47 protein-coding genes and 1 riboswitch (2 of these 48 cut by a window edge) are annotated in these 57,671 nt (G+C 62.3%); of the genes, 17 read left to right on the forward strand and 30 right to left on the reverse strand.

The features are described 5' to 3' along the window. The 8 genes from J7U39_RS23050 to J7U39_RS23085 form a co-directional block, all read right to left on the reverse strand. Positions 1–146, reverse strand: the beginning of a protein-coding gene (locus J7U39_RS23050) for an RT0821/Lpp0805 family surface protein (protein ID WP_210632572.1). Its footprint begins 211 nt before the window's first position; only the first 146 of its 357 coding nucleotides appear in the window; it begins with the start codon at positions 144–146; the stop codon falls past the left edge of the window. A 159-nt stretch (positions 147–305) separates the two neighbouring features. Beyond that, positions 306–1,319, reverse strand: coding sequence for a methyltransferase (locus J7U39_RS23055; RefSeq protein WP_210632573.1), 1,014 nt, complete (start codon positions 1,317–1,319; stop codon positions 306–308). Positions 1,320–1,597: 278 nt separating this feature from the next. After that, on the reverse strand, positions 1,598–2,344 hold the full coding sequence (locus J7U39_RS23060; protein ID WP_210632574.1) for a ribonuclease activity regulator RraA: 747 nt from the start codon (positions 2,342–2,344) through the stop codon (positions 1,598–1,600). A 21-nt stretch (positions 2,345–2,365) separates the two neighbouring features. Further along, positions 2,366–3,526: a mandelate racemase/muconate lactonizing enzyme family protein gene (locus J7U39_RS23065; protein ID WP_210632575.1), complete on the reverse strand. Its 1,161-nt coding sequence runs from the start codon at positions 3,524–3,526 to the stop codon at positions 2,366–2,368. A gap of 33 nt (positions 3,527–3,559) precedes the next feature. Continuing rightward, positions 3,560–4,657, reverse strand: coding sequence for an ABC transporter ATP-binding protein (locus tag J7U39_RS23070; protein ID WP_210632576.1), 1,098 nt, complete (start codon positions 4,655–4,657; stop codon positions 3,560–3,562). 10 nt (positions 4,658–4,667) lie between these two features. Next, the gene (locus J7U39_RS23075) at positions 4,668–5,558 is read right to left on the reverse strand and encodes a carbohydrate ABC transporter permease (protein ID WP_210632577.1); all 891 of its coding nucleotides are present in this window, start codon (positions 5,556–5,558) and stop codon (positions 4,668–4,670) included. Further along, positions 5,555–6,514, reverse strand: a complete 960-nt coding sequence (locus tag J7U39_RS23080) for a sugar ABC transporter permease (RefSeq protein WP_210632578.1) — start codon at positions 6,512–6,514, stop codon at positions 5,555–5,557. Before J7U39_RS23080 ends, J7U39_RS23075 begins: the two co-directional genes overlap by 4 nt. Positions 6,515–6,586: 72 nt before the next feature. Continuing rightward, complete coding sequence (locus tag J7U39_RS23085; RefSeq protein ID WP_210632579.1) at positions 6,587–8,065, reverse strand: sugar ABC transporter substrate-binding protein; 1,479 nt, start codon at positions 8,063–8,065, stop codon at positions 6,587–6,589. Between the two features lie 209 nt (positions 8,066–8,274). On the opposite strand from J7U39_RS23085, the gene J7U39_RS23090 reads away from it, so the two are divergent. The 4 genes from J7U39_RS23090 to J7U39_RS23105 all read left to right on the forward strand — a co-directional run bounded on the left by J7U39_RS23090 (position 8,275) and on the right by J7U39_RS23105 (position 12,826). Then, positions 8,275–8,985, forward strand: a complete 711-nt coding sequence (locus J7U39_RS23090) for a GntR family transcriptional regulator (RefSeq protein WP_210632580.1) — start codon at positions 8,275–8,277, stop codon at positions 8,983–8,985. Between the two features lie 39 nt (positions 8,986–9,024). After that, positions 9,025–10,191 (forward strand): mandelate racemase/muconate lactonizing enzyme family protein, encoded by a 1,167-nt coding sequence (locus J7U39_RS23095; protein WP_210632581.1) that lies wholly within the window; start codon positions 9,025–9,027, stop codon positions 10,189–10,191. Between the two features lie 61 nt (positions 10,192–10,252). Next, on the forward strand, positions 10,253–11,614 hold the full coding sequence (locus J7U39_RS23100; RefSeq protein ID WP_210632582.1) for a mandelate racemase/muconate lactonizing enzyme family protein: 1,362 nt from the start codon (positions 10,253–10,255) through the stop codon (positions 11,612–11,614). A gap of 12 nt (positions 11,615–11,626) precedes the next feature. Next, positions 11,627–12,826, forward strand: a complete 1,200-nt coding sequence (locus J7U39_RS23105; protein ID WP_210632583.1) for a mandelate racemase/muconate lactonizing enzyme family protein — start codon at positions 11,627–11,629, stop codon at positions 12,824–12,826. Positions 12,827–12,886: 60 nt separating this feature from the next. Here J7U39_RS23105 and J7U39_RS23110 read toward each other — a convergent pair whose 3' ends face one another. The 7 genes from J7U39_RS23110 to J7U39_RS23140 all read right to left on the reverse strand — a co-directional run bounded on the left by J7U39_RS23110 (position 12,887) and on the right by J7U39_RS23140 (position 19,377). After that, positions 12,887–13,186, reverse strand: coding sequence for a hypothetical protein (locus tag J7U39_RS23110; RefSeq protein WP_210632584.1), 300 nt, complete (start codon positions 13,184–13,186; stop codon positions 12,887–12,889). Between the two features lie 269 nt (positions 13,187–13,455). Next, a complete protein-coding gene (locus tag J7U39_RS23115) occupies positions 13,456–14,433 on the reverse strand; it encodes an alpha/beta hydrolase (RefSeq protein ID WP_210632585.1) in 978 nt (325 codons plus the stop codon). 221 nt (positions 14,434–14,654) lie between these two features. Continuing rightward, positions 14,655–15,545 (reverse strand): LysR family transcriptional regulator, encoded by an 891-nt coding sequence (locus J7U39_RS23120; RefSeq protein WP_210632650.1) that lies wholly within the window; start codon positions 15,543–15,545, stop codon positions 14,655–14,657. Between the two features lie 139 nt (positions 15,546–15,684). Continuing rightward, positions 15,685–16,002 carry a hypothetical protein gene (locus J7U39_RS23125; RefSeq protein WP_247241788.1) on the reverse strand — a complete coding sequence of 106 codons (318 nt, stop codon included), beginning with the start codon at positions 16,000–16,002 and terminating at the stop codon, positions 15,685–15,687. A gap of 30 nt (positions 16,003–16,032) precedes the next feature. Then, on the reverse strand, positions 16,033–16,497 hold the full coding sequence (locus J7U39_RS23130) for a DUF1348 family protein (protein WP_210632586.1): 465 nt from the start codon (positions 16,495–16,497) through the stop codon (positions 16,033–16,035). 141 nt (positions 16,498–16,638) lie between these two features. Beyond that, positions 16,639–18,705 (reverse strand): pyridoxamine 5'-phosphate oxidase family protein, encoded by a 2,067-nt coding sequence (locus tag J7U39_RS23135; RefSeq protein WP_210632587.1) that lies wholly within the window; start codon positions 18,703–18,705, stop codon positions 16,639–16,641. 60 nt (positions 18,706–18,765) lie between these two features. Next, positions 18,766–19,377: a glutathione S-transferase gene (locus J7U39_RS23140; protein WP_210632588.1), complete on the reverse strand. Its 612-nt coding sequence runs from the start codon at positions 19,375–19,377 to the stop codon at positions 18,766–18,768. 384 nt (positions 19,378–19,761) lie between these two features. Here J7U39_RS23140 and J7U39_RS23145 point away from each other — a divergent pair, with 384 nt between their 5' ends. Beyond that, on the forward strand, positions 19,762–19,950 hold the full coding sequence (locus J7U39_RS23145) for a hypothetical protein (RefSeq protein WP_210632589.1): 189 nt from the start codon (positions 19,762–19,764) through the stop codon (positions 19,948–19,950). Between the two features lie 214 nt (positions 19,951–20,164). Continuing rightward, on the forward strand, positions 20,165–22,282 hold the full coding sequence (locus J7U39_RS23150; RefSeq protein WP_210632590.1) for a carboxy terminal-processing peptidase: 2,118 nt from the start codon (positions 20,165–20,167) through the stop codon (positions 22,280–22,282). A gap of 131 nt (positions 22,283–22,413) precedes the next feature. On the opposite strand, the gene J7U39_RS23155 is transcribed toward J7U39_RS23150, so the two are convergent. The 7 genes from J7U39_RS23155 to J7U39_RS23185 form a co-directional block, all read right to left on the reverse strand. After that, the gene (locus J7U39_RS23155; RefSeq protein WP_210632591.1) at positions 22,414–22,755 is read right to left on the reverse strand and encodes a cupin domain-containing protein; all 342 of its coding nucleotides are present in this window, start codon (positions 22,753–22,755) and stop codon (positions 22,414–22,416) included. Next, entirely contained in the window at positions 22,748–23,416 is a 669-nt protein-coding gene (locus J7U39_RS23160) for a cysteine hydrolase (RefSeq protein ID WP_210632592.1), read from the reverse strand. Before J7U39_RS23160 ends, J7U39_RS23155 begins: the two co-directional genes overlap by 8 nt. Continuing rightward, entirely contained in the window at positions 23,416–24,966 is a 1,551-nt protein-coding gene (locus tag J7U39_RS23165; RefSeq protein ID WP_210632593.1) for an ABC transporter ATP-binding protein, read from the reverse strand. The genes J7U39_RS23160 and J7U39_RS23165 overlap by 1 nt, the downstream gene beginning before the upstream one ends. Next, positions 24,963–25,664 carry an isochorismatase family cysteine hydrolase gene (locus J7U39_RS23170; RefSeq protein ID WP_210632594.1) on the reverse strand — a complete coding sequence of 234 codons (702 nt, stop codon included), beginning with the start codon at positions 25,662–25,664 and terminating at the stop codon, positions 24,963–24,965. Before J7U39_RS23170 ends, J7U39_RS23165 begins: the two co-directional genes overlap by 4 nt. A 71-nt stretch (positions 25,665–25,735) precedes the next feature. Beyond that, positions 25,736–26,662, reverse strand: a complete 927-nt coding sequence (locus tag J7U39_RS23175; RefSeq protein WP_210632595.1) for an ABC transporter permease — start codon at positions 26,660–26,662, stop codon at positions 25,736–25,738. Then, on the reverse strand, positions 26,662–27,792 hold the full coding sequence (locus J7U39_RS23180; protein ID WP_210632596.1) for an ABC transporter permease: 1,131 nt from the start codon (positions 27,790–27,792) through the stop codon (positions 26,662–26,664). The genes J7U39_RS23175 and J7U39_RS23180 overlap by 1 nt, the downstream gene beginning before the upstream one ends. A gap of 21 nt (positions 27,793–27,813) precedes the next feature. Further along, the gene (locus J7U39_RS23185; RefSeq protein ID WP_210632597.1) at positions 27,814–28,941 is read right to left on the reverse strand and encodes a BMP family ABC transporter substrate-binding protein; all 1,128 of its coding nucleotides are present in this window, start codon (positions 28,939–28,941) and stop codon (positions 27,814–27,816) included. 340 nt (positions 28,942–29,281) lie between these two features. Here J7U39_RS23185 and J7U39_RS23190 point away from each other — a divergent pair, with 340 nt between their 5' ends. Continuing rightward, complete coding sequence (locus tag J7U39_RS23190) at positions 29,282–29,974, forward strand: GntR family transcriptional regulator (protein WP_210632598.1); 693 nt, start codon at positions 29,282–29,284, stop codon at positions 29,972–29,974. Between the two features lie 247 nt (positions 29,975–30,221). Here J7U39_RS23190 and atzF read toward each other — a convergent pair whose 3' ends face one another. Genes atzF through J7U39_RS23225 form a run of 7 tightly spaced genes read right to left on the reverse strand, consistent with a single transcriptional unit; the run spans position 30,222 to position 39,827 of the window. Next, positions 30,222–32,033, reverse strand: a complete 1,812-nt coding sequence (atzF, locus tag J7U39_RS23195; protein ID WP_210632599.1) for an allophanate hydrolase — start codon at positions 32,031–32,033, stop codon at positions 30,222–30,224. Positions 32,034–32,036: 3 nt separating this feature from the next. Further along, positions 32,037–35,576 carry an urea carboxylase gene (uca, locus tag J7U39_RS23200; protein WP_210632600.1) on the reverse strand — a complete coding sequence of 1,180 codons (3,540 nt, stop codon included), beginning with the start codon at positions 35,574–35,576 and terminating at the stop codon, positions 32,037–32,039. Positions 35,577–35,578: 2 nt separating this feature from the next. Further along, positions 35,579–36,229 carry an urea amidolyase associated protein UAAP2 gene (locus tag J7U39_RS23205; RefSeq protein ID WP_210632601.1) on the reverse strand — a complete coding sequence of 217 codons (651 nt, stop codon included), beginning with the start codon at positions 36,227–36,229 and terminating at the stop codon, positions 35,579–35,581. 10 nt (positions 36,230–36,239) lie between these two features. After that, positions 36,240–37,061, reverse strand: a complete 822-nt coding sequence (locus J7U39_RS23210) for an urea amidolyase associated protein UAAP1 (RefSeq protein ID WP_210632602.1) — start codon at positions 37,059–37,061, stop codon at positions 36,240–36,242. Then, positions 37,058–37,882 (reverse strand): ABC transporter ATP-binding protein, encoded by an 825-nt coding sequence (locus tag J7U39_RS23215; protein ID WP_210632603.1) that lies wholly within the window; start codon positions 37,880–37,882, stop codon positions 37,058–37,060. Before J7U39_RS23215 ends, J7U39_RS23210 begins: the two co-directional genes overlap by 4 nt. Then, a complete protein-coding gene (locus J7U39_RS23220; RefSeq protein ID WP_210632604.1) occupies positions 37,879–38,697 on the reverse strand; it encodes an ABC transporter permease subunit in 819 nt (272 codons plus the stop codon). Before J7U39_RS23220 ends, J7U39_RS23215 begins: the two co-directional genes overlap by 4 nt. A gap of 56 nt (positions 38,698–38,753) precedes the next feature. Beyond that, positions 38,754–39,827 carry a putative urea ABC transporter substrate-binding protein gene (locus tag J7U39_RS23225; RefSeq protein WP_210632605.1) on the reverse strand — a complete coding sequence of 358 codons (1,074 nt, stop codon included), beginning with the start codon at positions 39,825–39,827 and terminating at the stop codon, positions 38,754–38,756. Positions 39,828–39,901: 74 nt separating this feature from the next. Next, a riboswitch (guanidine-I (ykkC/yxkD leader) is annotated at positions 39,902–40,013 on the reverse strand. Between the two features lie 306 nt (positions 40,014–40,319). Between J7U39_RS23225 and J7U39_RS23230 the strand changes: the two genes are divergently transcribed. Together J7U39_RS23230 and J7U39_RS23235 are read left to right on the forward strand one after the other, a co-directional pair. Continuing rightward, entirely contained in the window at positions 40,320–42,908 is a 2,589-nt protein-coding gene (locus J7U39_RS23230; protein ID WP_210632606.1) for a caspase family protein, read from the forward strand. A 22-nt stretch (positions 42,909–42,930) separates the two neighbouring features. Continuing rightward, positions 42,931–43,602, forward strand: coding sequence for a tail fiber domain-containing protein (locus tag J7U39_RS23235; protein ID WP_210632607.1), 672 nt, complete (start codon positions 42,931–42,933; stop codon positions 43,600–43,602). A 68-nt stretch (positions 43,603–43,670) separates the two neighbouring features. Here the strand turns inward: J7U39_RS23235 and J7U39_RS23240 are convergent, their stop codons facing one another. Further along, positions 43,671–45,275, reverse strand: coding sequence for a hypothetical protein (locus tag J7U39_RS23240; RefSeq protein ID WP_210632608.1), 1,605 nt, complete (start codon positions 45,273–45,275; stop codon positions 43,671–43,673). Between the two features lie 248 nt (positions 45,276–45,523). Between J7U39_RS23240 and J7U39_RS23245 the strand changes: the two genes are divergently transcribed. From J7U39_RS23245 to J7U39_RS23280, 8 genes are all read left to right on the forward strand, one after another. Then, positions 45,524–46,114 carry a hypothetical protein gene (locus tag J7U39_RS23245; RefSeq protein WP_210632609.1) on the forward strand — a complete coding sequence of 197 codons (591 nt, stop codon included), beginning with the start codon at positions 45,524–45,526 and terminating at the stop codon, positions 46,112–46,114. 150 nt (positions 46,115–46,264) lie between these two features. Next, positions 46,265–46,642 (forward strand): hypothetical protein, encoded by a 378-nt coding sequence (locus tag J7U39_RS23250; protein WP_210632610.1) that lies wholly within the window; start codon positions 46,265–46,267, stop codon positions 46,640–46,642. A 212-nt stretch (positions 46,643–46,854) separates the two neighbouring features. Further along, a complete protein-coding gene (locus J7U39_RS23255) occupies positions 46,855–48,804 on the forward strand; it encodes a DUF4384 domain-containing protein (RefSeq protein ID WP_210632611.1) in 1,950 nt (649 codons plus the stop codon). Positions 48,805–48,825: 21 nt separating this feature from the next. After that, positions 48,826–50,442, forward strand: coding sequence for a caspase family protein (locus J7U39_RS23260; protein WP_210632612.1), 1,617 nt, complete (start codon positions 48,826–48,828; stop codon positions 50,440–50,442). Next, positions 50,439–52,985 (forward strand): trypsin-like serine protease, encoded by a 2,547-nt coding sequence (locus tag J7U39_RS23265; RefSeq protein ID WP_210632613.1) that lies wholly within the window; start codon positions 50,439–50,441, stop codon positions 52,983–52,985. The genes J7U39_RS23260 and J7U39_RS23265 overlap by 4 nt, the downstream gene beginning before the upstream one ends. Positions 52,986–52,999: 14 nt before the next feature. Next, complete coding sequence (locus J7U39_RS23270) at positions 53,000–54,181, forward strand: serpin family protein (RefSeq protein WP_210632614.1); 1,182 nt, start codon at positions 53,000–53,002, stop codon at positions 54,179–54,181. A 41-nt stretch (positions 54,182–54,222) separates the two neighbouring features. Beyond that, entirely contained in the window at positions 54,223–56,628 is a 2,406-nt protein-coding gene (locus J7U39_RS23275; protein ID WP_210632615.1) for a serine/threonine protein kinase, read from the forward strand. A 335-nt stretch (positions 56,629–56,963) separates the two neighbouring features. Further along, positions 56,964–57,671, forward strand: the 5' portion of a protein-coding gene (locus J7U39_RS23280) for an NYN domain-containing protein (protein ID WP_210632616.1). The gene runs 45 nt beyond the window's last position; only the first 708 of its 753 coding nucleotides appear in the window; it begins with the start codon at positions 56,964–56,966; its stop codon lies beyond the right edge, outside the window.

The following is a 57,671-nucleotide window of genomic DNA, read 5'->3' on the forward strand; positions in this document are numbered from 1 at the left end:
ACCACCTCTGCAATTACAGCTTGATCGCTGACTGGGGCGGCGCCGGGTGAAACGGAGGGCGCGGCAGACACTTCGAGAGGTTCGGTGCGTGAGCAGGCGGCGAGAAAGGCCATGCACGTGCACGCGATGACGACAATTCGTTTCATGCAGAGAATGATGGATATGAAGAAGACTATTTCAACCCACCGCGCATCAACTTTGGGGGAGGGCAGCGCCGCCTTCCCTGGTCCGGGTCAGGGCAAAGGCGATCGACATCGTGCCATTGATCGATCTTGCTGAACAACGGCCGAGGTCGCCGCTTCCGCTCAGCCGGGCTTGAATCCGATCACCATCGAGTCCGGCCCCAGCAACGGCTCGACGCGCGTGGACACGAAACCGGCGTCGCGCATCCAGGCTTGGCAGTCGGCGCCGGTGTAGTCGAACCCTCCGCGGGTCTCGATCAGCATGTTCAAGCTCATCAGCAGGCCGAAGGCGTTGCTTCGGCGCTCATCGTCGATGACGGCGTCGTAGACGATCAGGGCCCCGCCGTTCGGCAGCGCGGCGAAGGCTTTTTCCAGCAGCATCCTCTTCTCGGCAAGATCCCAGTCGTGGAGGATATGCCCCATTACGATCACATCCGCATTCGGCATCGGGCTGTCGAAGAAATTGCCCTGTTGGAAGCGGATGCGGTCGGCAAGGCCGTGCCGGGCGACGAACTCGTCAAATATCGGCTGCACGGCGGGCAGGTCGAAGCCGAGACCCTGGAGATGCGGATGAGCTCGGGCGATCACCACCGGCACCATGCCTTGCGCCGCGCCCACATCGGCGAAGGTCGTGTATTTCGACCAGTCGAACTTGGCGGCGATCGCCTGCGCCGCACCGGCGCTGATCCCGCTCATCGCCTCGAGGAACCCGCGCAGTCGTGCCGGCTCCGCATATATCGCCGCGAAGAAGTCCTCGCTGTGCTTGGCTTCGTTCTGCGGTTCTCCCGTGTGCAGGGCTTCGGTAAGCGAACCCCAGAAACCGTATAGCCGTGCATTGGCCATTTCGAGGATGCCGCCGATATAGGATGGCTTGGCCTTGTCGAGGAAGAGATCCGTATCAGTGGCATTGCGATAGCGGCCGTCCTCGCGTTCGAGCAGCTTCAGGGCCACCAGGGTGTCGAGGAAGTCGCGGGCTGAGCGGGGATGCAGTTTCAGCCTGGCCTGCAGCTCGGGCAGGTCGGCCGAGCCGGCCGCGAGCTCGGTGAAGACGCCGAGCTCGACCGCGCTGAGCATGGCTTTGGAGGCCCAGAACCCCATGCCAAGCCGCATGATGTTGTCTGGCGTGGTTGCGCCCATCGCTCGTCTCCTCGTAGATCGTGTCGTCGAACGGCACCCGGGATTGGTGCGGTAACCGAAGTGGTCCGACGGCGCTGTGAAGCAGAACGTTCCGTCTCGTCGAGGCACCCCGCAAGAAAAATAGAGCGTTTTAAGTTGGGGCACAATTAATCAAGAATCACTAGCCAAGAGCCCGCGGCTGAGCGGTGATTCCGACACCTGACGTTCACTGCGAAGTAGGCTCGCAGATCGCCGGCAACGCCTCACAAAGTTCGCCGCCCTCTGGAGCAATGCATTGTCTAGATTGTTCCCAGGCGGTGTGTTTTGCGCCATTCTTCGTATTCTGTCCGGGCATCGTCATGCAGCGGATAGTAGCGCTGCAACGAGCCGCCCTCCATAAGTTTCGCTCGCGAGAACTCCTCCCAATCGTGATGCATTTGCGATTCTTCGATTACCTTCGGGGCCATTGCGACTGGAAGCACCACCACCCCGTCATCGTCGGCGACGATGATGTCTCCGGGGATCACGGTGACACCGCCGCAGGCAATCGGAACGTTGACGGCGTTGGGATAGATGCCAGTCTGCACATGATAGTTGGGCGTCCAGCCGCGCAGCCACAAAGGGAGATCGAGCTTCTCGACATTGGGCCGATCGCGCATGCACCCATCGATCACGATGCCGGCGCCGCCTCTGCCTTTGAAATAGGTCGACATCATATCGCCAAAGACGCCCGAGCTCATGTCACCGCGCGCGTCGACCACGACCACATCGCCCTCCTGCACGTGATAAAGCACATGGCGGTGCAACTGCGTCTCCGGATCTGCATATTCTCCCTCGGTGAAAAGGTCGGGCCGCTGCGGCAGGAATTGAAGCGTCAGCGCCGGGCCGACGATGGACTTCCCGCGGCTCTGCGATACCGGGCCGACCATATGCGGATTGCGGAAGCCCATATGGCCGAGCGTACCGGCAATGGTCGCGGCGCCGATCTCCTTCAGTGCGTCGATCATGTCTCTGGGCGGTCGCGGAATATCGGGCGTATGCGTCATCTTAGGCTCCGGTGGATGAAACTACCAGTTTGTAACAGAACCGTCGCGGCGCTTGAGGTGAGGCGCTTCCCAGAAACGAAAGCTCTCCGCCTTGATCGCTTCTTCGTTGACCTCGACCCCGAGCCCCGGCAGATCGCTGACCGGATAGTCCGGGCCGTCGAGCCGTGGTTGCACGGGAAAGAAATCGGAATTGTCGAAGCCGAGCTTCGCTTCGGGCGCCCTGGTCTCGAGCCATGCGAAATTCGGCACCGCGGCGGCGAGATGGATGGTCGCGGCCGTGCAGACTGGGCCGAGGGGATTGTGCGGCATCAGGTCCACATAGTGCGCCTCGCTCCAGCCCGCGACCTTCATCGCTTCGGTGAGCCCGCCCACATTGCAGATGTCGAGCCGGTTGAACTGATGGATGCCACGCTCGATATAGGGCAGGAATTGCCACTTGCTGGCAAATTCCTCGCCGATGGCGAAGGGGATGTCGGTCATGGTGCGCAGGGATTCGTAGGCCTCTGGTGTCTCGTCTCGTATTGGCTCCTCGAGGAAATCAAGCACGCCACGGTCGAGCTTGTTACAGAAGCTCGCCGCCTCGGCCACCGACAGCCGATGATGATAATCGATGCCGAGGACGACGTCGTCGCCCAGCGCCTCGCGCGCCTTGTTCAGCATCGCTGCGGTAACGCCGATCGACTCCCGCGGCTCAAAGATGTCCTTGCTGTTTTGCCCGATGGGGAAGAAGCGGATCGCCTGCCACCCTTGTGCGCGGAGTTCGCGGGCTCGTTCGATGGCAACCTCGCCCTCGGCCTCGTCGCCGGTCGAGGCGAAGGTCGGAATGCGGTCGCGCTGCTTGCCGCCCAGCAGTTCGTAGGCTGGAACCCCCAGCGCCTTGCCCTTGATGTCGTGAAGGGCGATGTCGATCGCGGAAATCGCCGCCTGCAGAACGCGCCCGCCTTCGAAATATTGGCTGCGATAAATTTCCTGCCAAATCCGACCAGTCTGCATCGCGTCACGGCCCATGAGAAATTCGCGATAGTGTTCGATCGCACCGGCGACGGCCTTTTCGCGACCGCTCAAGCCGCTCTCGCCCCAGCCGAAGATGCCGCTGTCGGTCTCGACCTTGACCAGCATCTGGTTGCGCGTTCCTACCCATACTGGGTAGGGCTTGATCGCCGTGATTTTAAGCTTCGTCATCCACGCCCTCGTTTCACCCGCATCCGCCTGCTCTCAGTTGGCCTTGAGGGCCATTTCCGTTTCGCCGTCAAACAGATGCATTCGCTCCTGATCGAACTCGAGCCAAATCTGTTCGTCGGGCGTGACCGCAATGGTCGGCGGCACGCTGACATTGACGATGGCGCCTGATAGGAACGCCTGCACGAAGGTGACATCACCGGTCGGCTCCACCGTGTAGGCTTTGGCAGGGACGCTCCCAGGCGTCGCACTCTTGTGCAGCTTGATCGTCGAGTGGCGCGCGCCGAGCACGACTTTCTTGGTGGATGACCTTGCAACTTTCTGGGCATTTTTTGGCGAAAGCTCGAGGCGCCATCCCTCCGCGCTGATCAACACATTGTCGCCGCTTGCCGTTGATGCCTCCAATGGGACTAGGCTCATGGCCGGGCTGCCGACGAAGCTGGCGACGAACATGTTCACCGGATTGGCAAAGACCTGCGCCGGAGTATCGTATTGCTGCAGATAGCCGCCGTTCATCACCGCCATCCTGTCGGCCATGGTGACCGCTTCGAGCTGATCGTGGGTCACATAGATGATCGTCGCCTTGAGATCCTGGTGGAAACGCTTGATCTCCGACCGCATCTGCACCCGCAGCTTTGCGTCGAGGTTGGAAAGCGGTTCATCCATCAGGAATACGGCCGGATCGCGAACGAGCGCACGGCCGAGCGCCACGCGCTGCTGTTGGCCGCCCGAAAGTTCGCGCGGCTTGCGCTCGAGGAGCTGCGTCATGTCGAGCACCCGCGCTGCTTCCCTGACCTTCTTGTCGATCTCGTCGCGTGGCAGTTTGCGCATCTGCAGCGGGAAAGCCAGGTTTTTGTACACGGATTTCTGCGGGTAGAGCGCGTAGTTCTGGAACACCATTGCGATGTCCCGGTCCTTGGGGTCGAGGTCGTTGACCACCCGCTCGCCGATGACGATGTCGCCGGATGTGATAGGGATGAGCCCCGCCACAAGATTGAGCGTGGTTGTCTTGCCGCAGCCTGAAGGACCGACGAGCGCAACGAATTCGCCGTCATTGACCGTCAGCGAAACATCGTTGACAGCTTTGAAGCTGCCATAGGTCTTGACCAGATCTTTGAGGACCACGTGGGCCACCGGCAACTCCCTAGTGCTTGACCGCGCCTTCGGTGAGGGCGCGTACGAAGTATCGTTGAAGGACAAGGAACAGGACGACGACCGGCACGCTCATCATGAAGCTGGCCGCCATAAGACCCGGAAAGTCCGTCGTGTTTTCCGAGAAGAAGCGCTGGATGCCGACCGGCAGAGTCAGCTGCTCGTTCTTGGAGAGGAAGGTGTAGGCGTAGATGTACTCATTCCATGCGCCGATGAAGGAATAGATCGCGGTGGCGATGATTCCCGGCGCCGAGAGCGGCATGACGATCAGGAGAAAGGCCTGGAACCGTGTTGCCCCGTCGATGCGCGCCGCTTGTTCGAGTTGCACCGGGATGTTGTCGTAGAAGCCCTTGAGGAGCCAGATTGCCAGCGGCAGGCCGAATGTGAGGTAGGTCAGGACAAGCGACCCGTGCGTGTTCACCAGCCCGATCGCGCGCATCAGGATGAAGAGCGGCACGAGGAAGATCACTGCCGGGAACATGTTGCGAAGCAAAACGGCAAAGAACAGAAAGTTCCGGCCCGGGAAGGTGAAGCGCGAAAACGCGTAGGCCGCAGGAACGGCCACGATCACCGAAAGGATGGTCGTGGCGGTGGAGACGAAAAGGCTGTTCCAGAAGAAGCGCAGGAAGTCCTGGCCGACGCTGTTTTGCGGATCGAGCAATTTCTGGTAGCTGGCGAGGGTGGGTTGGTCCGGCCACCATTGCGGCGGAAACTGCATGGCCGCGAAGCCGGATTTGATAGAGGTGATCAACATCCAGATCATCGGTAATGCAGTGTAAAGCAGCATGAACACAAGGAAGATGCGTCCACCCCACCGCCATCCGTCGATGCGGATACGGCGACGGGCCTGGCTTCGATGAGCAGTCTCGGCGATCGCGCTCATGCGCTCCCATCCTTCTGCTCATTCCCGCTCAGCGCGCGGACGTAGAAGTAGCCGAGCGACATCAGGATCAAGAACAGCAGCACCGAATAGGCCGATGCCACCCCCCAGCGCTGGCGGCCGAAGGCGAGTTCATAAATGTGGGTGATCCAGATGTGCGATGCGTTCGAGGGCCCGCCGCCGGTCATGATCCAGGGGATGATGAAAGAATTGAAGTTGGCGACTGCCAGCAGAAGGATCGTCACCGTCGAGACGTTTCTCAAGTGTGGAAAGGTGACGTGCCAGAAACGCTGCCATGCGTTGGCTCCGTCGACTTTTGCGGCGCGCAGCAACTGGTCGGGAACGGTCTGCAGGCCAGCCATCATCATGATCATGGCAAAGGGAAACTCTCGCCAGATATTGACGACGATCAACGAGGGCAGCACTGTGCTGACGCTGTCGATGAAATTCGGCGGCCGATCGGCCCATCCGAGGCCGACCAGCACCGCGCCGATGATCCCGAAGTCGGAATGGTAGATCCACTTCCAGATGTAGGAGGCGGCGACCGCGCTGATGACCCAGGGAATGATCAGGATGGCTCGCAGAATTCCGCGGCCGAGAAAGTCGCGATGGAGCGCCAGTGCGCAGGCAAATCCCAGGACAAATGAAATGAGAGTGGATCCCAGTGTCCAGATAAGAGTGTTCGAGGTGACCTTCCAGAACACCGGACTTGTGAGGATGGCGGTGTAGTTGTCGAAGCCGACGAAGATCTTGTCCCGGAGCTGCAGGCCAGGCGGTGTATTGAAAAACGACAGTTCGATCGTGTAGTAGATCGGGTAGGCAATGACGATGAGCATCACGGCGATCGCGGGAAGCACGTACGCATAGTCAGCGCGATGCTCCAAGATGTTTCGCAGCACGCCGGACCGATCCGGTTGCAGTCTTCGGTGAGCCTCGGCCTTGCCAGTCAAGATCGTCACGGTGCGGTGCCCTTATTCTTCGGAACAAACCGGCTGCAATCGAGGTGCAGCCGGTCAGATCGTCAGGATTGACTAGAGTCCGCCGTCCATCAGGTCTTTTACCTTCTTGGCTGCGTCGTCCGCTGCTTGGTCGACTGTCATCGCCCCGGTGAGGGCGTTCTGCAGCATGTCCGGGACGATGATATTCATGATCTCAGGCGACTGCGGCAGCGCCGGGAACGGGATGCCGTAGGGCAGCATCGAAGTCGTGACATCAAGGAACTTGATGTTATCAAGACGTTCCTTCATCCACTTGGTCTTGAAGCCGTTCAGGTTGCCCGGGTTCGAGCCGGCATAGGCCATCTTCAGCGACCATTCGGGGCTCGTCCACATGCAGATGATGGCCTTTGCGGCCGGCTCGTCTACCTTGCCGCCCTCGACATATTCCGGCTTCAGGATGTGGATGTTGGAGCCGCCGAACACGACGGCACGCTTGCCGTCGGGGCCAGTCGGAATGAGGCCGTAGCGCATGTTGTCGATGACGGTCTGGGCTTTGTCCTTATCGCTGCCCGTCGTCTTCTTTTGCAGGTCGAGCATGACGTTGTAGTCGGACGGGTGCGAGATCATCATGCCGAGCTGGCCAGCGAGGAAGAGCGGTTGGTTGTCGGCCTGCTGGTTGGTGAGCGCCGAGACCGGAACCGACTTGTCGCGAACGTACATGTCGTAGGAGGCTTGCAATGCGGCCTTGCTCTGCGGGCTATTGAGCTGGACCTCCTTATAGGTCGGATTGGCGGTCGCTTCGTCGAAGACGCCGCCGCCATAGGCCCACAGCTGCGGCATGAACCGGTACGGCGTATTGCCGGCATTCTTGCGAGCCACGAGGCCGTAGCCGGCAATGCCGAGCTTGTCGTGGATCTGCTTGGAATATTTGACGACGTCGTCCCAGGTTGCCGGAGCCTTGTCCGGATCGAGGCCTGCACGCTTGAAGATGTCGGCGTTCCAGATGAACGCCATCGTCTCGTTGTTGGTTGGAATGCCGTAGGTTTCCCCCTCCCAGGTCACAGCCTTCATGGCGCCCGGCCAGAAATCCTCGGTCGAATAGCCTACATCCTCGGGCTTGAGCGGCTGCAAATAGCCCTTCGAGGCGAACTCGGTGCCGCCGAGGATTTGCAGGCGGACCGCCATGGGCGCGGCATTGCCTAAAAGCGCGGTCCGGAACTTGTCCAGCAGGTCGTTATAGGTGAGGGCTTGTTCCTCAAGCTGGATGTTTGGGTAGGTCTTGCGGAAGGTCTCGAAGAAGTCCTTGTAATACTGGCGCAGGAGGTCGGGGTCGCCCTCGAATACGCCCTGATACCAGAATGTCAGGCGGCCCTTATAGTCGAGCGGGGTAACCTTGCCGCAATCGGCCGCCGTGTCGAACTCCTGCGTGCCGGCGATGGAGCGCACATATTGCGGTGACCACTGGCTCAAGTCGACCGGCGCACTGAGCGCAGACACGGACATCAACGATACCATCAAAGCAGTGGATACAGTGCCGCGTACGACGACACCGCCGAGCGAAAGACTCGTCATAGGTATTCTCCCAGGTTTTCTCCCAAGCCGCTCTGCATCGAGGCGAGCGGTCTTGCTCCCAGGCCGTGGGATTCTCCCACTTAATGTATCCCTTCGACCTTATCATACGTTTTCATGTCGAGGATTGTCTGTCAACTGAAGAAATCGTACATTGTTTTGGGAGTTTTTGCATGATATCCCGAAAATGTATGTATGGAATGGGGACAGTCTTGACTGAAACAAGCGAATTTAAAGCACAGCCCCCTGAGGGGATCGATGCTACAGGGGCCTCGAGCGAGGGCGCGTCTGTTTACCAACTGATCAGGGACGACATCATCGAAGGGCGGCTCGCGGCCAACGAGCGGCTCGTCATCACCGATCTCGCCCGGCGCCACGGCACCTCGACCAACCCCGTGCGAGAGGCTTTGCAGCTGTTGCGCGGGGAGGGCTTTGTCACTTTCTTTCCCAACCGCGGAGCGCGCGTCCGGCCCATCGATCAGGACTTTGTTCGGGATATCTACGAGATCGGCGTTTTGATCGAGCCGTCACTGACGCGCTGGTTCGTGAATATGGCGACGGTGGAGGACATTGCTGAACTCGAACGCATCCAAAGCCTCATTGAAGAGAACAACTTTGCCGACACGGTAAGGCATAGCGAACTGGACACCGCCTTTCATACCGTCATGTACCGGAAGCACTACAACCGCCATGCCGCCGAGCTTTGGTGGAAGCATCGCGAAGTGCTTCGAGCCGTGAGCCGCCGCTTCGATTTTACGCTTGCCCGGCGTGCGGCGATCCTGAGCGAGCATCGCGAGCTCATCGCGCATGTCAAAGCCGGAAGGGCGAACGAGGCAGCCGAACTTATTGCACGCCACGTCGAAGGCTCAGGCCGACACATCCTCGAACACATGCGTGCGCGTAACGCCGCTCGCGCCGGATGAATATCGTTACCCGGAACACTTCAGGTAAAGGCAATTGAGATGAAGATCACCAGCGTTCGGCCGTGGCTAATCAAGTCCGATTCTTCCTATTGGGGAGAGTTTCTGTTTGTTGAAGTGACGACCGACGAGGGGGTGAGCGGCTGGGGAGAGATCACCACCACGACAAGGCTCGCCAATCGCGCCCTCTGCACGATCTTGCGGCAGATCGGCGCCGCTTTGATGGGCGAGGACCCGGCGCGCATCGAGTATCTTTGGCACAAGATATTCCGCAGCTTCACCTACATGGGCAGTCGCGGCGCCGCCGTCGAATGCGTGAGCGCCATCGACATAGCCCTCTGGGACATCCGGGGCAAAGTCCTTGGCAAGCCGATTTACGAGCTGTTGGGCGGGCCGGTGCGCGATGAAATCGCGCTCTACACCCATCCCAACCAGGCCAAGTTTACCAGCAAAGAGGCGGTGGTCAGGGAAATTCGAGACATCGTCGAGTCCGGTCACACAGCGCTCAAGTTCGATCCTTTCCCCTACCAGGGCAGCACCGCCGATGGACAGGCTCGCGAACAGCGGGACGGCTACCTCGATGGCAGCATGACGCGCAAGGATGAGCGTGAGGCCGCCGAGCTCACCGCCCTGATCCGCGAAACGGCGGGCTCTGATGTCGACATCCTCATCGATGCGCATGGCCGGTTCGACGTTCCCACCGCCATTCGCCTTTGTCGGAGCCTCGAGGAAGCTGGCCAGATCGACTGGTTCGAGGAGCCCTGTCCGCCGGAGAGCCTCAATGCTCTCAGACAGGTCCGCGACAAGGTCAGCGCCCCTATCTCGTGGGGCGAACGCGGCCACACGAAGTGGGATTTCGTGCCGGTGCTCGAAAACAAGCTCGCCGACTACATCATGCCTGATGTCACCTGGACCGGCGGCATTACCGAGCTCAAGAAAATATCAGCCCTATGCGAAGCCTACTACATCCCGGTATCGCCGCATGACGCCGCAGGACCGATCAACGTAGTTGCCGGAGCGCAGGTGATGATGACCGTTCCCAACTTCTACAAGCTTGAAACGTCGGAGTGGAACCTCGGCAAATACGACCACCTCATCGACACACCGCTCGATGTTTCGAACGGCAGCCTAAAGCTTACACCGAGGCCCGGTCTCGGCGTTGAAATGAACCGCGACTACCTTGAAAGCCACGAGATAGATCTGGCCTAGCAACGCTCTACGCCGCCGCCGTGTGCGGCAACGATCCCGCCGACCGAAACGAGGATAAATCATGCCAGAGGCATATGCAGCCGACGAGGCGCTCAATCGGGTCAACACGCATTCCAAGCCTTCCGAGCTTCGCATAACCGACATGCGGGTAGCCGAAATTGTCGACGCGCCGTTCACCTCGGTGCTGCTGAAGATTTATACCAACCAGGGCATTGTCGGGCTTGGCGAGGTCCGCGACGGCGCCAGCGCCACCTACGCGCTGATGCTGAAGAGCCGGCTGCTGGGTGAGAACCCTTGCAACATCGATCGACTGTTTCGCCGGGTCAAGCAGTTCGGCGGGCATGGACGGCAAGGCGGCGGCGTATCGGCGGTTGAAATCGCCTTGTGGGATCTTGCCGGAAAAGCCTATGGCGTCCCCATCTACCAGATGCTCGGCGGACGATTTCGGGAGAAAGTGCGCGTCTACTGCGATACCGACGCCGCTGTGGCGAGCGGCACCGCAACCGGCAAGCGCCTCAAGCAGCGCATGGAGCTCGGCTTCACCTTCCTGAAGATGGACCTGGGGCTGATGCAGATCGCCGATGTGCCCGGTGCCGTCGTCTTTCCCGCCGGCTCACTGGAAGGATACCGCGACCGTCCCAGCCGCGGGCCGCTGAAGACCATTGAAGAGCGGCTTGTCCGCAATGCAGCCTACGATTTGCATAACGTCCAGCATCCGTTTACCGGACTCCACTTTTCCGACAAGGGCCTCGACCTGCTCGAGCAGTACATCGCCGAGGTGCGTGAGGTCATCGGTATGCAGGTTCCGCTTGCGATCGACCATATCGGCCATATCTCGATGCAGAACGGCATTCGCCTTGCCAGGCGAATTGAGAAATACGTGCCAGCCTGGCTCGAGGATGTGATCCCGTGGCAGTATACCGAGCAGTATCGACAGCTGCAGGACTCCACCACGGTGCCGATCTGCACCGGCGAGGACATATACCTCAAGGAGGGCTTCGAGCCCCTGCTCAAGAGCGGCGGCGTCTCCGTGATTCACCCGGATCTGCTCACCACTGGAGGCATCCTCGAGACCAAGAAGATCGGCGATATGGCGCAGGACCATGGTGTTCCCATGGCCATACACATGGCGGAAAGTCCGATCGCCGCAATGGCCGCCGCGCACGTCGCGACGGCAACCGAAAACTTCATGGCGCTCGAATACCACTCCGCCGATGTCGACTGGTGGGACGATATCGTTACCGGGCTTCCCAAGCCGCTGGTGAAGGACGGCTTTATCACTGTTCCGGACAAGCCGGGCCTGGGGATCGACGACGTCGTCGACGAGGTGATCTCGCAGCATCTGCAGCCGGGGGTCACCGGCATCTGGCAGCCTACGGATCATTGGGATGATGAGTATTCCTGGGATCGCACCTGGAGCTGAACGGACGGACCTATGAAGATCACCGACCTGCGCTGTGCCGTTATCGGCAAACACCCGATCGTCCGCATCGTCACGGACGAGGGCCTCTATGGCTTGGGCGAAGTCGAATTCACCAAGGCCTATCTCAAGCCCTGGGTGCTGCATTTCCGCGAGGCGCTGATCGGCGAGGACCCGACCGACGTCGAGAGAGTGATGCTGAAGATCCGCCAGCGCGGCTCCTTCAAGCCATACGGCGCGGCGGTGAGCGCGATCGAGCATGCGCTGTGGGATATTGCCGGCAAGGCCGCGGGCGTGCCGGCCTATAAGCTGCTCGGCGGCAAGGTGCGGGACAAGGTGCGGGTCTACAACGGCTCGGTCCGCCGGAAACGCTCCGGCGACCGGCCGGAGGATTACGCCGCTGACGTCAAATGGATGATGGAGCAGCCGCAGAACTTCTTCATGATCAAGCAAGGAATCTCCTTCCACTCCAACATGAAGGACACCATCGAGGGCTTCCACTACGGGGTGACGCAGAGGAAGGCCGGCTATCACGGTGCCATGGATCAGGGCGCAATCAGTGAGCGGGGTTTCAATCACATGCTCGACTGCGTGATCGCGATGAAGGAAGTGCTGGGCGATAAGGTCAGCCTGGCGCTCGACTGCGGCCCGGGCTGGATGCTGCCAGATGCGATCAGGTTCGCTCGCGCGGTCGAGAAGTACAATTTGATGTGGCTCGAGGACATGCTGACCGGCGACTACGTGCCGTGGGTCAATCCGCAGGCCTACCGGGAACTGACAACCTCCACTTCGACACCGATCCACACTGGTGAGCAGATCTACCTCCGGCACAATTTCAAGGAACTGATCGAGACGCAGGCAGTCCGCGTTATCGGCCCCGATCCAGCCGATATTGGCGGCATCGCCGAGCTCAAATGGGTCGCCGAGCATGCCTACATGCACTCGATCCTGATGGCACCGCACGGCACTGCCAACGGGCTGCTCGGTCTCGGCGCGCTGATCAATGTCTGCGCCACGTTGCCGGCAAATTATGTCGCCTTCGAATATCCGACTGCTTCGGACCCCTGGTGGGAGGATCTGGTCATCGGCTTGCCACCTGAGATCGTCAAGGACAGTATGGTGGATCTACTGGAAGCGCCGGGGCTGGGCCTCGATATCGACGCTGAAGCGGCAAGGAGATTTCTCCGGGAAGAGGATGCGGGCTTTTTCGACTGAACCTTGCTCCACCTGCCGTGCCTCCTGTCGGGCGCCAGGAAACAGGGCTTGCGCCAGTCCTTAAATGCCCGACCCGTCCAGTTCCTCGTCGTCCTCGCCTTCCCAGGGCGAGGGCATCGAGGTGCGATTGGCCGAGGGCATCGGCATCCAGCACTTCAACTCCGGCTCGGCATATTCGATGATGTGCCCGGGCGAGGAATCCGAGGCGCGCCAGCCTTCTCCACCGAACTGATCGCCATGCGACCAGTAGGCGAGATCGACTTCCGCCGGCCCCTGTTCGGACGCACGGATCGTCACCAGGATGCGGCTGCCGTCTCTCGGTGCGCTTGCCATCTGGCGCCAGCGGTCTTGCTCGTCCATCATGTTCCTCCTGCCTTGCTGCAGTGCAAGTGTTGCTTCGCCAACGAAAACGGTCAACTCAAACTTTGGGAAAACCATCGCCCGTTGATCGACAACCGCGGCTGCGTGACGGAGATGACCGAAGCCCAAGCGTTGGAGGCGGCCGAAGAGATGGGCATCCCCGTCGCCTGAGCGGCGTTGACGCTTCTTTATCGAAGCCAGAGGGAATGCATCCGAAGCGTAGGAATACGATGTGCCGCGCAGCCCCGTGGAGCTGCGCGGCACTGTCCTCAGTTCTTCTCGCCGAGTTTTCGGTCAAGAAAGTCGTGAATGAGCGGCGCCATTACGTCCAACTTGTCCTCCAGCGCGAAATGGCCGGTATCGAGAAGATGCAGTTCGGCATCCGGGAGATCACGGAGATAGGGATGCGCGCCTTCGGCCGGGAAGATCTTGTCGTTCTTGCCCCACACGATCAGCGTCGGCGGCTTGTGATCCCGGAAGAAGGCCTGGAACTGCGGGTAGAACGGCACATTGGTGCGATAGTCATAGAAGAGATCCAGCTGAATGTCCTTGTTGCCGGGTCGATCGAGCAGCGCCTGGTCATGAACCCAGTTGTCGGGGCTGATGCGGCTCAGATCGCTCATGCCGTCCGTGTACTGGAATTTCGTGGTCTCGAGGGTGACCAGGCCAGAGAGCCCGTCGCGGCTTTCCTTCGAGCCGTCAGCCCAATATTTTTTGATTGGGTCCCAGAATTCGCGAAGGCCCTCATCATAGGCGTTGCCGTTCTGTACGATGAGAGCCGTCACGCGATCCGGATGCTTCAAGGCGAGGCGATAACCCACCGGCGCACCATAATCCATGACGTACATCGCATATTTTCTTGCACCAAGCTGATCGAGCAAACCGTCAACAAGGTCGGCATAATGACCAAAGGTGTAGGCGAATTTGGTGTGGTCCGGAGCGTCACTCTGCCCGAAGCCAGGATAGTCCGGTGCGATGACCCGATAGCGATCGGCGAGAAGCGGCATCAGATTGCGGAACATATGCGAAGACGTCGGGAAGCCATGCAGCAGAACGACGACCGGGCCGTCCTTTGGGCCTGCTTCGCGGTAGAAGATGTTCACACCATCGACCGTTGCGGTCCGATAGTTGACCGTGATGGCAGCCTGCTGGACAATGGCGGCTTGGGCGGGCGTGGGCGATGCCGCAAAAGACATCGGGGCAAAGCTGACGGTTGCCAGCATCAGGGTCATGATCAGGCGTTTCATGGCGGTCTCCTTCGGGTTTGAGGCGCCAGCTGCGGCTGCCTTGGAGATCAACATAGCCTTCCACGAAAAAACGATAATCCGCTCAATGCGGAACTGATAATTACGGTGTGTGTAATAATCGGAGGTACGGCCCCTGCTTGATTCAGGAGCTGTGTCCCAACATTCCGGCCCGCAATGCTGAGATCTGGCGCTCAAGGCGGCTGGCGATTGCGGCGGTGGCGCTAGTTCAACAACCGGTTTTCGCGCAGGCGGGCCGTTGCCATATCCACGAAGGCCCGTACCTTGGCAGGCGCGTGCCGCCCTTCCGGATGAAGGATGTGGATGGGCATTGGCGGCTCTTCAAAGTCGCTGAGGACGATCTGCAGCTCCCCCGCCAGCAGCGCCGGGCCGATCTGGTAGTGCAGGACTCGGGTCAGTCCCCAACCTGCGCGGGCGGCTGTGATGACGGCGTCGTTGGTGTTGCATTGTAGAAGCGGGTCGATCGTCACCCGCTGATCGTTTGCAAAACGCCATTCCGGCGATGCCCAGGCGCTTGTGGAGGCCGCGATGCGATGGTTCTTGAGGTCGGCCGGCGTGATGGGAACGCCGTGCGTCTCGAGGTAGCTTGGAGAGCCGCAGATCACATGCCGAACAGTTCCGACCTTTATCGCCGAGAAGCCTGAATCCCGCAGGTGGCCGATACGAACGGCGACGTCGACCCCTTCTTCGACAATATTGACCGGGCGATCGATGAAGAGGGTCCGTGCGTGCATGGTCGGGAAGGTGTTCAGGAACTCGGTCACGATGGGCAGCACATACATCTGCCCGAACAATGCTGAAGCCGTGATCGCCAGCGTCCCCGTCGGAGTGGCGTAGGAGCCACCCGCCGCAGCCTCTGCTTCGGCGATATCCGCCAATATGCGGCGGCAATCCTCGAAATATCGTGTGCCTGCCTCCGTCATCTTGACGGAGCGTGTCGTGCGAACGAAGAGGCGGGCGCCAATCAGATCTTCAAGCGCCGCGACGGCGCGGGTGACAGCCGGTGCACTCATATGCATGTGGCGCGCGGCATCTGCAAAACTTCCGGTTTCTGCAACCCTGGCAAAAATCCGCATTGCCTGCCATCGATCCATTCGCCCCTCAAAGATTGCTTGTGTTGCTCTCACGTGACCATCGGCCAGATATGTATCAATCGAGAAAGAGATCGAGCAAGGCCATTTCGAGACTGATACCAATGACATGACTGGAAGCGTCACGAAAGGATGGCGGTGGCTATGCCGATCGCAACAGAGATGGGTCGATATAGGACGCCGCCAGTTTTTCGATGTCGGCACAGGTTTGCCCATCTATGCCGGCTTTCATGGCGCGCTCGCGGTGTTCGGCGTCGGGTGCGAGCGCCACGGCTATCGCCTTGGACAGTTGGAAGTCGAAGCTCGAGCCCTTGCGGGCCATATCGATTTCAGCCCCGGACATGCCGAGTGCCTTAGCGTCCTTTTCCTGCTGATGAGCGATATCGGGATCGCCACGTCCGGCGGTAAGCGCGAGCTCGATCGACAGCCGTGCGCGCGCATCGAGCTTGAACCCTGCCATGGTGGCGACCTCCTTGATCTGGACCTGGCGTTAGAAGCCGAAGTCACTCAAGCCGGGGTGATCGTCCGGCCGGCGGCCGAGTGCCCATCGGAACTTGCGCTCGGCCTCGGAGATCGGGTGCTCGTTGATGCTGGCATGGCGCGTCCGCATCAGCCCGTCCTCGGCGAATTCCCAGTTCTCGTTGCCATAGGCACGAAACCACTGACCGCTGTCATCGTGATACTCATAGGCATAGCGAACGGCGATGCGGTTGCCCTGGAAAGCCCACAGTTCCTTGATCAACCGGTAATCGAGCTCGCGGTTCCATTTGCGCCTGAGGAAAGCTTCGGCCTCGGCGCGATTGGTCGCGAATTCGACGCGGTTGCGCCAGCGCGTATCGAGTGTATAGGCGAGCGCCACCTTGGCGGCATCGCGGCTGTTCCAGCCATCTTCGGCAAGGCGGACCTTTTCGATGGCGCTCTGTTCATTGAAAGGGGGAAGTGGCGGACGAGACATGGTCGGTTCCTTTATGGGCTGGAATGGAGAGTGCGGCGGTGGTCGCCACGCGGCGACCACCGTCCGTTATTCATGTTGCAAAGACGATGAAGGTTGAAAAAGAGCAAGATGCTGTTGCGTCGGATGCATCAATGGGAACCGTCAGAGTTCGAGCTGGATCTGGTTTTCCTCATCACTCTCCTGTTCGGCAGGAACCGAGCAGCACAGCAGCACTTCGCCTTCGCCAATCGCTGCCGTCGGCTCCTTGATGTAGGTCACCGCACCCTTGATGAGCTTGGTCCGGCATGTGCCGCAATTGCCTTCCCGACAACTGAATTCCGGGCTGAGGCCGCGCGCTTCCGCCAGCTCCAGCAATGTGCCAGCCTCGGGTGTCCAGCGGGCTTCCTTCAACGATCCCATGAAGGCGACCGGTACGGGCTTTGTGGATGGCGGTCGACGGGCTGGCGCGGCCACCCCGACGTCCAGCGTCCGCTTCAGGGATGACGGGCCGAAAGCCTCCGCGTGAATGCGCCCATCGGCAATATTGTAGTTGCGCAGGCCATCGTAGAGTGACTGCGTGAATTGCGGCGGGCCGCAGAGATAGAAGTCATAATCGTTGAATGGCAGATGGCGGGTGAGGAGTGACATATCGATCCGCCCGGTGGCGTCGTAGTCGGCGCCTTCTTCGGCGCCTGTGACATCGCTCAAGACCCGGATCAGCCTCACGGCGCCTCGCGCGGCGTCGACAAGCTCGGCGATTTCCCGGTCGAAGGGACGCTCCTGTCTGGAACGCGCCGCGTGAAAGAGAATGATCGGGCGAATGCGCTGCTTGCGCAGCCCCTCGTAGACAACGTGGCGCAGCATGGCGAGCAGGGGCGTGATCCCCACGCCGCCGGCAAGCAGCACCGCCGGACGGGTCACGCGGACGTCAACGGTAAAGCCGCCGGCCGGCGCGCGCGCCTCGATCGTGTCGCCGACGCTGATATGATCGTGGAGATAGCTCGATACTGCGCCATCGCGCTTGACACTGATACGATAAAGGCCGTCCGAGGGTGCCACCGACAGGGTGTAGGTTCTGATGACAGGCTTGTCCGCGCCGGGAAGGCTGATGCGGATCGACAGATGCTGGCCGGCGACATGGGGCAGCAAACCTGCCCCATCGCTCGGCTGAAGGTGAAACGAACGGATGGAAGCGCTTTCCTCCACGATCCTGGTCACGGTGAGCGGGCGCCAGCGGGTGGCGAGTTCGGCAGCGCGCAGCCGGTCGGCCGCCTGCGCCCAATCGCCGGTCATCAGCGAATTGGCGGACCAGCCCTCGTCGCGGAAGGACCAGCGCAGGGCCAACGCGTTCCTCCGGCGGACGATGCGGCGTGCCTTGAACGTCCACAGTCGCTCGGCGCCCTGGAAGGCAGCTATCTCCGGTGAATCCAGGATAAGCTCGGCGTCGCCGGTCATCTGCAGCATGTCGCCGCTGGTATAATCAACGAAGACAAGCCCGGCCTTGCCGTTCAACAGGATGTTGCCGAGCGTTGCGAAAAAGAGGTTGCCGTCGAAGTCCGGGATCGTCAGTGACCCGTCGTCGGCAACGCGAACGAAGCCGGCCTTGCCGCCGCGATGCGACACGTCGACCTGACGGCGATCTTCGCGATCGGCATAAGAGGCGACGAAGAATGCATCCGCTGCCGCGATCATGGCGCGCGCAGCATCATCGAGGTCAGGCAGGTCTTCAACGGTGCCGGCAAAATCTTCGCCGGGATTTCGAACGAATTCGAAATCCCGGAGCTGAATGTAGCGCGGGCAGTTTCCAAAACTTTGGTCGACATCGACACGGAAGCCATCGGGCAAATTGGAGACGAAGCCGTTCATGCGGTTGCGCCGCCTTGTGTGCATCTCGATGCCAAGCAGGCCAATGGGCAGGCCCTCCGCCAAACCCTCGCTTGCCGGGTCTCTGGCATCTCTCCTGGCCGCAATATCCAGGGTCGTCGGCGATGGAGAGGACATGAAGCCCGGACGCCCTTCAAGGAAGGTCGCCCAGGCGTCGCCGCGGCTATCGACGCTGCCGAGCACGATGAACGGCAGCTGAGCGTAGAAGTCGCGGTGCTGGTCCGGCATGTAATCGCGAATGACACGTTGGCCGACGGCCGCCATGCGTTCGGCGACGCCCACCTTCTGCTGAATATAGGTCTCGCCTTCATGCCAGACCGGCAGCGTCTTCAAGGTCTCATTCATGTCCGTCTCTCCTCGAAAATGAAGATCGGGCGCATGCAGCCGCACGCCCGTGTGCTGGCGTCAGGCGGCTAGGCCAACGGGTGTTTGAACGAACGGGACGAAGCCCGGCAGCGCTTCGATACGACGAAGGAACGCGTTGACGGCGGGGTAGGTGGAGAGATCGACGTTGCCTTCCGGTGCACGGGCCACATAGCTGTAGATCGCAACATCCGCGATCGTCGGCCCATTGCCGACGAGCCAGTTGTGATCGGTAAGCTGGCTTTCGAGGTTGCGGAGCAGGGCATGGGCGCGAGCGATAACCTCTTCGGGATTATACTTGGCGCCGAAGACGGTGATCAGCCGTGCCGCTGCCGGACCATAAGCCACTTCACCGGCGGCAACCGACAGCCAGCGCTGGACGGCGGCGGAGCCTTTGGCGTCTTCGGGAAGCCAGTCCGTGCGGGTCGCTTTCTTTGCGAGGTAGACCAGGATGGCGTTGGAGTCGGCGATCACGACGTCACCATCCTCGAGCACCGGCACCTGGCCGAACGGGTTGAGCTTGAGAAATTCCGGCTTCTTGTGTGCGCCGGACTTCAGGTCGACTTCGACCAGCTCGTGAGGCAGGCCAAGCAGCGAGACGAACAGACGTGCCCGATGCGAGTGACCCGAAAGAGGGTGATGATATAGTTTCATGATGCGCTCCTGCGAACTCTTCCGGCCGGGTCCATTCCCGATCCGCATGCCGAAGGTGCGATAGGCGGCCGTCAATGAGAACGGCCGCGTTGCGCAGTTCATAATTACAGATGACGCAATAATTCCGAAAAGCTGCCGGCGGGATCGACGCGACCTGACGTAAACTGCAGGGCCACGACTTCCTATTGATTATGACCCCCGAGCTTCGGAGCCCTTTGCGTTGTGTGATCCAGGCGTGCTGCGTGCGTTAAGAACTTTGTTCAGCGGCGCGGCCATTGCATTTCGATCACGCAACGAAATGATGTCTTGCCTGGATAACGTCTTCACCATCAGGACGCTTTGTCGGATTCTGCCGCCTGGAACGGGATTTCACGGGTGACAGAAATGTACGACGACATCATGATAGCCGAATGGATTGAAGCTACGCTCACGGCGCAGGCCACGCTGCCGGACGGAAATAATCTGGCAGAGCATCCCCAGGGTCCGAGCCGTAGCCCTAGCGAGCGTTTTCTGACCGACAACGATTATTTTGAACGCTTACGAAACACGTATGAGCAACTGCTAGCGCACTAAAGCGCCAGCCGTAGCTCCGTGACTGACAATATACGCGAGATCGATGATCGCTGGCGCCGCCGCAGCAGCAGTCTGCTGCCGCGAAGTCCCGGGTCGATCACGCCCGATACTTTTTCATCTCTTCCCAATTTTCCCACCTGCTTGCCAAAAAACCACAATTGCCTCACTTAGTTCACACATCCACCCTCGGCATTAAGAATTGGATCAAGACTGAATGCGCATAGCCTATGTTTTTCTCGGTGCATTTCTTGCACTCGCCCCGTCCGCCTATGCCGAGGTCGCAGCGCCGCCGGTTTTAAAACCGTTGACGCGGCAGGCGCAGGCGGCTGAGCTCAGCGCGCAATTTCTCTCGCGATACAGCTACAAGCCGGTTCCGCTCGACGATGCCTTATCGGGCAGGGTGATGGATCAGTTCGTCAAATCGCTTGATCCCGACCGCATGCTCTTCCTGCAGGCCGACGTCGACAAGTTCATGTCCGACCGCAGCGAGATCGACGACGCCATCGAACGACAGGACCTGAAGATCCCGTTTGCGATCTTCAACGCCTATCAACAGCGCGTCGTCGACCGCATGACCTATGCGCGCAGCTTGCTCAAGCAGGGCTTCGATTTCAGCGGCAAGGAAGATTATGCGGTGCTGCGCGACAAGGCACCCTGGCCGCAGTCGGAAGCCGAGAGCAACGATCTCTGGCGCAAGCGCGTCAAGAACGACTGGCTGCGGCTGAAGCTCGGCGGCAAGGACGACGCGGCGATTCGCGAAACCCTCGACAAACGCTATGAAAACACGCTCGAGCGCGCTTACAAGTTCAAGAGCGACGACGTCTTCCAGTCGTTCATGGATGCCTATTCGAACTCGATCGACCCGCATACGGATTATTTCGGCGCGGCGGCTTCCGCCGACTTCAATGTCTCGATGAAGCTTTCGCTGTTCGGCATCGGCGCGGTGCTGCAGGAGCGCGACGATTACACGACGATCCGCGAACTCGTGCCCGGCGGGCCGGCGCAACTCTCCGGCAAGCTCGCCGTCGGCGACCGCATCACCGGCGTCGGCCAGGGCAAGGACGGGCCGATCAAGGAAGTGGTGGGCACACGCCTCGATGAAGTCGTGCAGATGATCCGCGGCAAGAAAGGTTCGGTGGTGCGGCTCGACATCCTGCCGGCCGATGCCGGCGCCGATGGCGTGCATCGTGTCGTCAACCTGGTGCGCGACAAGATTAGCCTCGACAAGCAGGCGGCCAGGAAAGCCGTGCTGTCGGTGAAGGCGGGCGAGACCACGCGCAAGATCGGCATCATCACCCTGCCGGTCTTCTATGAGGATTTCGAAGCCAAGAACAAGGGCGACAAGGACTACAAGAGCGCCAGTCGCGATGTCGCCAAGCTTCTTGAGGAACTGAACCAGGAAGAGGTCGACGGCGTTCTCATCGATCTGCGCAACAATGGCGGCGGTTCGCTTGACGAGGCGATCGATCTCACCGGCCTCTTCATCGGCAAGGGGCCGGTCGTTCAGCAGCGCGCCGGCAACGGCAAGATCGAGGTCAAGAGCGCCGACCTGACAACGCCGGCCTGGACAGGTCCCTTGGGGGTTCTGATCAACCGCGGCTCGGCCTCGGCTTCGGAGATCTTTGCCGCGGCGATCCAGGATTACGGCCGCGGCGTGATCATCGGCGAGCCCAGTTTCGGCAAGGGCACGGTGCAGACGGTCGTCGATCTCGACCAGGTGGTTCACAACAGCAAACCCGAATTCGGAGAGCTGAAGGTGACGATCGCCCAGTTTTTCCGGATCAACGGCGGCACGACGCAGCTGCGCGGTGTCACCCCCGATATCAGCCTGCCCGCATTGTCCGATCCCGCGAGCTTCGGCGAGACCAGTTATGACAATGCCCTGCCGTGGGCGGAGATCAAGCCGGCGAAATATGCGCCGGAAGGCGATGTTACGGCATTGCTGCCGGCCTTGCAGAGCCGCCATGATGCGCGGGTCAAGGGCGATCAGGATTTCCAGCGTCTGCTGCAGGACATCGCCGATCTGAAGGCGCAGCGCGAGAAGGGCGTCGTTTCCCTGAACGAAGCCGAGCGCCGCAAGGAAGCGGCGGCCCGGGAGGCGCGGTTCAAGGCGCGGGCCGAAGCCGGTGATGGCGAAGATCTTGCCGGCGACGACGGCCTGCAGGCGGACGAGCGCAGCCTGAGCGCCGATATCGCCATGGAAAACGCCCGCAAGAAGGCGAAGGACGTCCTGCTCGACGAAGCCGCCGCCATTGTCGGGGACGAGGCGGATTTGCAGGGCGGCGCTGTAGAGGCCGCCACGAAGCCGTCGGGAAAGGCGGAGCAGAAATAGGCGTAACCGGCGCCGATAAACCGTATTATGTCGCTTGGAATGCTCTAACGCTTTGATGATGCGAGATGTCCGTTTAACGACAGTTCGATCGACTCAACGTCGCGGCGGTATCGGTTGCCTCATACTGTTTTCTATTCCAGTATTCTGACGGGCCGGTCCCACTGGATGAGGACGACGCAGCCGGTTTCGCTCCAGACCGAATGCTCGGTGCCGGGGGCGTTGACGATGTAGCTGCCGCGGCCGTAGTCGCCCGCTTCATCCGATTGCACTCCGTCGAGCACGAGAATGGTTTCCAGCCCCTCATGCCGATGGCGGGGAACGCCGGCGCCGGCTTCATATTTCAGGAGCGCTACTCCTGGCTGATCGTCCTCAAAGGGTCGGATCCAGTGGATCGTCACCTGATCGCGGAAGGGTCCGAACTCCAGATCCCTCCAACCGCCCGAGGTCAGCAATTCGCGGGTGGTTTCAGGCATGGGCGATGCTTTCCAAAATGGCGTCGACATGGGCCGTCCAGCCGACGATTGCACCCTGGGCGCGGATCATGGCGATGGCTGCGGCCTTGAACTCCGGAAAATAGCTTTCCGTAGCCTGCTCGGCGAGCAGGCATTCATAGCCGCGGTCGTTCGCCTCGCGCATGGTGGTCTGCACGCAGACTTCGGTCGTCACGCCTGCGAAAACCAGCTGTTTGATTCCCTTCTGCTGCAGCACTTCGTCGAGCTCGGTCGCATAGAAGGCGCCCTTGCCCGGTTTTTCGATGACGACCTCGCCTTTGATCGGAGCAAGCTCCGGCAGAATTGCTGTGCCGGGCTCGCCGGAGATCAAAATGCGGCCCATGGGGCCTTCGTCGCCGATCCTGAGTGTGGGATTGCCGCGGTCGCGTTTGGCCGGCGGCAGATCCGAAAGATCCGGCCTATGGCATTCCATCGTGTGAATGACCGGCAGCCCGGCATAACGAAAGCCCTGGATGAGTCGTTTGACATCGGGCACGATCCTGGTGATGCGACTGACGTCGTTGCCGAGGCTTGCGCCGAAGCCGCCGGGCTCGGCGAAGTCTCGCTGCATGTCGATGACAATAAGCGCGAGCTGGTCGTGCTTCACCGGAAAGGCGAAGGGTTCTGCCTTGATCTCAGCCATCAGTGATGCCCCGCCATGTGGGCGCCGATCATGCCGATATCGGCTGAGCGGGCCGGCGTTTCGTAGACCAGCTTGCCTTCCGAAATCACCATGATGCGATCGGACATCTCGAGCAGCTCGTCGAGGTCCTCGGAGAGCAGCAACACGGCCGCGCCCGAATTTCGCGCCTTCATGATGCGGGCGCGGATTTCGGCGACGGCGGAGAAATCGAGGCCGAAACACGGGTTCGAGACGATCAGCAGATCCACCTTGCCTGTGAGTTCGCGGGCAAGCACGGCGCGCTGCACATTGCCGCCGGAAAGTGCCGCGATCGGCGAGGCAGACGAGGCTGTCTTCACCTTAAAGTCGGAAATCAGCGCCGCGGCGCGCTTCCTCATCTTGCCCTTGTTCAGCCAGACCGCGTCCTTGTCGTCGGTCGTGAGATCGAAGGTCCGAAAGGCGAGATTTTCGCTGACCGTCATGCGCGGCGCGCAGGCGTTCTGCAGCGGCTCCTCGGGAATAAAACGGACATTGTTCTTGCGCGTCTCCGGCCGTGACGCGCGGTAGGCGTCGCCGTTGACGATAACGCGGCCGGTCTCCGTCGGGCGCTGGCCGGCGAGGATTTCGGTCAATTCCTTTTGGCCATTGCCTGATATTCCGGCGATTCCGACGATCTCGCCGGAGCGGACCATGAGTTCGTCGATTTCGATGGTCTTGTGCCCCGAGCGGTCGGCCGCCTTGACCTGCTCGAGCTTGAGGACCGGCTTGGCGCCCTGCGGGGTGGGAACGCGGCTGTCGAGCTCGGCGAGCTTGACGTCGCCGATCATCATCGTCGCCATCTCGGCCGTGGAGAGTTCGCCGACCATGCCTGTGCCGACCAGCTTGCCGCGCCGCAGGATCGAGACGGCATCGGCAAATTTCGTCACCTCGTGGAACTTGTGGGAGATCATCAGCACGGTCAGTTCGCCTCGGTCCGTCATCCCGCGCACGAGGCCGAGCATCTCGTCGGCTTCCGCGGGCGTCAGCACCGAGGTCGGCTCGTCGAGGACGAGAAAGGAGCGGCCGAGATAGAGCTGCTTGACGATTTCGAGCTTCTGCTTCTCGCCGGCGGCCAGTTCGCTCACCGGCCGGTCGAGCGGGATCTGGAAGGGCATGCGCTCCATGAAGGCGGCGAGATCCTTCCGCTCCTTCGCCCAGTTGAGGATGGCAGGGACTTCAGCGCGGCTGATGACGAGGTTTTCGGCACCCGTCAGCGAGGGGACCAGCGTGAAGTGCTGATAGACCATGCCGAGCCCATAGGTCGCCGCATCCCTGGGCGAGGCAATCGCCACTTCGCGACCATCAACGGAGAGCGAACCCGATGTTGCATGATAGAAACCCATGATGCATTTGACGAGCGTCGACTTGCCGGCGCCGTTCTCGCCGAGCAGGGCATGGAAGCTGCCGGCGGGGACCTTGATCGAGACATGGTCAAGCGCGGTGAAGCTGCCGAAGCGCATCGTCATATCCATGGTGTCGATGCCGACGGCCTTGCCGGCCTGCGGAAGGGGCGTGTCGCGGATTGTGCTCATGGCTGCTGGCTCACGAACGTTTCGGAATTGGAGACGGAGCCGAAGACGCCGCCCTGCATCTTCACCATCTTGATGGCGGCGAGATGATTGCCGTAATCGGTCGCCCCGCAGCAGTCTTCCAGCAGCAGGCATTCGAAGCCGCGGTCGTTCGCCTCGCGCATCGTCGTGGAAACGCAGACGTCGGTCGTGATCCCGGTCAGGATGATGTTCTCGACGCGCTTCTGGTTGAGGATCAGCTCCAGGTCGGTGGCGCAAAACGAGCCCTTGCCGGGCTTGTCGATGATCGTCTCGCCTTCGATCGGGTAGAGTTCCGGGATGATGTCCCAGCCGGGTTCGCCGCGTGTGAGGATGCGCCCGCACGGGCCTGGATCGCCGATGCCTGCGCCGATGCGTTGTGAGCGCCAGCGCTTGTTGGCCGGCAGATCGGCGAGATCAGGGCGATGGCCCTCGCGGGTGTGGATGATGTGATAGCCCTTGGCGCGCATGGCGGCCAAAACCCGTCTGATCGGCTCGATGGGCGCCTGAACCAGCGACAGGTCGTAACCCATGTGGTCGACATAGCCGCCCTTGCCGCAGAAATCGGTCTGCATGTCGATGATGATGAGGGCCGTATTGTCCGGGCGCAGGGCGCCGTTATAGGGCCAGGGATAGGGATCAGCGTCGATATAATGTCCTTTGGTCTCGACCATGGCGTCCATCGTCTTCTTCTCCTATTCACCCGCAAGTTTGAATGTTTTGATGCCGCGGTTGGACATCAGATGCTCCCTCCTCACTTCGTCAGCGAGAGCGCGCCCGGCGCACCGGCAAGCGAGCGTGTCGGTGAGGAGGTCGCGATCATGATGACGAGGGTGAGCACGTAGGGCGCGGCGTAGAAGAGGTAGTAGCCCTGGGTCACGCCGATCGATTGCAACGCCGGCCCAAGTGCGCCGGCGCCGCCGAAGAGCAGGGCGGCGAGGAAGCACCCGATCGGGTTCCAGCGGGCGAAGATGACGAGTGCGACGGCCATCAGGCCTTGGCCTGAAGAAATGCCCTCGTTCCACGATCCCGGATAGTAAAGCGAGAGATAGGCGCCGCCGATGGCCGCCAGCGACCCGCCGACGGCGGTGGCCAGCAGGCGCACCCGATCCGGATTGATGCCCATGGCGCGCGCCGCATCGGTGCTGTCGCCGACGACGCGCAGGATGAGGCCCAGCCGCGTATTGCCGAAGGCCCACCAGAGGGTGAAGGCCAGCAAGGCGCCGAGGATGAAGAGCACGTTGATGTTCAGCGCTGCCTGAATCTGCGGCAGGCTCGACCAGAAACCGAAGGGAATCGACGGCAGATGCGGCGCTGCAGGCTGAATGAAGGACTTGCCGAGGAAGAAGGCGAGGCCCAGGCCGAACTGCATCATAGCGATGCCGATTGCGATGTCGTTCACCTTCGGCCACTTGCAGATCCAGCCGTGAACGAGACCGAAGATGGCGCCGGTCGCCATGGCCGCGAGCACGCCGAGCCAGGGCGAATTGGTCATGACGGCGACGGCGTAGGCTGTCATCGCACCGAAGACGAGCGTACCTTCCAGGCCGAGATTGATGCGGCCGGAGCGCTCGGTAATCGTCTCACCGAGGCTGACGAAGATGAAGGGGGTTGATACGCGGATGGCGCCCGCCAGGATCGCGAGCGGCACGCCCCAGATGCCGATGCCTGTCTCTTCCATCATGGGCTCCTTTTCCAGAGGTCGGGATTGAAGATCTTGAAGCGCCCGTAGAAGGTCTCGCAGAAGAGGATGACGATGAAGAGTGTGCCCTGCAGCACCAGCACCGTGGCATCAGGCAGGCCCATGCGGCGCTGGATGAGGCCGCCGGAAGCATCGATGCCCCCGAGCAGGATCGCAACAGGGATGATCGCCAGCGGATTGTGGCGGGCGAGGAAGGCGACGAGGATGCCGGTAAAGCCATAGCCCGCGGCGAGCGAGGCATTGGCGCTACCCTGGACGGCCACGACCTCGATCATGCCGGCAAGACCTGCGAAGCTGCCGGCGATCGCGGTGAAGCCGGCGATCAGCCTTCCGACCGGCAAACCTTGGATCTGGGCGGCGCGCACATTGCCGCCGGCGATGCGGGCGGCGAAACCGAAGCTCGTCACCTCGATCAGGATCCAGGAGAGGATGCAGGCGAGGACGCCGATCACAAGGCCCCAATGCACATCCATGCCAGGAATGTTGCCGAGCATGTATTCGGGCGGCAGCGGCTTGGTCGAGGGCTTGTTGAGACTGGCCGGATCGCGGAGCGGCCCCTCGACGAACTGATTCATCAGGGCGATGGCGATATAGGAAAGCAGCAAGGAGGAAATGGTCTCGTTGACGCCGCGGTAATGGCGCAGGAAGCCGGCAAGGCCGATCCAGATGCCGCCGACGACCATGGCGGCAATCGCCATCAGAACAAGAGCGGGAAACACGGGGGCCGCGCCGACAAGCGGCATGGCCATGGCTGCGGCGGCAACGCCGCCCAGCACGACCGCTCCTTCCCCGCCGATGATGACGAGGCCGAGGCGGGCGGGCAGGGCGACGCAGAGTGCCGTCAGGAGAAGGGGTGCGGCACGGCTTAAGCTGTTCTGCACCGAAAACCAGCTGCCGAAGCCGCCGGTATACATGAGCTGGAAGAGCATGGCCGGCGATTTGCCGATCGCCAGGATGAAGAGGGAGAAGAGCCCGAGCCCGATCAGGATGGCCGCAAGGCCGATGACCACAGGTTCGGCCCTGCGCGCGGTCCATTCGAGCAGGGGACGCAGCGCGGCTGGTTCACCGGACGCGACTGATATTGCGGGATCATTGGCCTGAACGGTCATGGCGCTTCTCCCTCACGCGGTCTACGCGGTGGACCCGACGACACCCTCGACCAGATAGTTCATGCTTTCGAGCTCGATCGCGTCTTCCGCGTAGCTCTTGTCGGCCGTCACGACGGTGTTGCCCTTGTTATCCTTCAGCGGCCCCTTGAAGACCGAGAAGCCGCCCTTCATCATGTCGGCATGCGTTGCCTCGAATGCCTTGCGGCCCGCCTCGGAAACGCCGGGGCCGAGCGCGCTCATCTTGACGAAACCATCCTTCAGGCCGCCACGCACGAAGTTGCCGAGCTTTTCGCCGGCCTGCGCCTTCTTGACGAAATCGCTATAGACATTGCCCCAGGCCCATTCAGCGCCCGTGAGGTATTTCTCGGGCGCAAGCGGGCTCTGATTGGCGTGGTAGCCGCAGACGAAGGCGCCGCGGCCGGCGGCGGTTTCGACGACCACCTTCGGACTGTCGACATGGCAGGTGATGACGTCCGCGCCCTGATCGACCAGAGCGTTGGTGGCTTCCGCCTCCTTGACCGCAAGCGACCATTCGCCGGTGAAGATCACCTGGCAGGTGATGGTCGGATCGACTGCGCGTGCGCCGAGCAGGAAGGCGTTGATGTTCTGCAGCACCTGTGGGATCGGCTTGGCCGCGACGAAGCCGATCTTCTTGCTCTTCGTCGCATGGCCGGCAGCGATGCCATTCAGATACTGCCCCTGGAAAATATAACCGAAATAGGAGCCGGTATTGGCCGGGTGCTTGCCCTCCTGCCATAACCCGCCGCAATGGCGGAACTGGATATCGGGATATTTGGCGGCCATCGCCAGCATATGCGGATCGAAATAGCCGAAGGAGGTCGGGAAGAGCAGGGTGGCGCCATCGAGATTGATCATCGATTCCATCGTCTTCTGAACGTCGACCGTCTCGGGCACGTTCTCTTCTTCGACGACGGTCATCCCAGGCAACGCCTTGACGGCCGCAGCACCCTCGGCATGCGCCTGATTGTAGCCATAGTCATCCTTGGGACCGACATAGACGAAGCCGACGGTGAGAGCCGTCTGCGCAAATGCGCGCGACGAGAGGAGACCGGGCGCCGCGCCGACGAGGGTGGCGGCAGCGGAAGCCTGAAGGAAGTGGCGGCGTTTCATGGAAAGGAGTCTGGTCATCGGAATGCTCCCCTGACGGCGGTTCTGCCGTTTTCAAAATTGGTTACAGAAAAGTGTATGCAATGGTCATGCCAGATTTTATCGCATTGATTTTATGATCGAAATTCTTCTTTCGCCGACTAACGTCGGAGAAGTGCATGCAATTTCATCTCGAAATTGGATGAAAAATATGCAGGGCCTATAAAATCGTCCGATGTCCGTACCGTTGGACTTCAAGAGCTGACTAGGCCGGCAGGGCAAAATGCATTTTTTCCAGTTACATCAATAATATATACTGCTGTTTGACTTTGCCGGCTTGAGCGGGCATGTGTATGCAACCTCAACAATGCAGAATCGGTCCTTGAAGCAAGTCAGGCGCAGAGAAATCATCAGGGCAGGGACGACCGTCGAGCAGATGGTGCGGGCGATTGCCGACATGATCGTGACCGGGCAGATGCTGCCGGGCGAGAAGCTTGATGAAGTCTCGCTTGCTGCTCGTTTTGAAGTGTCGCGCACTCCGGTGCGCGAGGCGCTCCGTGAGCTCGGGGCGATGGGGCTTGTCGACCGCGAGCCGAACCGCAGCGCCGTCGTCACCACGGTGACCGAAACCTATCTTCATTCCATGTTCGAGGCGATGGCGGAACTCGAAGCGATCTGCGCCAGGCTCTCGGCCGAACGTATGACAGTCGACGAGCGGCGCACGCTGGAGTTGGAGCATAAGGCCTCAATGAGGCTCGTGCATGCCGGCGCGCAAGAGGAATATTCGGCGCATAACACGGAATTCCACACCCGCCTTTACCGCGGGGCGCATAATGATCATATCTTTGAAATGGTGACGCAGACACGCGCACGGCTCGCCCCATTTCGACGGGCGCAGTTTCGGCTGCCCGGTCGCTTGGCAAAGTCCTACGAGGAACACGGTCGGATCGTGATGGCAGTCATGCGAGCGGACGGCATCGCTGCCGCACAGGCAGCCTATTCCCATGTGGAGATGGTCAGCGATGCGAGCGCGGTGTTTGCAACAACCGAGGAGCCGAGCGCGCGCGGCACCTGAAGTCTTGCAGGGGCATCTGCGACTAGGCTCAAGCCATGGCGGCCGCAACTGCGGCAGCCGCCCTTTGTCCGCAACGCAGCGAACTTCTTGTTTACGATCGTCCTCAGGCGTCGACGCAAATATGACAGGTCCTATATCGTCTCGGTCTCACCTCGTCCGGTAATCCTGTGGTGGCCGAGCCGCCTTGAGGCGCTTCGTGCCTCAAGGCCAGCAAGTATCGCCAGCAGGATTTTTTTGAGACAATGCTTCATGCTCTTGTCATTTGATCTGCGACGTAGGCGCGCCAGCCTCCCAATTCGGTGATTTCGCGCGCGCCTTCGATGGCGTGAGCCTCGCAGAGAAAACCGGAAATTTGGGAACCGTCATCGAGCGCTACCTTGCCGATTCCGAGCGGGGCCGGGATGTTCTGCACAAAGCGCCCGAAAGTTTCCGGAGTGACCTTCCAAACCTCGACTTCGAGGCCCTTGCCGTCGAAACCGGGTTCGCGGACCAGGCCTGGCTTCGGCGGGACGGTACCGGGCAGAACGAAGAGGCGATAATCCGGTGCAGTACGGCAGGATTTGATGCGCCTGCCGCCCGGTCGCGTCAGTTCATGGTTGAGAGGCATGCCGGTCAAATGTGCCCCGACGACGACGATCGGCACCAAGCCGTCATCGGCCGGCGCCACGCGGCTCGCCTCGGGAATCGCCGACAGACGGTCCATGCCCATTCCCGCGTTCGCCGCCCGGTGCATGGCGTCGGCGAAGGAGGCCACTGCGTCATCGGTGAAGGCGGGGCCGATCAGAGTCACGCCGGCGGGGAGATGACCGTCGGCGTCGAAGCCGGCTGGAACGGCAATCGCCGCGCAATCGAGCAGATTGACGAAATTGGTGTAACGGCCGAAATGGCCGTTTTTCACAATGGGATCCGCCATCATTTCTTCGACCGTGTAGGTCGTCGGCGAAGTCGGCAGCATCAGGATATCAGCCTTTTCCCATTCCTTCCCGGTCTTCTGTCGCAGCGCTTCGAGCTTGTACCGGCCTTCGAAGGCGGCGACCGCGTCATAGGCTTTCGCGCCCTCGATGATGGTGCGAACCGTCGGGTCGAAGTCGGCGGCATTGGTGGCAAGAAAATCCTTCACCGCCGCCAGCCGTTCGGCGACCCAGGGGCCGTTATAGAGCAGTTCGGCTGCCTGCCGGAACGGCGCGTAGTCGAAGGCAACGATGGTGGCGCCGAGGGCGCGTGCCCGTTCGATTGCGGCGTCATAGAGAGCCTCGACGTGGCTGTTGCCGAAGAATTCCCGCTCGGCTCCGTCGAGCACACCGATCCGCAACCCGGAGGTGGGCAGGCTGGCTGGAACGGCCTTGCGCGAGAACGGATCGGCGGCATCGTAGCCCTCCATCACCTTGCGGATCGCGACGCCGTCGCCGACCGTTGCAGCAAAGACGGTGACGACATCGACGCTGCGGCAGGCAGGCACGACGCCGACATTCGGCACCAGTCCCGGCGTCGGTTTGATGCCGACCAGATTGTTGAAGGCCGCCGGCACACGCCCGGAGCCGGCCGTGTCCGTGCCGAGCGCGAAGCTCGCCAGGCCCGAGGCGACGGCAACCGCCGAGCCGGAGCTCGAGCCGCCCGACACATAGTCCTTGTCGAAGACCGAGCGCGGCACTCCATAGGGCGAACGCGTGCCGTTGAGGCCGGTGGCAAACTGGTCGAGATTGGTCTTGCCGATGACGATTGCGCCTGCGGCCCGCAGCCGCGCAACGACGGTAGCGTCCGTCTCCGGCTGGTAGGAAAAGGCAGGGCAGGCAGCTGTCGTCGGCAGGCCCGTCACGTCGATATTGTCCTTTACCGCGAAGGGAATGCCCCAGAGCGGCAGGCTGTTCGGCTCAGGCGCCCGTTCCATCAGAGCGCGTGCTTCGGCGCGCAGCGCTTCGTCAGGCGTCGGGGTGATGAAGATAGCGGGATCCGTCGCGTCATTGCGACGGGCAATGACGATCTCGATAATATCGAGCGGGCTTTTGCCTGCCTCATAGGCTGCGCGAAGGCTGGTCAGATCAAGAATGGTCGGCAGCATGGGTCAGCACTCCTCCAGAACAACAATGATATCGCCCGCTTTGACGTTTCGTCCGGGCCCGGCGCGCAGGTCGCGGACACGGCCTGGCGCATGTGCGGTGACGTTGATTTCCATTTTCATGGATTCGATGATGGCAAGCGTGTCGCCGGTCGCGACCGGTGCGCCCGGCTCGACCAGCAGTTTCCAGATATTGCCGGGCACGGCGCTGGCGACACCGAAGCAGCCTTGGGGAATGTCCCCATCCGGGCTTTCGCCGGCGCCTTCGTCGGTAACGAAGCTGTCGAGACCCGCCGCCTTCCAGCGCTGGCGTTCGGCGTCGAAGGCGGCCTGCTGGCGCATCTTGAAGGTCGCAATCGAGGCGGCATTTGCCTGCAATTCCTGCTCATAGGCGGCGTAGGAAAATTCCGTCTCCTCGATCTTGACGGGATAACCGCCATGCGGAAAGGCGCTGCGGGCCTCCGCCAATTCCTGATGGCTGGCCGGAAAGAAGCGGATCTGATCGAAGAAATCGAGCAGCCACGGCTTGCCCCTGGCAAAGACCGGCGTCTGCCGCCAGGTGTTCCACACCTGGATTGTGCGACCGAACAGCTGATAGCCGCCAGGACCTTCCATGCCGTAGATGCACATATAGGCCCCGCCGATGCCGACGGCATTTTCCGGCGTCCATGTACGGGCCGGATTGTACTTCGTCGTCACCAGCCGGTGGCGCGGATCGACGGGGGTCGCCACCGGCGCGCCGAGATAGACGTCGCCGAGACCGAGCACAAGATAGCTGGCGTCGAAGACGATGTCGCGCACGGCCTGTTCGTCGGTCAGCCCGTTGATGCGGCGGATGAACTCGATGTTGTCAGGGCACCAGGGCGCATTCGGCCGCACGAGTTCCTGATATTTGCGCATGGCAAGTTCCGCATCCGGATCGTTCCAGGAAAGCGGCAGATGCACGATGCGACTCGGCACGGTGACGTCCTGGGCCGCCGGCAGACTTGCTTCGATTTCGGCCAGCAGGCCAAGCAGGCGTTTGCGGGTCAGCGTCGTGCCGTCATAATGGATCTGTAGCGAACGGATGCCGGGTGTGAGATCGACGATGCCGGGCAGACGGGCCTGCGAGACGGCCTGCATCAGCAGGTGCACTCTCAGCCGCAGAGCGATATCGAGCGTCATCGGTCCGTACTCAACCAGCAGATTGTCATCGCCCTGGCGGCGATAGACGACGGAGACAGGCCCGTCGTCACTCTTGCCGATCACAGGTGAGCCCATTTCTTCCTTCGCCCGATGCACGACCGGGCCGGCAATCGGATCATCCGATCGCGTGACGGGATGAAAGCGGATGCGATCGCCCGGCTTGAACTGGCCCATTTTCCACTGTTCGTCGCGCGCAATGACCGCCGGGCAGACGAAGCCGCCGAGGCTCGGGCCGTCAGGCCCGAGAATGATCGGCATGTCGCCGGTGAAATCGATCGCGCCGATTGCATAGGCATTGTCATGCAGGTTCGAGGGATGGAGACCAGCCTCGCCGCCATCGCTGCGCGCCCATTTCGGTGCCGGGCCGATGAGACGAACGCCGGTGCGGGCGCTGTTGAAATGCACCTCGTAATTTGTCGAGAACAGCGTCTCGATATCGCCGTGCTGGAAGAAATCAGGCGCGCCATGTGGACCATAGACAACGCCGACATCCCACTCGCGCGTCAGTTCCGCAGGCTCGGTTGCCGGCTTTGCGGCATCGGCGGTCGCCTGACGGGCAAGATGCAGCACATGGCCGGTCTTCAACGTCCCGGTGGCGTTGCCGCCGAACTGCCCGAGCCCGAAGGTGGCGCGTGAGCCGAGCACGACCGGAGCGGCAAAACCGCCCGCCACGGCGAGGTAAGCCCGCTGCCCCGGTCCATCGATGCTGCCGACGACGAGGATCTGGCCGGCGCGGATGGTGACGGCCTCGCCATGCGGCAATTTCACGCCGTCGACGCTCATCGCCATCCCGGCGCCGGCAAGGGCAACTGTCGTATCGGTATGGAATTTCAGCATCGGACCGGAGACCGTCAGCTCCAGCGCCGCAACCATGTCGCCATTGCCGACGAGGCGGTTGGCATGGCGGAAGGAACGTTCGTCCATCGGCCCGCTCGGCGGCACGCCGACATGCCAGAGACCAAGCCGGCCCGGCAGTTCCTGGATGCTCGATTGCGCGCCCGGCGCGATCACCTCGATGACATCGGCTACGAAGGAAAAATCACGTAGCGCCGTCGTCGCCACCTTGCCGCTCGCCAGAAGCCCGGAGCTGGCGATGGCCCTGAGATAGTCGAGATTGGTTTCGATGCCCGATATCGATGTTTCCGCAAGTGCCGCCTTCAGCTTTTCGATCGCAGCCGGGCGATCCTCGGCTGACACAATCACTTTGGCGAGCATCGGATCGTAGAAGGGTGTGACCTCCGTGCCGGTCTCGATCCAGCCGTCGATGCGTGCGTCCCTGGGGAACGCCACTTCCGTCAGGAGGCCGGCGCTCGGGCGGAAATCGGCATGCGGCATTTCTGCATAGATGCGCACTTCAATCGCCGCTCCCTTCGGCTGCAGGGCCTCGGCGCTCGAGAGCACGTCCTCGCCCGCCGCCTGACGGATCATCCATTCGACCAGATCGATCCCGAAGACGGCTTCGGTGACGGGATGTTCGACCTGCAGGCGGGTATTGACCTCAAGGAAGTAGAATTCCTCGCGCAGGGGATCGTAGATGAATTCCACGGTGCCGGCGGACTCATAGGAGACGGCAGCACCAAGGTCGATGGCCGCCTTGTGCAGGCGGGCGCGGGTCGCGGCAGAAAGTCCGGGGGCCGGGGTTTCCTCGACCACCTTCTGGTTTCGCCGCTGCAGCGAGCAGTCGCGCTCGCCGAGCGCGATGACCTTGCCTTGGCCGTTGCCGAAGATCTGCACTTCGACGTGCCGTGCCTCTGCCACGAAACGCTCGATATAGACGCGCGCATCGCCGAAGCTTGCCCGTGCGGTGCGCTGCACGCTTTCGAAGGATGCCTTCAGGCTTTCGGCATCGGCGCAGAGCTGCATGCCGATGCCGCCGCCGCCGGCCGTGCTTTTCAGCATGACGGGATAGCCGATCGTTTCTGCCGCAGCGAGCGCTTCATCGGCGCTCGACAGCAGGCCGGTGCCAGGCAGCAGCGGCACGCCGCTCGTCCTCGCGAGTTCCCGCGCCGTATGCTTCAGCCCGAAGGCAGAGAGGTGCTCGGGCCGTGGCCCGATGAAGGCGATGCCTTCGGCGGCGAGGCGCTCCGCAAAACCGATATTTTCCGACAGGAAGCCGTAGCCGGGATGAACGGCCTCGGCCCCCGTCGCCTTGCAGGCGGCAATGACGGCATCGACATTGAGGTAGCTTTCGCCGGCGGGCGCCGGCCCGAGGCGCACCGCTTCATCCGCCATCAACGCAGGCTTGGCGAAGCGGTCGGCATCGGAATAGACGGCGACAGAGGCAATACCCATCCGTCGCAGCGTCTTGATGACCCGGATGGCGATTTCGCCCCGGTTGGCGATCAGGACTTTCTTGAACATGCTCAGTCCTCGCCGTCCCAGATCAGCACCCGGATCGGCGTCGGATCGAAGCCATTGCAGGGATTGTTGATCTGCGGGCAGTTGGAGATGACGCAGAGCACGTCCATCTCCGCGACGAGTTCGACATAGTCGCCGGGTGCGGAAATGCCGTCGACGATCGTCATCTCGCCATTCGGCTTGATCGGCACGTTCATGAAGAAATTGATGTTCGGCACGATGTCGCGTTTGCCCATGCCGTGTTTCGAAACTTCGAGCACAAAGTTGTCGCGGCAGGCATGCAGGTATTTCGTGCCATGACCGAAGCGCACCGTATTGCTCTCGCAGGAGCAGGCGCCGGCGGAGGTGTCATGGCGGCCGCAGCTGTCGGCCGTCATCGTCAGCATGACATTGCCTTCGTTCGACATGATCTTGGTGCCGATGCCGATATAGGCAGCACCCTGCATGCGCATCGTATCCTGATTGGAATAGCGCTCGGAGAAATCATCGGCACGGTAGAAGAGCGTGTCGATCGCCTGCTGGCCAAGACTGTCTTCGATGCGGATCGTCTGGCCCTTGCGCACAAGGCCGGACCACGGAGCTTCGGCCGGAATGAAATGATCCTGCGCGACATTCTGCAGGGTGCGGGCAGGGGAGGTCTGAATGAAATCGGACATCGTCATCTCCTCAGGCCTGCATCAGGGTGTTGTTTTCGAAACCGCGCGCGGCTTCGGCCGTCGCCGTGCGGCAGAGATCGTCGGCAGCAGGGATTGCCGCCTTGTAGCGCGTGATGACGACAGGCTTCGGCTGATAGGTGGGATCGGGATCGAGCGGATGCGGGCAGGTGGAAAAGCCGACCAGCATGTCCATCTCGGCACGCAGTTCGACATAGTCGCCGCTGTTGGAGCGTTTGCCTTGCCAGCCGAACCCACCACTCTCGGCCAGGCGGACGGGCGCGAAAAGATTGAGGATGCCGGGAATATCGCGCCTGTCGAGGCCGAGCTTGACGGCGACGAGGATCAGATTGTCACGGGTATTGCGTGTCTTCTCACTCGGATATTTCGCGGCATTCGAGGTGGCCGTCGAGCCGCCCATCAGACAGTCATGGGCGCCGGAACTATCCTCGATCATCGAGAACATGACGCGGCCCATATCGGAAAAAATCACCCGCCCCTTGCCGAGTGCCGTCGTCCACTGGACCTTGGCGGTATCGACGAGATTGATCCGCTCGCTCGTATCGCCGGCATTCCAGGCAATGAGCGCCACCGTGGAATTTCCCTCTGCCTGATCGATGCGGATCGCCTCGCCGCGCAAGAGCTTCGTCGACCAGTACCAGCCGCCGGGAATGGTCTCCTGGTGGATGACGGCGGCGGCATCGATGGCCGGCGCCGGCAGCGGGCTGGGGCCGGGCAGGACCTTGGGCGCAAATTCCAGCCCCTTCTTCTGGTGCTCCTCGTAACGCGCGCGATTGGAGGCGATTTCTTCGGGGGCGCGTCTCACATGCATCATAGCGTCTCTCCTGATGATGCCAGGTCGTCCCGGCCATGCCCCAGGGAAGCGACCGGGCCGTCCCGGTCAGGGCTGAAGATCGATGGCTGGCCGGCAAGGCGCGGCGGCCAGATGGCAATATCCTTGGTGATGGTGGCGCCGTAGCGCTCCTTTTCCTCAGGCCGGTCGCGGCGGCGTTCGAAGGCGACGACGCGGTTGGCCAGCGTGAAAGCCTCGCGCATGTCATGCGTGACCATGACGACGGTCATCTGCGTTTCATGCCAGAGCCGCTTCATCAGCGTGTGGATCTCGGCGCGGATGCCGGGATCGAGCGCGCCGAACGGTTCATCGAGCAGCAGCACCTTCGGCTTCATGATAAGCGCCTGGGCGAGCGCCAGGCGCTGCTGCATGCCGCCGGAAAGCTGAGCCGGATACTTGTTCTCCGAACCGGCGAGCCCGACTTCGGCAATCAGTTGGCGTGCTTCCTCGATGGCGCTGCGGCGTGCGGCGCCGAAGAGCCTGGCCTTGTAGCGCGCGGCGGAAAATTCCCTGCCGAGCAGCACGTTGGCGAGCACCGTCAGGTGTGGAAAGACGGAATAACGCTGGAAGACGACCCCGCGATCCGGTCCCGGCTCCGCCGGCAGAGCTTCGCCGTCGAGCAGGATCTTGCCCTTCGTCGGTTGCTCCTGGCCGAGCAGCATGCGCAGGAAAGTGGTCTTGCCGCAGCCTGATGGGCCGACAAGCGCGACGAAGGCACGCGAAGCGACTGTCAGTGACACATCCTCGAGGACGATCTGGTCGCCATATTCCTTCCAGACCCTTTCGATCTTCAACTCGCTCATGCCTGCTTCTCCAGTTCGGACCAGGGGAAGACGGCGATGCGCAAGCGATCGAGCAGGGCGTTCATGACCACCGCAAGCAGGGTGATCCAGACGACATAGGGAAAGATGACATCCATCGAGAGATAGCGGCGGACGAGGAAGATGCGGTAGCCGAGACCGGAGTCCGACGAGATCGCCTCGGCCGCGATCAGGAACAGCCAGGCCGGGCCGAGCTGCAGTCGGAGGCAAGTGATCAACCGCGGCAGGATTTGCGGCAGCAGGACACGCAGACCGATCTGCCAGGAGGAGCCGCCGAGCGTCTCGGCCTTGACGATCTGTTCGCGCGGCAATTCCAGCGCCTTCAGCGCCAGATCGCGGATCATCGTCGGCGCGACGCCGATGACGATAAGGGCGATTTTTGACGTCTCTCCGAGACCCATGACGATGAACAGGATCGGCAGCAGCGCCAGTGGTGGCACCATGGAGATGACGGCGACGAAGGGGGAAAGCAGCGCTCTGAGATAGGGCAGCATGCCGATCAGCATGCCGATGATGAGCGCTGTCGCCGTCGAGATGCCGAGGCCGGAGAGCAGGCGGATGAGGCTCGCGCCCGTGTCCGACCAGAGCAGAAACTCGCCGGTGCGCGGGTCGGCGACGAAGGCCAGACGGTTGATCGCATCGGCAAAGCCGGCAAGGCTCGGCAGAAGCTTGTCGTTGGCGTTATCAGCCAGTCGCGCGGCCGAGCCGAAGGCATAGGCAAGGGCGAGCAGCACGAAGGGCAGCATCGTCAAGGCGAACTGGGCGCCCCGGCTCGGCCTCGTGTTGATCCAACGCATGGGAAATGCTCCGCTGATGAAGGGGAGGGAGCGCGGCAGACCGCGCCCCATTGCGATCAGAGCGAACCGTCGGCGGCGGCCTTCATATAGGCATCGGTGAAGCGCAGCTTCACATTGCCGGCGTCGCCCAGCACCTTGCCGTCAGGCATTTCGATGCCGATGACGTCGGCGGACGGCGCGCCGTTGCCGAGCAGACCCTTCTCGAAGAGGAAGTTGCGCACCAGATCCATGGTCTTCGGCAGGCTGGGCGAAGCGGTGAAGGCAACGGCATCAGCCGGCTTGTCGAAGAGCTTGGTGGCGGCAAGCTGGGCTTCGAAGCCGGAAAGATCGGTGCCCGAAGCCGAGCCCATGGCCTCGCGGGCGGCCTTACCCTCGGCGGTGTCGGCGCGCAGCAGTGCGGCCGTCTCGTACCAGATGCCGGCAAGCGCCTTGCCGAAGTTCGGATTGTCCTTCAGCACGCCGCTATTGGCGACCATCAGGTCGATGATTTCGCCCGGCACTTGCGAGCTGTCGAAAACCTTCTTGGCCGAGGGATCTTGGAGGATGGTGGAGACCAGCGGGTTCCAGGTGACGACGGCGGTGACGTCAGGCGTCTTATAGGCCGCGACCATGTCGGCGTCGGAGGTGTTGACGACCTTCACGTCGCGTTCCGTCAGCTTGATGCTTTCGAGCGCGCGGGCGAGCAGATAGTGCGATACGGAGAATTCGACGAGATTGACGTTCTGGCCCTTGATATCGGCAAGGCTCGCCTTGTCCTTCAGGATCACGGCGTCATTGCCGTTGGAAAAGTCGCCGACGATCACGGCGGTCGTATCGACGCCGCCGGCGGCCGGGATCGACAGCCCATCCATATTGGTCAGCGTCACTGCATCGAAGGCGCCGGCCGTGTACTGGTTCATCGATTCCACATAGTCGTTGAATTGGGTGACCTCGATCTTGATGCCGTATTTGTCGGCCCATTTCTTGACGATGCCGTGGTCGGCCGCGTAGCCCCAGGGCATCCAGCCGACATAGATGGACCAGGCCACCTTGAATTCCGTCTTCTGTTCCGCCTCTGCGACGGAAGCAAGGCCAAGCATCAGCGATAGCGCCAGCGCTGTGGTGGAAACAATCTTCGAAAAAGTCTGCATTGAAATTCCCCTTCTGCTTTTCTTCAAAAGGGATCGGCAAAGACCATCGTGCCACCAATCCCTTGGCTTACGAGGTCTCCCGGGCTTTTGTCCCGCCGTGCACCCGGCGGGATTTCTCCTCCGCCGGTGGTGGCTCTCGGACCAGTCGCGCTTCAGAAAAGTGCCGGAACCCTAGCCACCAACTCAGCACATTCTTTGCAAGAGGTGTGCCAGCTTATAAATCTTTGATTTTTCTAGCGCCCGTTCCTTGGTTGCCTGTTACTGTGTACACTTTGCGGCATTTGCTAAATTTTTGAGCAGCGATCGGCGCGGCCATCCAATCGACCTCGTCCTTTCGATCGACCGGCACATCCGGTGCGCCGGCACCGACACATTTTTTGGAAGCCCTCCAATTGCCTTGGAAGTAACCAAACTTGCTTTTTTACAGTCGCAGGAATACTTTTATTTGGTCGGTCAATAAATCGTCCAACCAGTACTGTCTGCGGTGGAGCTATGCCCGAGTTTCACGGAAAGAACCGCCTTGCGGCTATATTGCTGATCTTCCTGACGGCATTGGTCTTTCTCGGGCTTGACCAGCCCGCTGCCGCCGCATCCGCTGAACAGGATGGCCGGCGGGTTGCCTTGATCGTCGGCAACTCCGTTTATAAGACGCTGCCCTCATTGCCCAATCCTGCAAACGACGTCCAGGAAGTCGCAAACACGCTGCGCAGGGCCGGCTTCGACGTGACGATCGGCATCAATGTCGACCGCATCGGACTTGAGAATACGGTGCGCAGCTTCCTGCGCTCGGCGAACAATGCCGAGGCCGGTCTCATCTATTATTCCGGCCACGGCATCCAGGTCGGCGGACAGAATTTCCTCGTGCCGGTCGATGCGACGCTGGAAACGCCCTATGACGTCGAGACGCAGACCATGCCGCTCGACCTGATCCTGAACCATCTCAAGCAGAATTCGCGCGTGCAGCTGATCTTCCTCGATGCCTGCCGCAACAACCCGTTCAATGCGCAGAAATTCTGGATGGCGGAAAAGCTGGAGCCGGTCGGCGCGACGCGCGGGCTGGCGCGCATCGACAGCGATCTCGGCAGCCTGATCGCCTTCTCGACGGAGCCGGGCCAGGTGGCGCTCGATGGCGAGGGGGCGCTCAGCCCCTATTCCGAATCCTTCATCAAGCGCGCCAGCGAGCCGAACAAGGAAATCCGCCAGGTCCTGACCGATGTGCGCCGCGATGTGATCGCCATGACCAATGGCAAGCAGGTCCCGTGGGAAAACTCCTCGCTGATGGACAGCTTCTATTTCATCCCCGCCCCACCGCCGCCGAGCGTCGAGCCGATGCAGCAGGTGAGCGTACCGGAAGGCGCCTCCGCGACCCCGCTGCCGATCGCTCCGCCGCATGACGAAACCGGCGCGGCGCTGCTCGTCACGCTCAACCAGCTGCCCCAGACCGGCAAGCTCAGTTTCGACGGCAAGCCGGTGGACCAGGGCGCCAAGCTGCCGGCCGCGGCGCTGACGGCGCTGAGCTATGATTCATCGGGCGTTGCCGCCGGAACGATCGGCCTGATCGGCTATACGGTCAGCGATCCCTATGGCCAGGCGACGCAGGGCGTCGTCGCCATCACCGTCTCGGCCGATGCCGGCGCCAAGCTCGCCCAGCTCGAACAGGAAAAGCAAGCGCGGCTTGCCGATGCCGGCGCCTATCTGAAGGCGCTGCCGCGCGACGTCGATGCGACGATCGGCGTCGGTCCCATCGAAGCCCGTCTGCCTGAAGTACCGGTATCGGCCGCGGACATGACCTTCAAGGTCGCCGCCCTCCCCGACAAGGGCACGCTGCGGGCCGGCGACCGGGTGATCGGGCCCGGCCACGTGCTTGAGGCAGCCGATATTCCGGCGCTATCCTACGAGCCGCAGATCGGCACCGAAAACCAGCCTTTCGCCCTGACGCTGCAAGCCGCCAACGACGACCTGCCGCCCGCCACCGTCACCTTCAAGCCGACGCTTGACGCCTGCGATACCGCCGCCGCCGCACCGCTCGACCTGCAGGGCGTCACCGCCGGCAAGCTGCCGAATGAAATCGATCCAGCCATCGCGGTGCCAGCCTGCACGGACGCAATAAAGACCTATCCTCAGGTGGCGCGCTTCGTCTACCAGCTCGGCCGCGCCCAGCTTGCCAACCGCGACACCAAGACGGCCTTCGCGACGATCAAAAAGGCGATGGATGCCGGGCATATCCGGGCGATTTCCGAACTCGCCTCGCTCTATCTCGTCGGCGCATCCGTCCCGGCAAACCTCGGCAAATCCAGCGAGATCGCCGCCATCGGCGCGAAGAAGGGCGATCCCTACGCGCTCTATGCCTATGGCAAAAGCCTCTATTATGGCCGCGGTGTGAAAGCCGACACCGAGGAAGGCCTGAAGCTGATGCTCCAGGCAGCCGACCTCGGCCACACCTATGCAATGAACGAACTTGGCTACATCTTCTCGAACGGCGTCAACGTCCCGGCCGACATGGAACGCGGCATTCGCTTTTACGAGTCGGGTCTCAAGAGAGACGACATCTATTCGATGAACAGCCTCGGGATGATCTATCGCGCAGGCAAAGGCGTGCCGCAGGACCTCGAGAAGGCGCTGGAGCTTTTCAAAAAGGCAGCGGACGGCGGCCAGCCTTACGCCCCGCGGAACATCGGCCTCATGTACAGAGACGGCTTGGGGGTGCCTAAGGACGAGGCCGCAGCCCTCTCCTGGCTGGAAATGGGCGCGGAACGCGGTGATTATTGGAGTGCGTTCGAGCGGGCCAAGATGGCCAAGGGCGACGGTTCGGATGCCGACAGCCTCGTGACCGCCGCTCACTATTTCGCTCTTGCAAGCGCACTCAACAGGCCCGGAACCGGCGATCCCAAGAAGCAGTCGGACAAGGAGCTCGCATCCTTGGCTGAGCCTGCCAAAAAGAAGGCCGCAGAAGCGTTTTCGGCCGAATTGACTGCACAGGAACTGAAGGCTCTGCCGAAAACGAAGTCCCTTAACGAGAGGCTGACGCTTCTTGCGAAGGCGACGTGGGCAAAGCGAAATCCGCGATATGATCTTTTTTAACCGGTGATTTGGGGCGCCTGACATGACCAGCAAAGTCTTCATCCGCGTACTCCTCTGCTCGACCTTCATCGCCGGCTCCGGCGTCATGCTGCAGGGCTGCATCTTCGATCCGGGCGGCAAGACGCTCTTCGCCCATCAGGAGCCGGCGCAGCCGACCCGCAACAAGACGCCGACCGTCAAAAGGGTTGTCGCTAGAAGTGATGACCAGGAGTCGACTTTCGCGCGATCGGACAAGAGTTCCAGCGGCTCAAGCAGCTCATCCGGAATGGGCGGCGGCTCTGGCAATGACTCCGGCGGCAGCGACTCCGGCGGCAGCGATCCTGGGGGCGGCCCCACTGGCGGGTGGAATTCGGATCGGCGTCTGAAGACGGATATTCGTCGCCTCGGCACATCTCCTGCCGGCATCCCGATCTATGCATTCCGCTACATCTGGGGCGGACCGCTCTTTGTCGGCACGATGGCGCAGGATCTTCTGCTGATCAGGCCGGATGCCGTGCATCAGGGTGCAACCGGATACTACACGGTGGACTACGCCAAGCTCGACATCAGAATGATGTCGATACCCGATGAGCTTTCGCTGGCCTCACCGGCGGCAGCCGCTGCAGTCGCGGCGCTTTCGATCGACGCTGCGAAGGCGCAGCCCTTGATCGGACTTGCGGATTTCGTCTTGCAAGATGTTCAGTTGGCAATCTGATTCAGACGCCCGTGCCGGGCGCAATGCTTGTTTGCGCCCGGCACGAAAACCGTGCCCTGATCCCAGTCTCAGCCATCCAGCCCCTTGAAGCGCACCGGCTGATAGCCGCGCAGCAGCAGGATTCCGAGTGAATAGGTGTTGCGGCAGACGCGGCCCTTGCAGGCATTGGGCGTTGCCTCCATCACCTCCACCTTGCGGTCGTCGGTGAAGCGCATGAACAGCATCACATGCGAACCCGGGCGGTTCAGCGCGTCGCCCGGCTGCAGCGACCAGGGGTCGGCAAGCCGTCTGGTAATGCTCGGGATCGCCCGGGTCGAGACATGCATCTTCAGCCCCCAGGCTTCGCTGACGAAGCCGGAGCAGTCGACGCCGAGAATATTGGTTTGCGGCGCGCTCTTGGTGCAGACATTGCCGGCCGTCTGGCCGTCGACGACACCCTCGGTGAAGTCCTCGAGCGGCGTCTTGCAGCCCCAGCAATAGGGCACGCCCTTCACCGTCTGGCCGCGTTTGCCGAACAGGTAGAACGGCCGGCGCAGCCGGTTCATGTTGACACAAGCCGGCCCCGGATCCTTGCCGTAGGCCGCCGGCGTCACCAGCCAGTTCAGCGTCTCGAAGCCGATCGCCCGCTCGATGACGTCGCCGCGCGATTTCGGCAGGATGGCGACCTTCGGCCCCTTTCCGGGCTTGGTCGCCATCGATGGCTTTGCCGGCCTGGCGACGGCGAGCTTGCGGCCGGGTTCGCGCCCCTCGAGTCTCAGCACCTGCGCCCGGCTCTCCTGAGAGCGAAGAAAAAGCACGTCGCCGCGCGGACCGATCGCCACGAACCGCCTGGAGAAGACCGTGCCGGGTTCGATCGGCAGATCGTAGACGCGCTCCAGCACGCCGTTCGGCGTGAAGCGCACCACCAGCATGCCGGTCCGTTCCGGCCGCTCGGCGGGCACGAGTTCGACCAGCGCATAGGGCCTTCCCGTCGTGTCGATGTCGAGCAGTTCGACGGTGCCGATCCGGTTTTCCCCGGTGAGCTGAAGCGAGAGGAAATTCTCCTCCGAGCTCGCGCGCCGCAGCAGGATTTCCGCCTTGTCGTTTGCCGCCGAAACTTCTGCGACGATATCGCCGAGGCCGCGGCTCGGCACGTATTGAACAACCGGCGGGCGGGCTTGCGGCCGGCTGGTGCTGCGGCCGATCTCGTCGATGATGCTGTTCAGCGGACCGGGCGGCACCGAGCCCATCGAGGCGAAGACCGAGCGGGTGTAGTCGTCGGCATCGCCGCCGTCGATGGCGCGCAGGGTCTGCGAGCGGCCATCGGCGCCGGGGGAGCGCTCGAGCGGCACGATGCCGTCAGACCAGAGGTAGAGTTCGTTATGAACGACGGCGAGATCCTCCGGCGCCGCATTTTCGGGCAGCGGCAGGATCTCCGGATCGGCCTGCGAGCGTTCGCCGTCGACGGCGAGCACGCGGCCGTTATTCTGGTCGAGGATGTAGACGGTGCCGTCGTCGCCGACGGTGATCGCCGCCGGTCCGGATGCCTCGACCTCCTCATTGGCGGAGATGATGCCGACCGAACGGGCGCCGTCGCCGCTCGGAAGCTCGATCATCACCGTATCTTTTGCGAGCACAGGCCAGGCGATTGCGATCGCCGCGGCCATCAGAATATGCGAGCTGAAACTGCGCATTGCCGTGAACCCCGGAACAGGATCATCTTGGCCCTGGGGGCCTCGGTCTGAAGCCTGTTCACAATTAAAGAGTGAGAGAATGATGTCGCCCGAAAACCGTTCACAACTTTCGGCATCATGCCCCAAGTCCTTAAAATGTTAGGATAGAAGCGGCTCGTCAGCAAGGCGTTGCTTTCCAAACGATTTGGAGATCGGCGTCGACAATAGTACAACTTCATCGTCTTGGAGTTTTACTGGCAGGGAAGCCGATGCTGGACTGGAACGGTGACGAAGTGGCGCTCGACGTCAGCCTGCTGGAGCAGGTGCGCGCGGCAAGGATCGGCTTTTCCGATCGGGTCTGCGCCGCCTCGGCCAGCAAGGACGAAAAACATCTGGCGCAGTTGCGCTCCGAGCCGACCTATCTGATGGCCGAGTTTCTTTATTCGATGAAGGTGTTCGGCATCAACACGGCTGAAGATGTCGAGCGCTTCGCCGATCTGCACAATGATTACGTGGTGTCGCTCACCCGCGATCCGGCGAAGCTGCAACGCCTCGGGCTTTCGCAGGAGCGGGCGCTCGCTTCGATGTTCACCGCCGACACCAAGCCGCGGCTGATCCAGAACTGGGCTGAAAAATCAGGCGCCATCGATCAGTCCAATCTCGCCCGTTTCCTGGTCGCCGTCATGTCGAGCGAGACCTGCCGCAAGACGCTGATCGATTTCGAGACAGCCGGCTTCATGCAGCGCAGGCGCTCGCCCTATGGCACCATGGTCGTCTGGTCGACCGGCAGGATCGAGGAAATCTTCGGCGAAATGCTGCGCAATCTCCGCCTCGCCCTGCAGCAGCTGAAGATCCTCTGACCTCTCTCCAGCCGATTTCACCCCTCCCAATCGATTGGCGCCGAGCGCCGTTGCCTTCCATTCGGGCTCTCCCTATTGTCGTTCTGGAGCAATTCCAGCAAAAGTGTGCAGCGGTTGCGTTATGGCGCCCCTTGGACGGATGTGACGACGATGAAGAAATCCCGGCTCATAAGCGTGTCGATCGGCCTGCTGCTTTCGCTTGGGATGGCCGGCATCGGCTATGCCGGATCGGTCGAGGATGCGCTGGCGGCGCGAAACCCCGCGCTTGCGGCGCTGCGCCGGCACGATGAAAAGGCTTTTGCCGCCGCCGTTGCTGTTATCGCCGACCATGAACGCGCCGAGGGGCTGACGCCGGGCCAGGGCAAGCTGCCGGAGACGACCTCGCCCGGCCGCGACATGGGCTCGGGCTCCGGCAAGGAATTCACATCGGACAATCCGGATATTCTCTGGCTCTACAATTCCTCGCCGGAGGGAATGAGCGACCTGATCTCGATTCTGAAATCCGCCGGCCAGAAGCCGAAGAACTAACCGTCTTTCTCCAATCCAGTCCGACTATAAACGGACGGCGGATATTGCCGGCCGTGGGTCTTGCCGCGCCTCTGCCTTCGCGCAATCTTTCCGGCTCCAAATAATTTGTAACCCTCCCTCAAGCAAGACAGCCAAAGCCATCCCAATTTCACCGGTCGGTGCTATTCTCATCTTCAGCACAGTGTGAGATTGTTTCGAAGGGGGAGGTTCCGATGCTCAGCCGCAAAGCCATCCTGGCCGCAGCCACATGTCTTTCGCTTTTGTCGCCGATCCCCGAGGTCGGGGCGCAGAACGAACGCACGCTGACGGAAGCGCCGGCTCAGAGCGGGCCTGTCAGCATCACCTTCGATCGCGCCGAGGCGAGATATGCCGTCGGCGAAGTCGTCGGCCTCTTCATCCAGTCGAGCGAGAACGCCTATGTCACGGTGCTGAACGTTTCGCCGAACGGCTCCGTCACCAAGCTCTTCCCGAACAAGTACCAGACCGATGCCCTCGTTGCCGCCGGCAAGCGCGTGCAGGTGCCGGATCCGGCGAGCGGCGCCAGGCTGCAGGTTTCGGGCCCGGTCGGGCAGGAGCAGATCAAGGTCTTCTATTCCTCCAAGCCGCTGACCATCTTCGCCGATCTCGGCGGCAGCGGCAGCGGCATGTTCCGCTCCATCGACGGCGGCATGGAGGCCGTCTCCCGCAGCCTCGAAGAAGCCCGCAGCCTCGGCACCAAGATCAGCAGCAAGACGCTGACGCTGACCACTGTCGACAGCACGGCCGCCCTGCCGCCTTCCGTCGTTCCGCCCGTCGCCGCCGTTCCCGCCGCAAAACCCGCGCCGGTCGAGCAGGCGGCAAAGCCGCCGGTTGCGCCGAAACCGCCGGCCGCCCCGAAGCCGAAACCGGTCGTCAAACCTGAAGTCGCCAAGAAGCCCGAGGCGATCGAAAAGCCGAAGCCCGCGCCCAAACCGGTCGAACAGGCCGTGACGCAGCCGCCGAAGAAATACAAGATCGTCACCAACCTGGCGCCCGGCCAGCAGCTTGCCGCCGATGAGCTGCAGCTGATCGGCCCCGCCGACACCACCGCCTCCACCCGGCCCAGCCAATATAAACAACCGAGCCAATATCAGCAGCCGTCCCAGTCTGCCCAGACCAAGATGCCGAAACTGCCGATGCCGCAGATCAAGATGCCGCAATTCAAGCTTCCCGGCGGTTTCAGCATCAAGATGCCGCCGATGAGCTTTGGCCGGTCGGCCGAACCCGGCCAGTCCGGCGAGGAGATCGAGGTCGCCAATGCCGATAGCCCGGCCTGCAACGCCCTGCTCGACAAGCTGAACACCGCCGTTGCCGCCAAGGATATCACGGCTGCCGCCTCCGAGGCTGATGCCATTGCCGTCAGCGCCGAATGCGGACAGTTCCAGATCAACGCCCAACGTCGCGTCGCAGCCCTGAGGCTCGCCGCCGCCCAGGAAATGATGGCCGCCGACAAGCCGGTCGCCGAGTATGAACCGCTGCTCGTCGCCGCCGACAGCCCGCAGGTGCTCTGGCAGGCCTCCGCCACGCTCGGCGAGATCTATTTCTCCGCCCGCCGCTTCGCCGATGCCGCCGCCGATTACCAACAGGCGATCGAGATCATCAAGAACGAGACCCGCACGCCGAAGGCGCCGCCGGCCGAGACCATCTCCGATCTCATCCAGCGCGCCGCCCAGGCCCGCATTCTGGCCGCCAATCCCACCAGCGACAACCCGCAGGGCAGTTTCGTGCCGGCCGAGAAGGATCACCGCAGCGGCGTGCTCGGCGGCATCTATTCAGAAAATGTGCGCGGCATCGTGCCGGTCTCCATCCCGGTGCCGATCACCTTCGATTTCGACAAGTCGACCTTCACCTCGATTGGCACCGAGGCTGCCCAGGAATTGCTGCAAGCGCTGAAGGAGCAGAAGCCCGGCCGCGTCATCCTGATCGGCCATACCGATCGCAAAGGCGGCGACGATTACAATAAGAAGCTCTCCGAGCGCCGCGCCCAGGCCGTTGCCGATTTCCTGAAGAAAAACGGCATCGACGCCACGATCGACGCGGAAGGCCGCGGCGCCTCCGAACCGGTTGACGTGACCGCCACCGCCAACCTCACCGAAGACGATATCGACGCGCTCAACCGCCGCGTCGAATGGCGCCGCGAATAGAGGGGCGAGGGGGAACCGGCCATGTCCACATTCGCTCCCATGGCCGCCGCACTCGCCCTTCTTGTTCTGGCGGGCACGAACAGTCTCGCCAGGACGATCGAAGCTCCCGAGCGCGGCACGGTCAGAGCCGTTCTGATCGGCATCGATCTCTATCGCAATGTCCCGCCGCTGCACGGCGCCGTCGCCGATGCCGAGGATCTTTCCCTGTCGCTGCGCTCGCTCGGGGTCGAGGACATGACGCTCTTGAAGAACGGCGCGGCCGACCGCCAGGGCATCTTCGATGCGATCGGCGCCGTCACGCAAAGGGCAGGCGAGGGCGATCTCGTCGTGCTCGGCATCGCCGGCCACGGATCGAGCGAGCCGGAGCGCGTCAAGGGCTCGAAACCCAGCGGCCGCGACGAGGTCTATGTGCTGGCCGGCTTCGATACGAGGCTGCCGGGATCGCGCGAGCGCATCTTCGGCGACGAATTCAAGGTGCTGATCCACAAGCTGGAGGAAAAAGGCGCCGAGGTGCTGTTTATCGCCGACACCTGCCATGCCGGCGGCCTCACTCGCGATGTCGACCCGCGCGGCGCCGAGATCACCTGGCGCCAGGCGCCGTCCTATACGATCGAGGAGGATGACCTGGCGCCGATTTCGACCACGGCCGATGCCCTCTCCACCGGCTTCGATTACAAGCGGTTGACCTTTCTTGCCGCCGTCGACGACCATACCAAATCGCCGGAAATATCGATTCCCGGCATAGCTCAGAAGCGCGGGGCGCTGAGTTATGCCACCGCCCGCGCCTTCGAAGGGGCGGCCGACCGCAACGGCGACGGCACTGTGACCCGCCGCGAGCTGTTCGAATATGTGCGCCAGTCGGTCTATCAGTTCACCGACCAGCGGCAGAACATCTTCACGCAAAGCCCGCCCGGGGCGGATCTCGACCGCGCCGTCGTCTATGCCTATGACAAAGCCGGCCCGGCGGAAGGGCAGAAATCGAATGTGCCGCCCCCGCCGCCCGAACCCGCCCCGATCACCCTTGCCGCCCTCGGTTCGGAGCCGGTGCTGGAGGCTGTCGCTCCCGCCGTCACGCCGTTCAAGCTGACGGACGATGCCAATGCCGAACTCGTCTTCGATCCGCAAAAGCGCGAGGCGATCGCCGGCGGCGATGTCGTCGCCTCCGAAGTCGGCGCCGGCGACATGCCCTTCGTCGTCGACCGGATGGCCGCGCTCGACACGCTGAAGCGGCTGTCGGAGATCAACCCGCAAACCGTGCGGGTGACACCATCCGACAAGGTTCATCGCGACGGCGAGCGCGTCGGCGTCACGGTGTCCGAGCTTGCCGGGCGCAAGCTCGTGCTGTTCGACGTCACCGGCGATGGCACGGTGCAGTTTCTCTATCCCGGCGACAGGGAAGCCGATGCCGAGATGTCTGCGACCTTCGATCTCGATCTTTCCGTCGTCGCTCCCTTCGGCACGGACCTGCTCGTCGCGGTCACCTCCGATCAGGCGATGCCTGGTCTGGTAGAATTCCTGAAACAGAACGACCGGCGCCGCACCGCCGGCAACATCGCCAGACAGCTCGGCGAGCTTCTGCCCGAGGGCGCGCGCGTCGGATTTACGGTCCTCTATACCTCCGCCGGAGCCAGGCTATGAGCACGTCGATCAGCAAGGTCTTCAACATTGCGGCCGTCCTTCTGCTGCTGGCCGCGCCGACGTTTGCGCAGCAGGATACCGATTTTGCCGGTGAGGATGGCGGGCGGGTGATCGGCGGCCAGGCGGCGAAGAAGGGCGAATGGCCCTGGCAGGTGAAGATCCTGGCGCCCGATCCCGAGCAGCGCGGCCGCTTCGGCGGCCATTGCGGCGGCTCGCTGATTTCGCCGCGCTGGATCCTGACCGCCGCCCATTGCGTCACCAGCGGCCGTTCCGGCAAGCAGGATCTCTTCGCCCGCGACCTCCTGATCGTCGAGGGAAAGCAGAAGATCGACAAGGTGATCTCGGTTGACGGCCCTGATAAGCCGGGGCTGTCCGTCGAGGACGTGATCATTCACGAGGATTTCGACCGCAAGGTCTTCGCCAACGACATTGCCCTCATCAAGCTTGCCGAACCTGCCGTCTCGAAGCCGGCAATCCTCGCCTCCGCCGCCGACGAGGCCGTGGAAAGCCCCGGCCACACCGCCGTCGTCACCGGCTGGGGTTACACCAAGGCCGATCACGGCTGGGATGACAAATACCTGCCGACCGAACTGCAGGAGGTCGAGCTGCCGCTCGTCTCGCGCGAGGATTGCCGCGCCGCCTATCGCGAGAGCTCGATGCGCATGAACCCGATCGACGAGCGCAATGTCTGCGCCGGTTACGCCGAGGGCGGCAAGGATGCCTGCCAGGGCGACAGCGGCGGGCCGCTGGTCGCGCAGCGCCCCGACAAGCGCTGGATCCAGCTCGGCATCGTCAGCTGGGGCGCCGGCTGCGCCGAGGCCGAACATTACGGGGTCTATACCCGCGTCGCCGCCTTCCGCGACTGGATCGCCGCCAGGACGGACGGTGACGTGCCGAACGCGCCCGACACTTCGGCTGCTGCCGCCGAGGATCAGGTGGCGGCAATCGACACCAAGCGCCGGCCTGCTGCAAGCGAGACGACGGCCGGCACCAAGCAGAAGCAGACGCCGGCTGCACAGCTCGAGGCCAACCTTGCAATTACGACGCCGCCCGGCAGCACGACCGCGCCTGCGGAAACGACGGAGACTCCAGCATCGCCTTCGCCCGAAGGCAGCCAGCCCGAGGTTCAGGCGCCGGCCGCCGAGCTGCCCATGGCAGTGCGTTCTCCCGGCGACCGCGCGCTTCTGATCGGCATCGACGATTATGAGATGCGCGAGGCGAAGCTGACCGGCTCGGTCGACGATGTGAAGGCGATGCAGCTCTTCCTCGTCAAGACGGTCGGCTACCGTCCGGAACAGATCCACACGCTCACCAATCGCAAGGCCACCCGCGCGGCGATCCTTGCCGAGATCGACGACTGGCTGGTGCGCCAGTCTCAAGCCGGCAGCCGCGTCTTCCTCTATTTCAGCGGCCAGGGCTCCGAGGAAATGGGCGCCGAGGCGACGACGAGCCCGACACTGGTTGCCGCCGATGCCAAGCTGGTGCGCGAGGGGGCCAAGGTGACCGTCACCAACCAGATCCGCGAGACCGAAATCGCCGCACGGCTGAACAGCCTCAGGGACCGCCGCGTCACGCTGCTGATCGATGCCTGCCATGTCGGCCCCGGCAGCCGCAGCGCGGTGGCCGCGCCCGCCGGCGGCACGGTGCGCTGCCTCGGCCCGGCTCTGGCGTCGCTGCAGCCGCCGAACCGCTCTGGCAAGGAAGCGAAATTCTCCTTCGGCGGCGAAACGGCGATGGTCTGGTCGGCGGTCAATGCCGGGCAATGGGCGCTGGTCGATACCGGGGCCAAACCGCCGCTCGGCGTCTTCACCCGCCGCTTCATCGAAGGCGTGCAGGAAGGGGTGGCGCGCGCTTCCGACAAGCCTGACGTCAGCAACGCCGCCCTGCTTGATTATGTCAGGCGCAAATCGGACGAATATTGCCGGGCCCATTCCGAGGACTGCCGCTTCACGCCGGTGCCGCAATTCTACGGCCTCCCGGATGCGCTTGGCCGCGACGTCGTCACCGGAGAGGAGGCGAAGACCCCGGTCGCCGCCGTCGAAAACACGCTGAAGACCGACAATGAGGCGGGCGTGGCCGTCGACGTGCTGCCCGGCACCTCGGTCAGCATCGGCGACAAGGTGGCGATGCGCGTCTCCACCAAGAAATCAGGCTACCTGATCCTCGTCGATATCGACGCCGCCGGCAAGCTGACGCAGCTCTATCCCAACAAGCGCTCGATGGGCCTGAAGCCGACGGCGAAGGGCGGCGACAACCGGCTCGATCCGGCCCGGCCGGTGGTCGTGCCGGATGCCCGCAATCCCTATATCGGTTTCGAATATGTGGTGGAGGGGCCGGCCGGCGTCGGCATGGTCGTCGCCATTCTCAGCGACAAGCCGATCGAAGTGCTCGACCTGCCTGACGTGCCGACACCGCTCGTCGGCCAGCGCGCCGCCTTCAACTATGTCTACGACCTCGCCCGCAGCCTCAGGATCGTCGGCGACGACGAGACCGGCGTCCAGGGCAAATGGTCGTTCGATTCCAAATTCTATCGCATCCGCTGAAAGGGAGGCGAATGATGTCGAGATCCATTCTGCTGGCGGGCCTTTCCGCTTCCCTGATGGCGCTGGCGCCCGCCCATGCGGGCGATGCCACCGACACCAGGGCGGTCCTTGCCGCCCAGGCCGGGCTTGCCGTCGACCTGATCGACCGCACGCTGGCGAAAGAGGGGGCGGCCAACATCATGGTGTCGCCGGCAAGCCTTGCCGCCGCGCTGGGTCTCGCGAGCCTCGGCGCCTCGGATGCGGGCAAGGCGGCCATCGCACGGGGGCTGGGTTTCGGCGATGCGGTCAAGGGGCCGGAGAAGGTGCTCGACGAGATGAACCCGAAGACGCCGCCGGCGGCGGATGCGCCGCTGGCCTCAGGTGTTGCGATCGTCTTCGACGACAAGCTGGCGCTCCTCCCCGATGCCCTCCCCATGCTGGCCGGTCACCGTATCAAGCCGTCGATCGAGGATCTCGATCAGCCCCAATCCGTCGAGCACATCAACGGCTGGGTCAGGCAGGCGACGCGCGACGCCATTCCGGCGATCCTGGAAACGCCGCCCGGCGGCGGCTTCATCAGCCTCGGCGCGCTCTCCTTCAAGGCGCGCTGGAAAACCGCCTTCGAGGCTCAGAGCCCGGCCGCCCCGTTTCGGCGGCCGGACGGCTCGACGGTCTCGGTGCCGATGATGCATCTTGCCGGCGACGGCCAGAAATTCCGCGTCGACGATCGTTTCGCAGCCGTCGACCTCGCCTATTCTGGTGAAACCTACCGCATGGTGGTGATCGCGGCGCGCTCGGAAAAGGGTGTCGGCGGTTCCGATCTCAAAACCCTTGCCTCCTGGCTCCAGGGCGAGAAATTCGAAGCCGCCAAGGGGGAAATCTTCCTGCCCCGCTTTTCCCTCAATGACGGGCGTGATTTGATGCCGACACTCCATGCCATGGGCCTTTCGCCTGATAAGGCGAGCGATGCGGCTTTTCCCAGGTTCACCACGGAAAACATCAGCTTGTCGCGCGTTCTGCAGAAGACGATGATCAAGGTCGATGAGAATGGCACGGAAGCGGCGGCGGCAACGGCCGTGGTCACCGAGCGCAGCATCGATCCGAAACTGGTGCGCGTGAGCGCCGACGCCCGTTTCGCCTTCGCGCTTCGCGATACGAAGACCGGCCTGTTTCTCGCCGCCGGCCTGATCGGCGATCCGCTTCTGGCGGGTGAATGACATGCGCTTTGATGAAGACAAAATGGCAGGGGGACACGTGCATGAGAAGTGATCTGATCGCCCGCTACACGATCGGCGAGCCGGTCTATGAAAACGAGTTCATCGTCTATCCGGCTCAGGACAAGCGGATGGATCGTTCGGTCTTCATCGTCGCGCCCGATGTGGCGCTGAAACTGGACAAGGCCCGCTTCGAGCGGGTCTGGACCTCGGTCAACGAGGCCAAATCGCTGACGGCGCGGCGCTTCGTCGAGATCGAGGATCTGATCCCGCCATCGCCGGAAGACGACAACTTTTATATCGTCGAGAAGCGGCCGTCGAAGACGCTGCACCAGTATCTCGAGGAAACCGAGATGGTCGCCTATGACCGCGCCATCGAGATCGGCCGCCATATCCTCGAAGGGCTGGCGACGCTGCACGGGGCCGGTTACGCCCACAATGCCCTGACCGACCAGTGCATCTACGTGTCGGAGGATTATTCCGGCCTCTCGGTCCGGATCGGCAACCTGCACCTGATCTCCAAGATCGGCGAGCACATCATCCCGCCCTATGCGCCGGAATTCGGCGCGCCGGAGATCTATGCCAGCGGCACATTCTCGGCCTCCGCCGCACTCGACATCTATGCGATGGGCATGATCGCCTACAAGCTCTTCCTGCCGCGGCAGACCTATGCCAGCGTCTTCGACAGCGTCATGGTCTGGGAGGACGAGCACCAGCGCGAGCAGAGCTGGAAGAACATCCATCTCGACCCCTCCAACATCTTCCCGCGCCTCGACGTGCTGATCCCCGGATTTCCCGAGGGCCTGGCCAGCCTGATCGAGAGAATGCTGAGCCGCGATCCGGCCCAGCGACCGCGCATGGGCGCCGATGCGCTCGGCGAATTCAGCCGCGTCACCACGGGCATCCAGCCGATGGCCTGGGACCCGCGCGGCGGCATGCCGCAACAGCCGGAAGCGCCGAAGCGGAAGAAATGGACGCTGGCGCATTTCTCGATGATCGGTGCGCTGCTCCTGATCTGCATCGGTGTCGGCGTCGTCACGATCCCGAAGCTGCTGCGCCCCGATCCCAAGCTCGTCGCCGATGTCGGCACCTGGAAGAAGGAGGCCGAAAGCCGCAGGGACAAAGCCGTCGCCGCCAAGGCGCCGGAACGCCCCTCCGGCGACGAGGCGAAGCTCTCCTATGATGCCGGCGCCGCCGCACTGACCGAGGCTAATGCCGCCCTCAAGGATGAGGACTACAAGAAGGCGCTTCCGGGCTATCAGAAGGCCGCCATCAGCCTTGGCAAATCGCTGATCTCAATCTCGAAAGAAAACGCTGAAAAGGCCAAATCGGCCGCTGCCGCCGCCGGCGGCGACAAGGCCCCGAGTTTTGCCGAGGCCGACAGCAAGATGAAGGCCGCCGCCGACAGCGCCGCCGCCCAGCAGATGCATGGCGCGGTCGACAACTATGAAGCAGCGAAAACGGCTTACGACGATCTCGCCAAGGGGCTGACCGCGCTGTCGGCAGCCGAAAAGGACGCCACGGCAAAACGCGAAACCGTCACCCGCATCGGCGCCGGCGACAGCCCCGACGTCGCCAAGGCGAGCGGCCTGATGACCGAGGCCAAGGCCAAGGCCGAGCAATGGCAGCTGCCGGCCGCGACCTCCGGCTACGGCGACGCCGCCAAGCTCTTCGCCGCACTGATATCGGATGTGATGGCGGCCAAGGACGAGGCGACGGCGCTGAGGCAGAAAGTCACCGATCTCCACGCCTCGCTGACGACGCGCGCCGGCCCCACTGATCCGACACTTGCCGCGCTGGCGCCGAAGCTCACCGAGGCCGATGGCCGCTACACCGCCGAGGCCTACAAGCTCGCCATCGCAGCCTATCAGCCGATCCTGACCGATCTCCAAGCGCTCTCGGCGCGCGGCTTCTGCCCGGTTGCACCCAATGTCGCCTTCGAGACCATCCCTGCCGGCAGCTATCCGCTCGACAACGTCCGGCTGATGACCTCGTCGCTGAAGGAGCTCGGCGGCATGCTCGGCGTCGCCAATGGCGCCGTGAAGGTCGAAAAATCCTTCTGCATGCAGGCCAAGGCGGTCACCCGCGCCGAGATGGCCGAGTATTACACCGCCAACTCAGACCCGGCCTCCGCCCAGGCCTATGCCGGCAATCCCGAGCAGCCGGCCGACGACGTGCCGCTCGCCGAGGCGCAGAACTATACCGCCTGGCTGTCGAAACAGCTGAACGCCCCCGTCCACCTGCCGTCGGCGACCGAATGGATGGCCAGCGCCGTCAAGCTGACGACGGAAAAACTGCCCGACAACGGCGACATCATCCTGCAATGGAGCGCCACCCCCTGCGAAGCCGGCGGCAACGTCGCCTTCATGGCCCAGGAGGGCTCCACTTTCGTCGTCTGCTCGGATGCTTCGGCCGGCGGGATTTTTCGGGTGAGCGCCGAATTGAAGTGAGCAGGCAGAAGGGTGGGACTGAGCGGGTGAGCTGTGTGCCCCATCTTCTCCCCACTCGGGAATTCTATGGAGGGAAAGGCTCGTTCGTTTTGACAGTATCGGCGCCCCTCGCTCCCTCTTCTCCCCTCGGGGGTCCGAAGGACGGGTTGAGACCCGTGGCTCAACCCCGGTCGGTGGCCCTAGGGCGGATGAGGGGGCCACACGGCACGCCATTCATAGTCCCTTTAGCTGCTCTCATTCGCGATAGGCGAAACGTGATGCAACCGCATGGTTGAAGGAACTACAGAGTTAGCCAGCTTGAATTTGGGGCCTATCAATCACCACGGAGCTTTGACATGCCTGAACCACGCTCGCCACGTCTTGCTGTTCTAATCGACGCTGACAACGCCTCCGCAAAGATCGTTGACGGTCTATTCGAGGAAATAGCCAAGATCGGCGAAGCGAGCGTGCGGCGCATCTATGGCGACTTCGCCAATGCTCGCTCCAAGGCATGGATCGACGTCCTCGCAAGACACGCGATCATCCCTCAACAACAGTTTGCCTACACCACGGGCAAGAACGCATCAGACATCACGCTGGTCATCGATGCGATGGACTTGCTGCATAGTGGCCGCTTCGACGGTTTCTGCCTGGTGTCATCAGATAGCGATTTCACGCGTCTCGCCTCACGCATTCGGGAACAAGGGATCGATGTCTTCGGCTTCGGGGAGCAGAAGACGCCGGAGAGCTTCCGCCAGGCATGCCGGCGGTTCATCTACACGGAAAATCTGACGCCTTCGGTCGTGTCGAACGGAACGGACGCCGCACAGGTTGCGTCTTCCCTACGGCCGCCGAGCGCCGCAACACCGATCATCAAAAGAGTAATCGCGCAGATGGAAACCGAGGATGGATGGATCCCGCTCGGCGCGGTCGGAACCCAACTTGCCAATCTCGCATCCGACTTCGACCCACGGACGTTCGGATTCAAGAAGTTGAGCGATCTGATTAAGAAGACGAACTCCTTCGAGGTCGATCATGCCGAAGGCGGGCAATTTCGTATCCGC

The organism is Rhizobium sp. NLR16a (assembly GCF_017948245.1).
GTDB lineage: Bacteria > Pseudomonadota > Alphaproteobacteria > Rhizobiales > Rhizobiaceae > Rhizobium.

Coding starts and splice junctions, on each gene's coding strand:
- atzF (WP_210632599.1), bottom strand. CDS start 32,033: ATGCTGCCGACCATTCTTGATCTGACCAGCCTTCGCGCAGCCTATGAG.
- J7U39_RS23235 (WP_210632607.1), top strand. CDS start 42,931: ATGACCAGCAAAGTCTTCATCCGCGTACTCCTCTGCTCGACCTTCATC.
- J7U39_RS23140 (WP_210632588.1), bottom strand. CDS start 19,377: ATGAAACTATATCATCACCCTCTTTCGGGTCACTCGCATCGGGCACGT.
- J7U39_RS23245 (WP_210632609.1), top strand. CDS start 45,524: ATGCTGGACTGGAACGGTGACGAAGTGGCGCTCGACGTCAGCCTGCTG.
- J7U39_RS23110 (WP_210632584.1), bottom strand. CDS start 13,186: ATGGACGAGCAAGACCGCTGGCGCCAGATGGCAAGCGCACCGAGAGAC.
- J7U39_RS23240 (WP_210632608.1), bottom strand. CDS start 45,275: ATGCGCAGTTTCAGCTCGCATATTCTGATGGCCGCGGCGATCGCAATC.
- J7U39_RS23150 (WP_210632590.1), top strand. CDS start 20,165: ATGCGCATAGCCTATGTTTTTCTCGGTGCATTTCTTGCACTCGCCCCG.
- J7U39_RS23210 (WP_210632602.1), bottom strand. CDS start 37,061: ATGATGCATGTGAGACGCGCCCCCGAAGAAATCGCCTCCAATCGCGCG.
- J7U39_RS23095 (WP_210632581.1), top strand. CDS start 9,025: ATGAAGATCACCAGCGTTCGGCCGTGGCTAATCAAGTCCGATTCTTCC.
- J7U39_RS23065 (WP_210632575.1), bottom strand. CDS start 3,526: ATGACGAAGCTTAAAATCACGGCGATCAAGCCCTACCCAGTATGGGTA.
- J7U39_RS23155 (WP_210632591.1), bottom strand. CDS start 22,755: ATGCCTGAAACCACCCGCGAATTGCTGACCTCGGGCGGTTGGAGGGAT.
- J7U39_RS23225 (WP_210632605.1), bottom strand. CDS start 39,827: ATGCAGACTTTTTCGAAGATTGTTTCCACCACAGCGCTGGCGCTATCG.
- J7U39_RS23075 (WP_210632577.1), bottom strand. CDS start 5,558: ATGAGCGCGATCGCCGAGACTGCTCATCGAAGCCAGGCCCGTCGCCGT.
- J7U39_RS23185 (WP_210632597.1), bottom strand. CDS start 28,941: ATGACCAGACTCCTTTCCATGAAACGCCGCCACTTCCTTCAGGCTTCC.
- J7U39_RS23165 (WP_210632593.1), bottom strand. CDS start 24,966: ATGAGCACAATCCGCGACACGCCCCTTCCGCAGGCCGGCAAGGCCGTC.
- J7U39_RS23270 (WP_210632614.1), top strand. CDS start 53,000: ATGTCGAGATCCATTCTGCTGGCGGGCCTTTCCGCTTCCCTGATGGCG.
- J7U39_RS23230 (WP_210632606.1), top strand. CDS start 40,320: ATGCCCGAGTTTCACGGAAAGAACCGCCTTGCGGCTATATTGCTGATC.
- J7U39_RS23145 (WP_210632589.1), top strand. CDS start 19,762: ATGTACGACGACATCATGATAGCCGAATGGATTGAAGCTACGCTCACG.
- J7U39_RS23260 (WP_210632612.1), top strand. CDS start 48,826: ATGTCCACATTCGCTCCCATGGCCGCCGCACTCGCCCTTCTTGTTCTG.
- J7U39_RS23265 (WP_210632613.1), top strand. CDS start 50,439: ATGAGCACGTCGATCAGCAAGGTCTTCAACATTGCGGCCGTCCTTCTG.
- J7U39_RS23055 (WP_210632573.1), bottom strand. CDS start 1,319: ATGGGCGCAACCACGCCAGACAACATCATGCGGCTTGGCATGGGGTTC.
- J7U39_RS23175 (WP_210632595.1), bottom strand. CDS start 26,662: ATGGAAGAGACAGGCATCGGCATCTGGGGCGTGCCGCTCGCGATCCTG.
- J7U39_RS23205 (WP_210632601.1), bottom strand. CDS start 36,229: ATGTCCGATTTCATTCAGACCTCCCCTGCCCGCACCCTGCAGAATGTC.
- uca (WP_210632600.1), bottom strand. CDS start 35,576: ATGTTCAAGAAAGTCCTGATCGCCAACCGGGGCGAAATCGCCATCCGG.
- J7U39_RS23130 (WP_210632586.1), bottom strand. CDS start 16,497: ATGTCTCGTCCGCCACTTCCCCCTTTCAATGAACAGAGCGCCATCGAA.
- J7U39_RS23060 (WP_210632574.1), bottom strand. CDS start 2,344: ATGACGCATACGCCCGATATTCCGCGACCGCCCAGAGACATGATCGAC.
- J7U39_RS23135 (WP_210632587.1), bottom strand. CDS start 18,705: ATGAATGAGACCTTGAAGACGCTGCCGGTCTGGCATGAAGGCGAGACC.
- J7U39_RS23250 (WP_210632610.1), top strand. CDS start 46,265: ATGAAGAAATCCCGGCTCATAAGCGTGTCGATCGGCCTGCTGCTTTCG.
- J7U39_RS23255 (WP_210632611.1), top strand. CDS start 46,855: ATGCTCAGCCGCAAAGCCATCCTGGCCGCAGCCACATGTCTTTCGCTT.
- J7U39_RS23085 (WP_210632579.1), bottom strand. CDS start 8,065: ATGACGAGTCTTTCGCTCGGCGGTGTCGTCGTACGCGGCACTGTATCC.
- J7U39_RS23115 (WP_210632585.1), bottom strand. CDS start 14,433: ATGAAACGCCTGATCATGACCCTGATGCTGGCAACCGTCAGCTTTGCC.
- J7U39_RS23275 (WP_210632615.1), top strand. CDS start 54,223: ATGAGAAGTGATCTGATCGCCCGCTACACGATCGGCGAGCCGGTCTAT.
- J7U39_RS23100 (WP_210632582.1), top strand. CDS start 10,253: ATGCCAGAGGCATATGCAGCCGACGAGGCGCTCAATCGGGTCAACACG.
- J7U39_RS23120 (WP_210632650.1), bottom strand. CDS start 15,545: ATGGATCGATGGCAGGCAATGCGGATTTTTGCCAGGGTTGCAGAAACC.
- J7U39_RS23125 (WP_247241788.1), bottom strand. CDS start 16,002: ATGGCAGGGTTCAAGCTCGATGCGCGCGCACGGCTGTCGATCGAGCTC.
- J7U39_RS23220 (WP_210632604.1), bottom strand. CDS start 38,697: ATGCGTTGGATCAACACGAGGCCGAGCCGGGGCGCCCAGTTCGCCTTG.
- J7U39_RS23160 (WP_210632592.1), bottom strand. CDS start 23,416: ATGGCTGAGATCAAGGCAGAACCCTTCGCCTTTCCGGTGAAGCACGAC.
- J7U39_RS23105 (WP_210632583.1), top strand. CDS start 11,627: ATGAAGATCACCGACCTGCGCTGTGCCGTTATCGGCAAACACCCGATC.
- J7U39_RS23215 (WP_210632603.1), bottom strand. CDS start 37,882: ATGAGCGAGTTGAAGATCGAAAGGGTCTGGAAGGAATATGGCGACCAG.
- J7U39_RS23170 (WP_210632594.1), bottom strand. CDS start 25,664: ATGGACGCCATGGTCGAGACCAAAGGACATTATATCGACGCTGATCCC.
- J7U39_RS23180 (WP_210632596.1), bottom strand. CDS start 27,792: ATGACCGTTCAGGCCAATGATCCCGCAATATCAGTCGCGTCCGGTGAA.